The sequence below is a fragment of the Streptomyces sp. NPDC026301 genome (genome assembly GCF_055567935.1).
Genome location: NZ_JBVHPN010000003.1, coordinates 115,343 through 173,013 on the forward strand (window position 1 = coordinate 115,343; position 57,671 = coordinate 173,013).

The window sequence follows — 57,671 nt, forward strand, 5'->3', positions numbered from 1 at the left end:
TCGAGTTCGAGGTGACCGCGCCCGAAGGCTGGGTCGTGCTCAGCAACGGCGCGGAAGAGGGCACCGGCGACGGCGGGGTGCACCGTTTCGCCCGTACGAAGCCCATCTCCACGTACATCACGGCCGTGGTCGCCGGCCCGTACCACTACGTCTCCGACACCTACCGGCGTACGTTCGCCGACGGCACCGAGCTGGAGGTCCCGCTCGGCGCGCTCTGCCGCAAGGGGCTGGCCCGCCACTTCGACGCCGACGACGTCTTCACCGTCACCAAGCAGGGCCTGGACTTCTTCCACGACCACTTCGACTACCCGTACCCCTTCGGGAAGTACGACCAGGCGTTCGTGCCCGAGTACAACATCGGCGCGATGGAGAACCCGGGCTGTGTGACGTTCCGCGAGGAGTTCATCTTCCGGGGGAAGGTGACGCAGGCGTCGTACGAGCGCCGGGCCAATGTGATCCTGCACGAGATGGCCCACATGTGGTTCGGGGACCTCGTCACCATGGAGTGGTGGGACGACCTGTGGCTCAAGGAGTCCTTCGCGGACTTCATGGGCGCCCTGTCGCTGGTGGAGGCGACCCGGTTCAGCAACGGCTGGATCACCTTCGCCAACGGGCGGAAGGCGTGGGCGTACCGTGCCGACCAGCTGCCCTCGACGCACCCGATCACGGCCGACATCCGCGATCTGGAGGACGCCAAGCTCAACTTCGACGGGATCACCTACGCCAAGGGTGCGTCGGTGCTCAAGCAGCTGGTGGCGTATGTCGGGCGGGACGCCTTCCTGGACGGGGCGCGGCGCTACTTCAAGCGCCACGAGTACGGCAACACCACGCTGACCGACCTGCTGACCGCGCTGGAGGAGACCTCGGGCCGCGACCTGGCCGCCTGGTCCCGCTCCTGGCTGCAGACGGCCGGCGTCAACGCGCTCACCCCGCAGCTCACCTACGACGCCCAGGACCGCATCACCGAGCTGGCCGTCCTGCAGGAAGCCTCCCCCGCGCGGCCCGAGCTGCGGCCGCACCGGGTCGCGGTCGGCCTGTACCGCCGCCAGGGCGCTGACGGCTCGCTGGTCCGGTACGCGCGCGCCGAGCTGGACGTCTCCGGGCAGCGCACGGTCGTCGCGGAGCTGGCCGGGGCCGAGCGGCCCGACCTGGTCCTGGTCAACGACGAGGACCTGACGTACTGCAAGGTCCGCTTCGATGAGCGGTCGCTGGCCACCCTGCGCGGCCACCTCGGCGAGATCGCCGATCCGATGGCGCGCGCCCTGTGCTGGTCCGCGCTGTGGGGCCTGACCCGCGACGGGCTGATGCCGGCCCGCGACTACCTCGACATCGTGCTGCGGTTCGCCGGGCGGGAGTCCGACATCGGCGTGCTGCAGACGCTGCACGCCCAGGCCCGCACCGCGCTGCACCACTACGCGGCGCCCGACTGGCGGCAGTTCGGCGCTCAGCAGCTGGCCCAGGGCGCCCTGCACGAGCTGCGCGTCGCCGAGCCCGGCAGCGGCCACCAGCTCACCTGGGCCCGCTTCTTCGCCTCCGTCGCCTCCACCGAGGCCGACCTGCAGCTGCTGGGCGGCCTGCTGGACGGCACCGCGAAGATCGACGGCCTGGGCGTGGACCAGGAGCTGCGCTGGGCGTTCCTGGAGCCGCTGGCCTCGCACGGCGCCGCCGACGCGCGGCGCATCGACGCCGAACTGGCCCGCGACGACACCGCGTCCGGCAAGCGCCACCACGTACGCTGCCTGGCCGCCCGTCCCGACGCCGCGGTCAAGGCGCGCGCCTGGGCGGACGTGGTGGAGTCCGACGCGCTCTCCAACGCCCTGGTGGAGGCCACGATTTCGGGCTTCGACCAGGCCGGGCAGCGCGACCTGCTGGCCCCGTACGCGCCGAAGTACTTCGAGGAGATCGGGCGGCTCTGGCAGGAGCGATCGATCGAGATCGGGATGGCCGTGGTCCGCGGCCTCTTCCCGGCGCTGCAGAGCAGTCAGGAGACGCTGGACGCGGCCGACGCCTGGCTCATCGGGCACGCGGACGCGCCGCCCGCGCTGCGCCGGCTGGTGTCGGAGTCGCGGGACGACCTCGCGCGGGCGCTGCGGGCACAGGCTTGTGACGCAAACATCGGCGCGAAGCCGTAACCCTCAGTAGGACCAGCACTTATCGGCCGTCGAACGCCCGTACTTTAGGCCGTGCTTGTGCGGAAACGTCGACGGATCGGTAACAGCGGTTAGGGGGCGGCGCGGGCGCGGGAATGGCGGGGGCATGAACCACAACACCCCGCTCTCGCCCCGCCCGCTCCACCACCTCGCCGATGTACGCCACCGTGTCCTCACGTCCCGGCAGTTGCGCGAGCACGGCATCGCGCCGTCCGACCTCGCCGAGCGCTGCCGGCCCGGCGGCCCCTGGCAGCAGATCCTGCCGGGCGTCCACCTGCTCCACCCCGGCCCGCCCACCAGCGAGGAGCGGCTGCACGCCGTCCTGCTGTACGCGGCCCGGCGCACGCCGGCGGCCGCCACGAACCCGGACGGCGAACCGGCCGTGCCGGCCCAGGGCGGCGGCGCCGACCGCCACGAACCCGAGGCGATGATCACCGGGCTGGCGGCGCTCGCCCTGCACCGCTTCTCCTCGGCTCCCCCGCTGCTCTCCCTGGACCGCATCGAGGTGCTCGTGCCGCGCTCGCGGCGGCTGCGCTCGGCGGGCTTCGCGCAGGTCGTACGGGCCCAGACGCCGCCGCCCGCGGTGGCGGTCACCGGCCTGCCGGTGGCCCCGGTCCCCAGAGCGCTGGCCGACGCGGTGGCCCGGCTGACCGGCCCGCAGACCACCAGGGCCGGAATGGGGGAAGCGGAGATGACCGCGCTGGAGGCGGTCGGCGGGCCGACGGCGATCCGCCGGCTGCTGTCCGAGGCGGTGCGCGGCGGGCACTGCGACCCGACGGCCGTGGTGCGGGAGCTGAGCCGGGCGCGGCTGCTGGGCAGGCCGCAGGTGATGGACGCGGTGGACGGCCTGCTGGCGGAGGGCCGGGCGCTCGCCGAGGGCCTGCTGTACGCGCTGGTGCGCGAGTACCGGCTGCCGGACCCGGTGTGGAACGTGGACCTGCGGCTGCCGGGCGGCCCGTACCTCGGCGGCGTGGACGCGTTCTGGCCGGTGCAGGCGGTGGCGCTGACGATCGACGCGCGGTCCCCGAAGTACGCCGACCAGACGCTGTGGCCGGAGCACACCCGCACCCGTGAGCGGCTGGAGCGCCTCGGCATCACGGTCGTGCAGGTGACGCCGAAGAAGCTGCGCGAGGCCCCCGAGCAGCAGGCGGTGGTGGTGCGGACCGCCCTGATGGCGGCGGCGGACCGGGAGCCGAGCGCGTACGTGGCGGTGCTGCCGAAGTAGCGCCCGCTCGTGGAGCAGCGGAGGGGCGGGTCCGGTGCCGGACCCGCCCCCGCGCGCGTTTCAGGAGTACGTTCCCCGGCTCACTTGCCGCCGCAGAACTCCGCCTCGACCACCTGCTCGCCGTCGCCGGTCCAGTCCGCGTTGGAGTTGAACGCCGCGGCGTGCCGGCCGTCGCGGGTGCTGACGGCCTCCGAGGTCGAGCCGTGGATGCCGCCGCCGTGGCCGTAGAGCCGGACCCCGCAGGACAGCTTCTGGGTCATCAGGCCCAGCCCGTACCGGATGCCGGGCGCCTGCGCGCCGACCGGGACGGTGGTCAGCATCTCCTTCAACTGCCGCTGCGGGAAAAGCTTTCCGCGCAGCACCGCCGCGTAGAAGCGGTTGAGGTCCCCGGCCGTGGAGATCATCTCGCCGGCGGAACCCCCGAGCGAGGGGTTCAGCTCGGTGGCGTCGTAGATCTTCGGCCCCGGCTTCTCCACCAGCAGCTTGGAGTACGCGATGCCGTGCGGCCCGGGCATCCGCGAATCGGTGCCGGGCACGACGGTGTGGCGCAGGCCGAGTGGTTCGAGGATGCGCCGCTGGACCTCGGTGCCGTACGGCTTTCCGGTCGCCTTCTCGACGACCATGCCGGCCAGTACGTAGTTGGTGTTGGAGTAGCTCCAGGACGTGCCCGGCTCGAAGGTGGGCTTTCCCTTCATGGCGAGGCGGACGAGCTGCCGGGGCGTCCAGGTGTCGTAGCGGTGCTTCAGGAAGCCGGGCCCGGTCACCTTGTCGCGGAACTCCTTCTCCTCGAAGATCTCGCGGACGCCGCTGGTGTGGTTGAGCAGCTGCCGCAGCGTGATGCGGCTGCCGTCGTGGCCGTGCCCGTGAACGACGCCCGGCAGCCACTCCTCGACCGGGTCGTCCAGGTCGAGCCGGCCCTCCGCCTCCAGCTGGAGCAGGACGGTGGCCACGAAGGTCTTGGTGATGCTGCCGACGCGGAAGGCGTCGGCGGCGCCGCGCGGCTCGCCGGTGTCGAGGTTGCCGACGCCGGCGGTGGCCTTCCAGACCCGGCGCCCCTCGGCGACCTGGCCGATCATGCCCGGGACGCCCTTGGCGACCTGGGCTTCCATGGCGGCCCTGGTACGCGCGTGGCCGTCGTGGCCCGGTCCGGCGGCGGTGGCCGCGGGCGCGGTGAGCAGTGCCGTACCCGTGATGGCTGCGGCCAGGGCCCCGGCCAGTGCGGTCCGTGTTCTCATCGTCGTTCCCCCTCGCTGCGGCGCGCGCGGCGCCTGCTGCTGACTGCGGTCGGGGGAGGGGACCGCGCACCCCGGCCCGGAGTTGAGGGGCCGGCCGGGGTTGAGCGTCAATCAGCCACGCTTCACCAGCAGTTCGGTGTTGCGGTCGCCCGGCTGCCCCGCCAGGTCGGTGCGGGCCTGCGGCGCGTTGAAGGAAAGCTCCCGGTAGAGGGCGGACAGGCCGGTCTGCGAGAGGTCGTGGAAGTCGGTGCGGTGCGGCGCCGCGGACTCCACGAGCGTGGTGAAGAGCGACAGCGTCCCGTCATGGTTGTCCACCACCTCGATCACGCGCGCGAGCTGCGGGAAGTCGATGTGGGAGGCGGTGGAGACCTCCCAGAAGCCGTCGTGCGGGGTGATGTCGTTCTTGTGGCTGTGGCCGTTGATCCAGGCCAGAACGTTGCGGTGGCCGGACAGCAGCCTTACCAGCTCCTCGCCCCCGTGGCGGCCCTCGTCGGGCCGGGCCGGGTCCGGGCGGGTGTTGTCCATGGTCTTGCTGGTGTGGTGGCTGAAGACCAGGACGTAGGAGTCCTTGTGCTCCTTCAACTGCCGCTCCAGCCAGCGCAGCTGGGCGGTGCCGACGGAGCCGGTGTAGTGGCCGCCGGGGTCGGTGGTGTCCAGGCTGATGCCGATCACGTCGTCGGACACCGGGAAGGTGTAGTACAGCCGGTCGTCGTGGAGGTTGGCGTCGGTGAAGCCGTGGCCGTGCGGGCCCGCGCCGGTGTGGGCGGGGTCGAGGTGGGCGCGTACGTACTCGGCGCGGGTGAACGGCGCACGGCGCGGGTCCGGCGTCACCTGCCGGGTGTGCCGGCGGTTCGCCTGCATCAGCGCCTTGAAGTCGGCGCCCGTGGGGTCCAGGCCCTTCTTCACGGCCGTCCAGACCCGCTTCGCCTGGTCCGCCGGCAGCGTCTCCAGCTTCCGGCCGCCGGTCGCGACCTCCGTCCAGTACGAGTCGCCGGGCGCGTAGCAGCCGCCGGGCAGCTGGTCGTGGTTGCCGACGGTGGTGTACCAGGGGATGTCCAGCCCGGGACTGTGCACGGTGCGCAGCGCGGCGTCCAGGAAGCCGGGCAGCCGCGGGAAGCCCAGCTGCTTGTCGGCGTCCCGCAGGTCGCTGCCCGGCTGCCAGTACAGCTTCAGGCCGCTGTCCTGCACGCCTTCGTAGTGCCGCGGGTCGCCGGTGTTCGGGACGATGCGGCCGCCGCTCATCGCGCCGAGGAACCACTCCAGTTCGATCTTGGAGTTGTTGTCGGTGTTGTCGCCGGTGGTCATGACGAAGCCGAGCGGGGAGCCGGTGGCCGGGCCGCCCTTGAGCGCGTTGACCCGCTCGATGAGCGAGACCATGCCGGCCACCGACAGCGCCTCCTGCGGGCGCCAGGCGCTCGCGGTCTGCGCGCGGAGGTACTCGTACCGCAGCGGGCTCTGCACGTCGACCAAGTGCAGATCGGTGAACTGGGCGAAGGACGCGAGCGTGGTGCGCCGCTCGTCCCGGCCCGAGCGGGCGGCGGCCAGCTCGGTACGGACGACGCGGGACCAGGCCGGGCCGTCGCCGAGGCGGCGGTAGCCGGTGGTGCCGCGCGGGGTGGCGACGGAGTCGAGGGTGGTGCCGCGGCGGAACGGCACGGGCGGCACGGCGGGCGCGGCGACCGGCTGCGGCGCGAAGGGCGCGGGCCCGGTGGGCCGGGTGGGCACGGCGGTGGCCTGCCCGCCGCTCAACCCGAGGGTCAGCCCGGCACCGGCGGCGGCGCCGGCCACTCCGGTGGCGGCGAGGAAGGTACGGCGGTCGAGGGTGGCGGCGGCGGACCGTGTGCGGGACATGCGCGGACTCCCCGAGTGCGGACGCGGTGGTGTCGGGGCGGGCCGGCCGCCCCCTCACCGGGGATGTTTCGCACCGGGGGTGGACTGTGCGTGAACATGACCACAACGTGCGTCGCCGATCTCCGCACAGGGATCACCCGGGCGTCCGGCGTGGCCCGCCCGCCACCGGACGCTCGGAGATCCGGCGCCCGCGCTTCATGTGACGTTCACGTCATGGGGTAGCGGCAAGCGCACGGACACACGCGTCCTGTACTCGGGCACACGCGGTCTGTACTCGGGGCGGCGCGTCACCACCAGTACATCGGATAGCGGCGGCCGGTCAGGCGGTGCAGGCACAGGCCGACCAGGGTGAGGAGCACGGTGGCCGCCACCAGCAGGGGCAGGAACGCCAGCGGGTCGGGCCCCTCGAAGCCGACGATCACGGACGTGGCGACGCCGGGCGAGTGCGGCGCGCGGGCCAGGGACGTCGCCCCGAACGCCAGCGCGCCGGCCGCGGCCGCGCTCCAGACGCCGGGCCCCGCGACGGCCACCACGGCGAAGCCGGCGGTGGCCCCGAGCAGGTGGCCGCCGATGACGTTGCGCGGCTGCGCGAGCGGCAGCGCCGGGGCGCCGGCGATCAGCGCGGCACTGGCCGCGAGCGGCGGAATGAGCACCGGGTGCCGGATGAGCACCCCGGTCCCGGCCAGCAGCAGCAGCGCGAGGCCGATCGCGGCGGTCGCGGCCAGCAGGACGAGGGGGCGGGGGCGTGGCGGGGCGGCGGAGCGCAGGGCGCGCGCGGCGCGGCCGGGCGCGGGCGCTTCGGCCTCCGGGGCGTCGACGACGGGGGCAGGGGCGGTCACGGGAGCCTTTCCGGGGGCGGGCTACGCCCCGTGCAGTACCGGTACGTGCGTCTTTCGCGCCGGCACCTCGTTGTGACCTTCGCCTGTCTTCGCACTGATCTTTGACTGCGAGATTATGGGAGAGCACGCGCTGCTCAGAACTCGTTTGCCCCTGAGGCACACTTCTTGCCCCGCTCCACTTCCTGAAACGGATTGGACAAGGCGACGGGTGTCACACGCATGATGGAGGGACTTCTGAGCAGGGTTTCCAGTCGGAAATCGTCGCCAGTTCCCTAGAAGGAGTGCCATGAGGATCGGAATCGTCGGAGCCACCGGCCAGGTCGGCGGTGTGATGCGAGGGATCCTCGCCGAGCGGAACTTCCCCGTGGAGCAGCTGCGGCTGTTCGCCTCGGCACGGTCCGCCGGACGGACGATCCCGTGGCAGGACACCGAGATCACGGTCGAGGACGCGGCGACGGCCGACTACTCGGGCCTGGACATCGTCCTCTTCTCCGCGGGCGGCGCGACCGCCAAGGAGCTGGCGCCCAAGGTCGCCGCGGCCGGCCCGATCGTGATCGACAACTCCTCCGCCTTCCGCCGCGACCCCGAGGTGCCCCTCGTGGTCTCCGAGGTGAACCCGCACGCGGTCGCGGACCGCCCCAAGGGCATCATCGCCAACCCGAACTGCACGACGATGGCCGCCATGCCCGTGCTGCGCCCGCTGCACGACGAGGCGGGGCTGACCGCGCTGGTCGTCGCGACGTACCAGGCGGTCTCCGGCTCCGGCCTGGCCGGCGTGGCCGAGCTGGACCAGCAGGCCCGCAAGGCCATCGAACAGGACGCGACGAAGCTCACGCACGACGGCGCCGCGGTGGAGTTCCCCGAGCCGGACAAGTACGTCCGCCCCATCGCCTTCAACGTGCTGCCGATGGCGGGCTCGATCGTGGACGACGGCCTCAACGAGACCGACGAGGAGCAGAAGCTCCGCAACGAGAGCCGCAAGATCCTGGAGATCCCCGAGCTGAAGGTCTCCGGCACCTGCGTGCGCGTCCCGGTCTTCTCCGGCCACTCCCTCCAGGTCAACGCCCGCTTCGAGCGCCCGATCAGCCCCGAGCGGGCGACCGAGCTGCTGGCGGGGGCGCCCGGCGTGGCCCTCTCCGACGTGCCCACCCCGCTGGAGGCCGCCGGCCAGGACCCGTCCTACGTCGGCCGCATCCGCAAGGACGAGACAGTCGAGCACGGCCTGGCGCTCTTCCTCTCCAACGACAACCTCCGCAAGGGCGCGGCGCTCAACGCCGTCCAGATCGCGGAGCTGGTCGCCGCCGAGCTCAAGGGCTGACGCCTTCACGACGACGCCCGCGGGGCCCGTACGGATCACGTCCGTACGGGCCCCGCGCCGTTCAGGGCCCGCCGGTCAGGGCCTGCGCACCCGGCTACGGCCGGCGCACCTCGAAGTGGAAGCAGCCGTACTCCACGGCCCGTACGTGCACCAGCGCGGTCTCCGGGTCGGCGAACGCCTCCGTCAGCGCCCGGTCGACGGCCGCGTCGGCGTCCTGGGGCAGCTCCAGCAGCGCTCCCCCGGCGATGTGCCCGGCCGCGGTGTACCGCCGCAGGACCCGCAGCGCGCCGGGCCGCGCGAACGGATGGCCCACGGCGTCGCGGTCCGGTCCGGCGCACTCCTCGGCGTGAATGAAGACCGGCCCCTGCTCGTCGTACGCGCCGGGCTCGGCGCCCGTCGCGGCGGCCCACCGCCGCAGCGGCGCGTACGACACGAGCGCGACCCGCTCCCCGGCCCGCACGCCCCGCAGGCAGCATCGCAACGGGCTCCCGACGCACTCCACCGGCACCCCGTCCTCGGACGCGGTGAACGGCCGCATCGCCTGCCCGGCGTCATCGGCGGTACGCAGTTCCTTGAGAGCGACGGCCCCGATGGGCCGCGCGAGGTAAGTGGTCATACCTCCACCCTCGCCGCCCCGCGCCCAGAACTCCGGCGGAAAACGGACGCGACGCTGCCCGGGGCCCGGCTCGCTCCGAGGCCGCGCCGCGACGCCTCCTTGTCTCCCACCCCCTGTCACCCCGTGGAGTGGTGGCCGCGTGGAAGGATGGGCGGAACGTCCGATGCGAAGGAGATGACCGCGTGCCTGGCACGAATCTGACCCGCGAAGAGGCGCAGGAGCGGGCGCGCCTGCTGACCGTCGACGCGTACGAGATCGATCTGGATCTGAGCGGCGCGCAGGAAGGGGGCGTTTTCCGGTCCGTGACCACGGTGCGTTTCGACGTGGCCGAGGACGGGGCGGATTCGTTCATCGATCTGGTGGCGCCGGCCGTGCACGAGGTGGTGCTCAACGGCGCGCCGCTGGACGCCGCCGCCGTGTTCAAGGACTCGCGGATCGCGCTGACGGGACTGCGGTCCGGGCGCAATGAGCTGAAGGTCGTGGCGGATTGCGCCTACACCAATACGGGTGAGGGGCTGCACCGCTTCGTCGACCCGGTGGACCAGCAGGCTTATCTGTACACGCAGTTCGAGGTGCCGGACGCGCGGCGGGTATTCGCGTCGTTCGAGCAGCCGGACCTCAAGGGCACGTTCCAGTTCACGGTGAAGGCGCCCGAGGGCTGGACCGTGGTGTCCAATTCCCCGACGCCGGAGCCCACCGACAATGTGTGGTCCTTCGAGCCGACACCGCGGATCTCCAGCTACATCACCGCGCTGATCGTGGGCCCGTACCACGCCGTGCACAGCAGTTACGAGAAGGACGGGCGAAGCGTGCCGCTGGGCATTTACTGCCGGCCCTCGCTCGCCGAATTCCTGGACGCCGAGGAGATTTTCGCGGTCACCCGGCAGGGATTCGACTGGTTCCAGGAGAAGTTCGACTACGCGTACCCCTTCGCGAAGTACGACCAGCTCTTCGTGCCGGAGTTCAACGCGGGCGCGATGGAGAACGCCGGCGCGGTCACCATTCGCGACCAGTACGTCTTCCGCTCGAAGGTGACGGACGCGGCGTACGAGGTGCGCGCGGAGACCATTCTCCACGAGCTCGCGCACATGTGGTTCGGCGACCTGGTCACCATGGAATGGTGGAACGACCTGTGGCTGAACGAGTCGTTCGCGACGTACACCTCGATCGCCTGCCAGGCGTACGCGCCGGGCAGCAAGTGGCCGCATTCCTGGACCACGTTCGCGAATTCCATGAAGACCTGGGCCTACCGCCAGGACCAGCTGCCCAGCACGCACCCGATCATGGCCGAAATCCGTGACCTTGACGACGTGCTCGTCAATTTCGACGGCATTACGTACGCCAAGGGCGCGAGCGTGCTGAAGCAGCTCGTGGCCTATGTCGGTATGGATGAATTCTTCCGGGGCGTGCAGCAGTACTTCAAGGCGCACGCGTACGGGAACACCCGGCTCTCCGACCTGCTCGGCGCGCTGGAGGAGACCTCCGGCCGGGACCTGAAGACCTGGTCGAAGAAGTGGCTGCAGACGGCCGGCATCAACATCCTCCGCCCGGAGGTCGAGACGGACGCGGCGGGCAACGTCACCTCCCTCGTCATCCGCCAGGAGGCCCCCGCGCTCCCCGAGGGCGCGACCGGCGAGCCGGTGCTGCGCCCGCACCGCATCGCGGTCGGCTGCTACGACCTCAAGGACGGCAAGCTCGTCCGCTCCGACCGCATCGAGCTGGACGTGGACGGCGAGCGCACCGAGGTGCCGTTCCCCGCGAACACCCCGCGCCCTGCGGTCATCCTGCTCAACGAGGACGACCTGTCGTATGCCAAGGTCCGCCTCGACGAGGAGTCCCTGAAGACGGTCACCGCGCACCTCGGCGACTTCTCCGAGTCGCTGCCGCGCGCGCTGTGCTGGGCCTCGGCCTGGGACATGACCCGGGACGGCGAGCTGGCCACCCGCGACTACCTGGAGCTGGTGCTCTCCGGCATCGGCAAGGAGTCCGACATCGGCGTGGTGCAGTCGCTGCACCGCCAGGTGAAGCTGGCGCTGGAGCTGTACGCGGCGCCGGAGTGGCGCGAGACCGGCCTCGCGAAGTGGACCGACGCCTGCCTCAAGCAGCTGCGTGCCGCCGAGTCCGGCAGCGACCACCAGCTGGCGTGGGCCCGCGCGTTCGCCGCGACGGCCCGTACGACCGCGCAGCTGGACCTGCTGCAGAACCTCCTCGACGGCACCGAGGAGATCACCGGCCTCGCCGTCGACACCGAGCTGCGCTGGGCGCTGCTGCAGCGGCTGGCCGCCACCGGCCGTGCCGACGAGAAGGCCATCGCGGCGGAGCTGGAGCGGGACCGGACCTCGGCGGGCGAGCGGTACGCCGCGACCGCCCGCGCGGCCCGCCCGACGGCGGAGGCCAAGGCCGAGGCGTGGGCGTCGGTCGTGGAGTCGGACAAGCTCCCGAACGCCGTGCAGGAGGCCGTCATCGGCGGCTTCGTGCAGACCGACCAGCGCGAGCTGCTCGCGCCGTACACGGCGCGGTACTTCGACGCGCTCAAGGACGTGTGGGAGGCGCGCAGCCACGAGATGGCGCAGCAGATCGCCGTCGGGCTCTACCCCTCGCTGCAGGTCTCGCAGGAGACGCTGGACGCGACGGACACCTGGCTGGCCTCGGCCGAGCCGAGCGCGGCGCTGCGCCGCCTGGTGACGGAGTCCCGGGCGGGCGTGGAGCGTGCGCTGAAGGCCCAATCGGCAGATGCGGCTGCCGCCTGACGGCGGCGCTGAACGCGCAGTTCCCCGCGCCCCTTAAGGGGCGCGGGGAACTGCGCGAGCAACCCACGCGGCGGGAGAGCCGGACGCGGAGGGGCAGTGGCACCGCCCGGCGTCGGCGCGCCTATCGCTGCCGTCCGCCGGACGAGTTGTAGGGAGCGGAGCTCAGCTCAGCTCGTCGAAGCGGCGGCCCAACGCGGCGCGACCCGCCTCCGTGAGGCCACCGTGCACCCGCATGCGGGCCAGGCCGCCATCGGGGAAGACATCCAGCCGGACGTGCGTGGCGGTCACAGCGCTCGGCAGCGCGAAGCGGTGGGGCGTGTCGGGCTGCAGCTTCGTCTTCGGGAGGATCTCGAACCACGAGGAGTCGTCGGCCGGGTCGGCGGTGGCCGCATCGCAGCCGTACAGCGCCGCCCAGCCCGCGGAGTTGCCCTTGAGGTACGCCGTGTCGATCTCGATCGCGCGGATCTCGCCCTGCGCGGCGAGGCGGAAGCGGACCCAGTCGTTGGTGCCCTTGACGCGGCGGCGGCGGTTCTCCCAGCCGTCGTCCATCTTGCGGGACAGGTCGGGCTGGATGATCTGGGTGGGCGAGGAGTAGAAGCGGTCCGAGGCGTCCTCGACCGCGCCGCCGTTCAGTACGGAGGCCAGGTCGATGGTGCCCAGTACGTCCAGCCACGCGGGGTCGGCCACGACCTCGCCGTGCACGCGCAGGCGGGCTATGCCGCCGTCGGGGTGCTGCTTGAGGCGGAGGTGGGTGAAGCGGCGCTCGGCGGTGACCTCGAAGCCGTTGGCGGCGTGGCCGCGTACCGGCGTGCGGGGGACGATCTCCTCCCACTTCACGTCGTCGGCGAGCAGCTCCTCCGGGCTCGGGCTGCCCGGTACGGCGGTGGCCTCGACGGTGACCTGCTGCGGGTAGTTGCCGCGGAAGTGGGCGGTGTCGACGATGACGCCGCGGATCACGCCGGGGACGGCGAGGCGGATCAGCGCCCAGTCGTGCTCGTCGTCGGTCGGGAAGGGGTGGTCACCGTCGGCGCCGCGGCGGCGCCGGGTCTCCCAGCCGTCCATGATCTTGCCCTTGTGCCCGAAGTGCTCCGGGTCGAACACGGCGCGCTCGCGCTTCAGCAGGTTCTCCCGCTCGGCGAAGAACTCGTCGTTCGCGGCGATCACGCCGGCGCCGAAGCGGCGGTCGGCGAGGTCGACGAGCGAGGTGAAGGCGTAGTCCCCGCCGCGGTAGTCGGCGTAGGGGTCGCCACCGCCGTACGGAGCGGCGTCGTTGGCGTGCGGATCAGTGGAGGAGGCGGCCGGGGTGGTGGTCATCTCTGCCCTTCGTCGTCCGGTGGTGGGAGCGCGGAGCGCCCGGGAAGCGCTCACCACCGACCTTCGCAGAGGCGTTCGGGCAGGTCTATCGAAAGTTTCTGGAGTGGCCGTGAAGGAGAACTGAAAGGTACGACCGGCGGAGTCCTCCTCGAACTGGGGTGATCAGGGACGGGGCCGGGGCCGGATGACGCTCACGCGTCGGTGAGCTCCGCGGCGACCTGCCGCAGCGCGCCCAGGACGCGGGACATGCCCGGCGCGTCCTCCGCTCCCCGGCGCGCCGCCGCGATGACATGGCGGCGCGGCTGGTCGGCGTGGAGCACCCGGACCGCCACCCCGGCGCCGCCGCGCTCCGGCCGCATCGCCATCCGCGGGACGAGCGCCACGCCCATGCCCGCGGCGACCATCGCCAGGATCGCCGCCCAGTCGGCCGCCGCGTGCGCCTGCTCCGGTACGAAACCGGCGTTCTCGCAGGCCGTGGTGGTGATCTGGGACCAGGGCCCGCTGCGTCCGAAGATCCACGGCTCGCCCGCGAGATCGGCCAGCCGCAGCCCCGGCTCGGCGGCCAGCGGGTGGCCGGCCGGCAGCGCCACGTCCAGCGGGTCGGCGAGCAGCGACAGCCGGGCGAACTTGGGGTCGCGCGGGGTGGGCGCGTGCGCCGCGAGGGAGAGCGCGAGGTCCACGCTGCCCTCGGAGAGCAGCTCGTACGCCTCGGCCGCCTCGGCCTCCCGTACCCGGACGACCAGGCCAGGGTGGGTGCGCCGCAGCTGCTCGACGGCCGGCACCACCAGCGCCGGGATCGCCGTGGAGAACGCGCCGACCTGCACCTCGCCGGCCTCGCCCTGCAGGTACCCGAGCAGCTCCGCGTCCGCCCGCTCCAGCTGCGCGAAGACCGCGTCGGCGTGCCGGAGGACGAGGTGGGCCGCGTCGGTGAGGCGTACCCGGCGGCCGTGCGCCTGGAGCAGGGTCACCCCGAGCTGCTTGGCGAGCCCGGTCAGCTGCTGCGAGACCGCCGAGGGCGTCATGTGCAGCGCCTCGGCGGTCGCGGTCACCGTGCCCAGCTCGCCGAGCGTGCGCAGGATGCGCAGCTTCTTGATGTCCCAGTCGGCCATGCGGGCAGCGTATGCGGTCACCGGCCGGCTCTTCGCGGTACACCGGCGGCGAGCACCACGCCGCCCAGGATCAGCACCATGCACAGGACCTGGACCGGGCCCGTGTGTTCGTCGAGCAGGGCGAGGGAGAGCAGGGCGACGCAGACCGGCTGGAGGTAGTAGACGGCACCCGCGCGGGCCGCGCCGATCAGGGCGATGGCCTTGTTCCAGGTGAAGAACGCCACCGCGGAGGAGAAGATCCCGACGTACAGCAGCGGGCCGACCGTGTCGACGCCGGGCGTGAAGCCGCCCTGCACGGTCAGGCTGACGGCGTACGCGGGCGCCAGCAGCAGCGTGCCGATGATGAAGGTCACGCAGAGGAAGACCGGCCCGGTGAGCTCCGCGGGCTTGTGGCGCACCAGCGCGCTGTACCCGGAGAAGCACGCCATGGCGGCCAGCATCCACAGCCCGCCGGAGGCCAGGTCCAGCCGGAACAGGGCCGTCGGGTCGCCCTTGCCGATCAGCGTGAGGACGCCGGCGGTCGCGACCAGCATGCCGGCGGCGCGCCGGGGACCGATCCGCTCGCCGCCGCGCCCGAAGCGCCCGAACAGCGCCATCAGCGTCGGCGACGCCGCCATGATCATGCCCATGGTGCCGGCCGTGGTGGTCAGCCCCGCCTGGTGGACCAGGGTGTTGTAGAGCGACACCCCGAGCAGCGAGGCCAGCAGCAGGAAGCGGAAGTGGCGGCGGACGATCGCGCGTTGCCGCCAGACCTGCGGGAGCGTCATCGGTGCCACGGCGAGCAGCGCGATCACCCACCGCCAGAAGACGGCCTGCACGGGCGGCACGCTGGTGTGCAGCGCCCGGGTCGCGACGAAGCTGCCGGACCAGAAGACGGTGGCGGTCAGCGCGAGCGCGAGGCCGGTGAGGGCGGCGCGGCGTACGGCCCGGGGTGCGCTCCCGGGCCGTACGCCGCCTGCGCGTTCTTCCCGTACTGATTCCAGAGCTGTCACGGCTTCCTCTCGTCGGTGCGGATGGCACCTACCGTGACAGCGCGGAACTCCTCAGGTCCATCGAATGTTTTTGACGATTCCTTTCAGCTGACCTGAAGAGTCAGAAAGGGAGTCAGCCGGTCAGCCGACGCGGGCCGCCTTGCGGGCCTCACGGGCCGCCAGCCGCTCGTCGAACTTGCGCGCCTGGTCGTCCAGGCCGCCCATGAAGAGCCCCAGCTCCTCCTGCGCCTTCAGGCCCTCCGGGCCGAGGCCGCCGATCTCCAGGACCTTCAGGAAGCGCAGCACCGGCTGGATCACGTCGTCGTGGTGGATCCGCAGGTTGTAGATCCCGCCGATCGCCATCCGGGCCGCGGCCCGCTCGAAGCCGGGCATCCCGTGTCCGGGCATCCGGAAGTTGACCACCACGTCGCGCACCGCGCACATGGTCTGGTCGGGCGCCAGCTCGAAGGCCGCACCGAGGAGGTTGCGGTAGAAGAGCATGTGGAGGTTCTCGTCCGTGGCGATCCGGGCGAGCATCCGGTCGCAGACCGGGTCGCCGGAGTGCCGCCCGGTGTTCCGGTGCGAGATGCGGGTCGCGAGCTCCTGGAAGGCCACGTACGCCACGGAGTGCAGCATGCTGTGGCTGTTGTCGGCTTCGAACCCCTCCGACATGTGCGCCATCCGGAAACGTTCCAGCTGGACCGGGTCGACGGCCCGGCTGGTGAGCAGGTAGTCCCGCATCACGATGCCGTGCCGGCCTTCCTCAGCCGTCCAGCGGTGCACCCAGGTGCCCCACGCGCCGTCCCGTCCGAAGAGGGTCGCGATCTCGTGGTGGTAGCTGGGCAGGTTGTCCTCGGTGAGGAGGTTCACGACCAGGGCGGTGCGGCCTATGTCGGTGACCTTGGACTGCTCGGGCGCCCAGGGCTCGCCGCCCATCACGCCGTCGAAGTTGCGCCCGTCGCTCCAGGGCACGTACTCGTGCGGCATCCACTCCTTGGCGATGTCCAGGTGGCGGTTGAGCTCCTTCTCGACGACTTCTTCGAGCGCGTAGAGGAGTTGAGCGTCGCTCCAGGCGGTCTGGCCGCGCTCTCCGTCATGGTGGGCGGGGGCGATGGTCACGGGGGTCTCCTGGGGACGTGGAGAATGCCTTACGGAACCGTAGGTTACGGCATCGTAGGTTAGTTCCCCGTCAAGACGGCCCGCCAGGGCAACCGGGTGAATCGGCGGAAAATGGACGCATTCAGCACGACAAAAGGCGCCGAACGGTTCGTACAAACCATTCGGCGCCTTGCAGCGTCTGGGGTGGCCCGAAGGCCGGGTGTCAGCTCTTCTTCGCCTTGCGGGACTTGTCGCCCACCATGACCAGGCCGGCGATGATCAGGAAGAGGACGATCGGCGTCGCCACGTAGAGGCCGAGCGTCTGGATCACGCTCAGGCCCGGACCCGGGTCGTCACCATCGTCGCGGGTGAGCGCGAAAGCAGGGGACGACATCAGCAGCAGCAGCGCGGTACCGGCGGTGATCGTTCCGGCGCGCAGGGCGTGGTTCTTGACCTTGTTGCTCACGCTCTTCAACGTATCGGACGCCTGAACGGCCCGCGCGTCCGGGGTGCCCAAAAGGGCCCAAGGGCGTGTGTCCAGGGCCCGGCCTCGGCGGCCCAGGGCCCGGCCTCCGCGCCCTAGGGCCTGGCCTCCGCGTCCGCCGCCGGGGCGCGGTCCGCCCGGCCGAACTCGCGCATCAGCGCCCGCAGCCGCGGCGACTCCGCGATCTCCTCCAGCGTCATCGGCCGCCCGTCCGGCGCCGCGACCGGCAGCCGCCAGTTCGGATACTCGTCCGAGGTGCCGGGGAGGTTCTGCGGCCGCCGGTCGCCCACCGCGTCCGGCAGCCACACGCCGACCATCCGTGCCGGGGTCCGCAGCAGGAAGCGGTGCAGCGCCGCGACCGCGGCCTCCTCGTCGGCCGCGGCGTCCCCGGTGGCCGCGCCCGCCGGCAGCAGCCCCAGCGCGACCAGCCACTCCAGCCAGGTGGCGACCTCGGCCGCTTCGGCGGCCCGCTCCTCCTCCAGGGAGCCGTCCAGCAGGCCGATGCGGTGCCGCAGCGCCGCGTGCTCGCCGGTCAGCCGCCCTGCCGTACTGGGCAGGTCGTGCGTGGTGACGGTCGCCAGGCAGTCCGCGCGCCAGTCCCCCGGCGGCAGCGGCGGCTGCTCCTCGGCGGTCCAGTCGCGCTCGAACCACAGGACGGACGTCCCGAGCACGCCGCGCCCCTCCAGCGCCTCGCGCACCCCGTTCTCCACCGTCCCCAGATCCTCGCCGATGACCGTGGTGCCGGCCCGCCCCGCCTCCAGCGCCAGTACGGAGAGCATCGCCTCGGCGTCGTACCGGACGTAACAGCCCTCCGTGGGCGGCCGGCCCTCCGGGATCCACCACAGCCGGAACAGGCCCATCACGTGATCGATGCGGAGCGCGCCCGCGTGCCGCAGCAGGCCGCGCAGCAGCGCGCGGAAGGGCGCGTACCCGGTCTGCGCGAGCGTGTCGGGGCGCCAGGGCGGCAGCCCCCAGTCCTGGCCGCGCGAGTTGAAGGCGTCCGGCGGCGCGCCGACGGACATGCCGGCCGCGAAGGCGTCCTGCCGGGCCCAGGTGTCGGCGCCCGACGGATGCACGCCGACGGCCAGGTCGTGGACCAGCCCGACGCGCATGCCCGCGTCGCGCGCGGTGCGCTGCGCGGCGCCGAGCTGCTCGTCGGTGAGCCAGGCGGCCCGGCGGTGGAAGTCGACGCGGTCGGCCAGGGCGCGCCGCGTCCGCTCCGTACGGGCCGAGCGCGGGTCGCGCAGCCCGTCGGGCCAGCCGCGCCAGTCCGGGCCGTGCGCCTCGGCCAGCGCGTACCAGGTGGCGTGGTCCTCCAGGTCCCGGCCCTGGACGGCGCGGAAGGCGTCGTACGCGGCCTGCCGGGCCGTGCTCAGCGGCACGGTCCGCAGCAGCTCCAGGGCTTCCTTCTTCAGCTCCCAGACCGCGTCCCGGTCGATCAGCGCGCCGTTCTTCAGGACGGCGTCCCGCAGCGCGGCGGCCTTCCCGGACAGCTCATCGGCCCGCTGCCGGGCCGCGTCGGACAGCTGCCCGAATTCGGGCACGTCCTCGATCCGCAGGTGCACGGGGTCGGGGAAGCGGCGCGAGGAGGGGCGGTACGGGGAGGGGTCGGTCGGCGGTCCCGGTACGGCCGCGTGCAGCGGGTTGAGCTGGACGAAGTCCGTGCCGAGCGTCCGCCCGGACCAGTCGGCCAGCCGGGCCAGGTCGCCGAGGTCGCCCATGCCCCAGGAGCGCCGGGAGAGCAGGGAGTAGAGCTGGACCATGAAGCCGTGGCCGCGGCCGGACGCCGGGGGCATCCGGTCGGGCGCGACGACGAGGTGGGAGTGCGCGGCGCGACCCTCGGGGGAGTAGGCGCGCAGCAGGTGCACGCCGGGCGGCAGCGGTGCCGCGCGCCCGCCGGGCACCAGGCCCCAGTCCAGCGTCCGCCCGTCCTCGGTGTCGACGCACAGCGTGGTGCCGCCGGGCAGCCCCGCCAGGTCCGGCGGGCGGCCCTCGCGGGTGACGAGGGTGGGCGGGAGGAGGGCACGGGCCGGGCCGTATTCGTACGCGTCCAGTGCGGCGCGGACGGCCTGCGGCGTGGAGGCGTCGACCCCCAGTGCGGCGAGGACGGCTACGACCGTGTCCTCGGGTACATGGACGGTGCGGCCCGGCGCGGGCTCGTAGGACGTGGTGACGCCGTGCAGCCGGGCGAGCCGCGCTCGGCCCATCAGACCTCCATGGGCTCCGTGCCGTAGCCGGCGGCGGCGGGCTCACTGGTGAGCGGCAGCCCGGCGGCGATGGGGGTCTCGCTGGTCAGCGGGGTGGTCTCGGCGAGCGGGGGCTCGCTGGTCAGGGGTGGCTCGGAGAACATGAACGAGCCGCATCCGTCCAAGCCGCAGTCCGGGTCGGAGACCCCTGCCAGCAGATCCGGCTCGGTCGGTTTGGAGAGGGCGTCGAGAAGAAGCTGAGCGGACGGAGCCACGAGGGCCTCCCGTTCGTCGAGAGTAGGACACGAGGGCCTTACCCAATCCATGCCGTCGCAGACGTATCCGGTCGCTAAACGTGCGCCACCTCACACCCTCGCTCTGACGAACGATTTCACGGTGCGAGCCGGTCACTCACGCAGGAGATACCGACTAATCGGACATCATAGCGAAACTCCTGCGGCATTTCGCGCGGACCGGCACCCCCCGCGCGTCCCGGCCGCCGCATAGGGCAAAGGGGGCACTTCGGTAACCGTCGTTGACACCTCGACCCCCGAGTGGTGGGCTCACAGCCAATGGCTGCCGCTCCGCCGACCGACCACACGGAGCAGGCCGGGCCAGTGAGGCCGCAGACCGACGGGGACGAGGAGAGGCCGTGCGATTCCGTGGCGCCGGCGCCAGGAAACGGAACGGCGCCGGGTCCGGCGCCAGGGTGGCAGGCACGACGGCACTGGCCGCCGCCGTCATAGGGGGACTCTTCGGCGGCGTACCGGCCGCCCAGGCGGCCCCCGACGAACCGGCCGTCGGCGCCCCCGACCAGGCCGCCGACGCGGGCGAAGCGCCCGCCGTCTGGCCGCGCCCGCAGTCGCTGCGGTCCCTCGGTACCGCCGTGCCGCTGGGCACCTCCGTCACCGTCGTCGCCGCCGAGGACAGCGACCCGTACGCCATGGACGCGCTGCTGAAACTGCTGCGCGGCGCCGGGGTGCGCACGGTCCACGAGGCCGAGCCCGGTGCGCCGCTGCCGTCCGACGGGCCGCTGATCCGCGTCGGCGGGCGGCAGGCGGCCGACGCGCTGCGCGCCCTGCACGCCCCGGCCCGCGGCACGGACCTGCCCTCCGGTGGCTACCGCCTCGCCACCGGCCAGGTCGCGGGCCGCGCCACGGTCGCCATGGAGGGCGCGGGACCCGACGGCCTCTTCCACGCCGTGCAGACCCTGCGGCAGCTCGTCACGCGGGGCGAGGACGGCGCGCACCGGGTGGCCTCCGTCGCCGTACGCGACTGGCCGGGCACCGCGGTCCGCGGCACCACCGAGGGGTTCTTCGGCGCCCCCTGGTCCCAGGCCGAGCGCCTCGCCCAGCTCGACTTCATGGGCCGTACGAAGCAGAACCGCTTCCTCTACGCGGCCGGCGACGACCCCTACCGCCAGGCCCGCTGGCGCGAGCCCTACCCGGCCGCGCAGCGCGCCCGCTTCCGCGAGCTGGCCGAGCGGGCCCGCGCCAACCACGTCGAGCTGGGCTGGGCCCTCTCCCCCGGCCAGTCCCTGTGCATGTCCTCCGAGGAGGACCTGCGGGCGCTCAAGCGCAAGGCCGACGCGATGTGGGCACTGGGCGTGCGCAGCTTCCAGCTCCAGTTCCAGGACGTCAGCTACAGCGAGTGGCACTGCGACGCCGACCGGGACGCCTTCGGTACGGGCCCGGAGGCGGCCGCCCGCGCCCAGGCCAAGGTCGCCGGCGCGCTCGCGGCCCACCTCGCGGAGCGCCACCCCGGCTCCGCGCCGCTGTCCGTCATGCCGACCGAGTACTACCAGGACGGCTCGACGAAGTACCGCGACGCGCTGGCGGCCGCGCTCCCGGACCGGGTGGACGTGGCCTGGACCGGCGTCGGCGTCGTCCCGCGCACCATCACCGGCGGCGAACTGGCCAAGGCCCGCGAGGTGTTCGGGCACCGCCTGATCACGATGGACAACTACCCGGTCAACGACTACGCCCAGGACCGGATCTTCCTCGGCCCGTACACCGGGCGCGAGCCCGCCGTCGCCACCGGCTCCGCCGCCCTCCTGGCCAACGCCATGGAACAGCCCACGGCCTCCCGCATCCCGCTCTTCACCGCCGCCGACTACGCCTGGAACCCGCGCGACTACCGCCCCCAGGAGTCCTGGGAGGCGGCCCTCGACGACCTCGCGGCGGACCAGGCGGGCGGCGCCGCCGTCACGGACGCGGACCGTGACCGGCTGGCCCGCACCCGCGCCGCGCTGCACGCCCTCGCCGGCAACGACGCCTCCTCCGTCCTGCACACCGGCGAATCGGGCTACCTCCGCCCCCTCATCAACCGCTTCTGGACGACCCGCGCCGCCGCGCTCGACAGCGGCGACCCGGATCATGACAAGGAGTACGCCAACGCGGCGGCCGCCCTCCGCGCCGCGTTCACCACGATGAGCGAGACGCCGGACCGGCTGACCGGCGGCCTCGCCACCGAGGTACGCCCATGGTCCGCACAGCTCGCGCGGTACGGGCGGGCCGGCGTGCAGGCGGTCGACATGCTGCGCGCCCAGGCCCGCGGCGACGGCGCGGCGGCGTGGCGCGCCCAGCGCGCGGCGGAGGACCTCCGCGCGGACATCGGCAAACGGTCGGCGACGGTCGGCAAGGGCGTGCTCGGCCCCTTCCTGGACCTGGCGCTGCGCGAGTCCGACGCCTGGACGGGCGCCGCCTCCGACGCCCCGGCGCCGCACGAGGCCGCCCACGCGACGTCACTGACCGTGCCCTTCGCGCGCCCCCGCACGCTCGCCGCGGTCACCGCGCTCACCGACCCGGCCGCGCACGCGGGCCGCGCGAGCGTCGAGGCCCGCGTCCCCGGCGGGGGCTGGCGCCGCATCGGGCACCTGTCCCCCTCCGGCTGGACCCAGACCGCGGCCCACGGCCTGCGCGCCGACGCGATCCGGCTCCGCTGGGGCCACGACGACCCGGCGCCCTCGGTGACGTCCCTCACCCCCTGGTTCGACGACACGGCACCGGCCGGCCTGGAGCTCTCCCGCAAGGAGGCGGACGCCGAGCCGGGCGGCACGGTCGACGTCGACGTACGCCTCTTCTCCCGCCGCCCCGCCGACGTCCACGGACGGCTCCGCGTCAAGGCCCCCAAGGGCTTCGCCGTGCACGCCCCGGACCGCCTCACCGCGCCGCGCGGCGGCACCGCGATCGCCCGCGTCCGGCTCACCGTCCCGAAGACGGCCGGATCCGCCACGTACAGGGTCCCGGTCACCTTCGGTGACGAGCGGCAGACCCTGACCGTCCGCACCTTCCCGCCCACCGGCGGCAAGGATCTGGCCCGCGGCGCGGCGGCGGTCTCTTCGGGCGACGAGACCGCCGACTTCCCGGCCTCGGCGGCCACGGACGGCGACCCCAAGACCCGCTGGTCGTCTCCGGCGGAGGACGGCGCCTGGCTCCAGTTCGCGCTGGACCGGCCGATCCGGCTCGGGCGGGTGGTGCTGCACTGGCAGGACGCGTATGCGTCGCGCTACCGCGTGCAGGTGTCCCGTGACGGGCGTACGTGGCGCACGGCGGCGACGGTCCGCGATGGCCGCGGGGGCCGCGAGTCCGTCCGCATGGACGCCCCGCACACGAAGTTCGTCCGCATCCAGGGCGAGAAGCGGGCGACCCGGTACGGGTACTCCCTGTGGGGCGTGGAGGCGTACGCGGTCTCGCCGTAGGGCCGGCTCCCGGTGGCCCGGTGCCGCCACGTCGTGGCTGGTCGCGCAGTTCCCCGCGCCCCTGAGGGGGCGCGGGGAACTGCGCGAGCAACCAGTGCGGTGGGGCAGTCGACCGACAGCCGAGCCCGCTACGGCGGGTAGTCGCAAATCGGCCCGGACCGCTACGCGGAAACCGCGTCGATCCGGGCCATCGCGTCCTCCGCGCCGTACGGCTGCAGATATGGCAGCCAGCGCGGATCCCTATGCCCCGTGCCGATGATCCGCCAGGCGAGGCCCGCCGGCGGCGCGGGCTGATGCCGCAGCCGCCAGCCGATCTCGGCGACGTGCCGGTCGGCCTTCACATGGTTGCACCGGCGACACGCCGCGACCACGTTTTCCCAGGTGTGCTGCCCGCCACGGCTGCGCGGGATCACGTGGTCGACGCTGGTTGCGACGCCACCGCAGTACATGCACCGGCCGCCGTCGCGCGCGAAGAGCGCACGGCGGGTCAGCGGAACGGGGCCCCGAAAGGGCACCCGGACGAAACGCTTGAGACGGACCACACTGGGCGCGGGCATCGCGCGGGTCGCACTGTGCATCAGGGCGCCGGAATCCTCGAGGCTTACGGCCTTCTCATTGAGGACGAGGATGAGCGCGCGGCGGAGCGGTACGACGCCGAGCGGCTCGTACGACGCGTTGAGGACCAGGACATGCGGCACGGGTGCCTCCTTGTACGCCGGCGGCGCGTGGCTCGCGCCGGGACGATCTCCCCACAGTGTCCCCCGGTGCCTGGTCGGAGCGCCACCATGACCAGGTAACGGGTCGGAGGTGTTTTCGACCACACTTCTTTACTGCCCAGCATTTCGGCCGGGGCTACCCGAACGAGGGTGCGGACTGCCCGCGTTGCCCCGTTAGTGTGGTTGGTCTGCCCGATGTGCGGCGCGTGCCGCCCGGGTCTGCTGTCCCACACGGAAGGTCCTTGCTGTGTACTGGTCCGCTTCTCCGGTCGCCGCCGCGGCGCCGGATCCGTCCTCCATATCCGAGGCCACGGAGAAGGCCACCGACGCCGCCGGCTGGGTGCAGGCGAACTGGCAGAGCTGGCTCAGCGCCGGTCTGCGCATCATCCTCATCGTCGCGATCGCGGTGGTCCTGCGGTGGCTGGTGCGCCGCGCGATCACGAAGTTCGTCGCGCGCATGAACCGCTCCACGGTGGCCGCGCGCAACAGCGCGCTCGGCGGTCTGCTGGTGAACGCCGAGCGCCGCCGGCAGCGCTCCGAGGCCATCGGTTCGGTCCTCCGCAGCGTCGCGTCCTTCGTGATTCTCGGCACAGCGGCCCTGACGGTGCTCTCCGTCCTCAACATCAATCTCGCGCCCCTGCTGGCCAGCGCCGGCGTCGCGGGCGTCGCGATCGGCTTCGGCGCCCGCAACCTGGTCACGGACTTCCTCTCCGGCGTCTTCATGATCCTTGAGGACCAGTACGGCGTCGGCGACACCATCGACGCGGGCGTCGCCTCCGGCGAGGTCATCGAGGTGGGCCTGCGGGTCACGAAGCTGCGCGGCGCCGAGGGCGAGATCTGGTACGTACGCAACGGCGAGGTCAAGCGCATCGGGAACCTCAGCCAGGGCTGGGCCACGGCCAGTGTCGACGTCCAGCTCCGCGCGAGCGAGGACCTGGACCAGGTCCGCGAGGTCATCACCCGGGCGGGCGAGGACATGGCCAAGTCCGAGCCGTGGAACGAGCGCCTGTGGGAGCCGGTCGAGGTGCTCGGCCTCAGCGAGGTCTCCCTGGAGACCATGACGATCACCGTCTCCGCCAAGACGATGCCGGGCAAATCCTTCGCCGTCGCACGCGAACTCCGCTGGCGCATCAAGAAGGCCCTGGACGCGGCGGGCATCCGCATCGTCGGCAACCAGCCGGTCCCGGCGGAGGACGAGGAGGCCGCCGACCCGTCGGCCGCGGTGGCCGCCCCCTCGGCCTTCAACAACCCGCTCTCCGCCCAGTCGGTGGCCAGCAACCCGATCACTCCCCCGGCGTCCCAGGGGCCGTCCACCAGCCTGAACAAATAGCCGTAGCGGCGGCGGGGACGCCGGGCTCATTGACTACCCGAACGGGGAAGTTGCCGAGACGGCGTCATCGGGGCCGGAGGCCGCGGCCGACCGCTGGTCGGCGGCCGTCGGCTCCGCGCCGGTCTTGGGGCTGCGGATGAGCGCGAAGCCGGCGATGGCGCCCAGGAGCGCTACACAGGCCCCGACGATGAAGGCTGTGCGCATGCCGGTGGCGAAGGCGTGGTCGGCCGCCGTGTGGAAGGCGTTGCGGATGGGGGCGGGCACAGAGGCTGCCGTGCCGTTGATGTTGCCGGTGGCTACTTCTGTGGCCAGCGCACTCAGGTTGTGGTGCAGGCCGTGGAGGCTGCCGGCCTGGGAGGCCAGGTCGTGGGAGACGGCCGCGGCCAGGACCGCGCCGATGCCGCCGAAGCCGGCGGTCATGCCGACGATGCGCATGGTGGAGTTGATGCCGGAGGCCATGCCGGATCGGGCGGCGGGCACGATGCTGATGGCGACGTTGCTCATCTCGCCGTTGATGAGTCCGGTCCCCAGGCCACTGATCAGGCCGCCGATGGCGTAGTTGGTCCAGTCGCTGTGCAGCGGGGCGAAGGCCAGGAGAGTCGCGCCGACGGCGACCAGGAGCTGGCCGATGCCCAGCAGAGTGCGCGAGGAGATGCGGTTGGCCAGGCGCGCTCCGAGGGGGCCGGCGCCGAACAGGGGGATGGCGAAGGGCAGCATGGCCATGCCGGCCTGCAGCGGGCTGTAGTCCAGTACGCCTTGGAAGTAGAGCGGCGTGTACAGGAACAGGCCCCAGAAGGCGACGGACAGTACCAAGGGGGCCAGGCTGGCGCCGAGGAAGCTGCGGTTCGTGAAAAGGCGCAGGTCGATCAGCGGGTAGGGCTGTCGCAGCTCCACGGGGATGAAGGCGATGACGAGGACTGCCGCCGTGGCCAGGGTGGTGATGATGGTGGGGCTGCTCCAGCCGGTCTGCGGGGCTGTGACGATGGAGTAGACCACGAGCAGCACCGCACTGCTGAAGAGCACCAGGCCCTTGATGTCCAGGCGGGTGGCGTGCGGGTCCTTGGACTCCCGGGTGCGCAGCAGCCCCAGGATGAGCATGGCGATGCCGAACGGCGCATTGAGCAGGAACGCCCAGCGCCAGCCGCCCAGGTCCACGGCGAGTCCGCCGATGAAGGGGCCCAGGGACGCCCCCAGCCCGGAGGCGACACCGAAGACGGCGAAGGCACGGACCCGGCGGGGGCCGGTGAATTCCCGCACCAACAGGGCGAGGGAGGAACTGAACATCCCCGCGGCGCCGACGCCTTGGGCGATCCGTCCGGCGTTGAGCCAGAGCACGGCAGGTGCCAGACCGGCCAGCAGCGAGGCGGCGGTAAAGACGGCCAGTCCGGACAGGAACACCTTCCGGCGTCCGAAGAGGTCCGCGAGTCCGCCACCGGCCATCAGCAATGCGGCGAACGCCATGGTGTACCCGTTGATCACCCACTGCTGGTCGCTGAAACTCACAGAGAAATCGCGGTGGATGTCGCGCAGGGCGACCGAGGCGACGGTGTAGTCCAGGGGCAGGAGAAAGGTCGTCACGCTGCTGACGATCAGCGTGCCTACCGCATGGCTCATACGCGGTTCGGAGGCGACGGGGCTCGGGGCAGGGGGCAGGGCCGGAGTCGGGGTCATGCACGTCCTAGATCGGCTTCGGGGCGCATCGCGGGCGCGAGCGCGAATACTTACCGGAGCGACCCTGGCAGCCGGCCGTACCCGAGGTCTGGCAGCTATCGGACCAGCACACCTGCCGGAAGGAAGTCACCCGGCCAGGCTCGTAGGCCGACGCCGCGGTGCCTCTCGCGCAGACGTAAGGAGCCGGGAGCCGTCGGCGGGCAGGTTCCACAGCTGCATGAGCGCGTAGGAGCGCCAGGGGCGCCAGTCCTCGGCGCGGCGCATGGCTGCCGGTACGGGATCGGTCGTCTCCCCCAGGCTCCGCAACGCCCGGATGGTCGCCGGAGCCTGGGGAAGGAACACATCGGGGTCCTTGAGCGCCCGCATGACGAGGTAACCCGCCGATTGTCCGGTCAGGCCGGCCCGGATCAGCCTGCGCTCGGTGTCCGTCCGGTCGCCGCCGTCGCTGAGTGTCAGGTCGCCGGCAGCCAAGTCGGTGGCGACCTTGCGCAGCAGGTGGGCCGCAGGGGGCGGGAGCAGGTCGGCCGGCGGCGCCTCGGCCACGGCTTCGGCCGTGGGGAAGAGATGGGTCACCGCGCCCATCGGGGACACCAGCGGCCGGCCGAGACGGCGCGTGAGCGCGGCCGCGGCCGACCGGGCTCGGCGCCCGGGGAGCGCCTGCCGCAGAACGGCGCGCAGCAGGAGTTCCTCGGGGTCGGCCGCGCCCGGTACGCGTAGCCCCGGATGGCCGGCGACGAGAGGTGCCATGAGCGGCTCATCGGCCAGGATTTCTGTGACCGCCAGTGGATCGGCGTCCAGGTCCAGCAAGTGGCGGCACCGGTGGATGGCGGTGGCCAGGTCCCGTATGTCCTCCAGCCTGAACCGCGCCTCGACACAGCCGGGTTGTGGGGCGAGAGCGACGGCGCCCGCGCCGTGTGGCAGCCGCAGGCTCCTGCGATAGGTGCCGCTCTCGACCTCCTCGACGCCCGGGACCGCGCGTACGGCGAGGAAGCGCAACAGAGCCCGCCCATCGAAAGGTTCGCGGACCGCGAGGCGTACCGCGATGGTTCCGGCGGCCTGAGCAGTGGGCAAGCCCGCCGCGTCCCTCAGAGCGCTGGGGGTGCGGTCGAAGACGGCCGCCATGGTGGCGTTGAACTGGCGGACACTGGAGAACCCCGCGGCCATCGCCACATCGGTGATCCGCAGCCCGGTCGTCTCCAGGAGGATGCGGGCGGTCTGCGCCCGCTGGGCGCGGGCGAGGGTCTGTGGGCCGACGCCGACCTCGGCGATGAGCAGGCGGTGCAGGTGACGTGTGGTGTACCCCAGCCGTGTGGCCAGCCCGCCGACTCCTTCACGATCACAGACGCCGTCCGCGATCAGGCGCATGGCACGGCCCACCGTATCGGCCCGCAGGTTCCACTCGGGCGATCCGGGGCTGGCGTCCGGGTTGCACCGCTTGCACGCGCGGTATCCGGCCTCTTGGGCCGCCGCCGCGCTCCGGTAGAAGCGAACGTTCTTCCGCTTGGGACAGCCCGGGCAGCTGGGACGGCAATAGATGCCGGTGGTGACAACGGCGGAGTAGAACAGCCCGTCGAAACGAGTGTCCCGGCTCAGCGTGGCACGCCAGCAGCGTTCGAAGTCGAGCACGGTACAGAGAATTCCAGCAGGAAGTGCGCGGTGCTGGCAGCTATCGGACATGCATGGTTCACGAAGCCCCCAGCGCGTCGACGAACGCGACCCACGCGTCGTCGGAGAACACGACCACGGGCCCGCCCGGCCGCGTGCTGTCCCGCACCGGCACGACACCTCCCGGAACGTTGTCAGCGACCTCTACGCAATCCCCGCCCTGCGTGTTGCTGTAGCTGGACTTGCGCCAAGCTGCGGCGTCGAGAACGGGTCGGGATACGAACGTCACGGTAGGTGTCCTCCAGCACGCTCCGAATCAGGCCGGCCGATGCCGCGCACGGCAGGGCCTGGGCCTGCAAGTGGTCGAATGCTAGAGCGTATTCCTTGACCGTTGCAGCCTTCTCGACCAGCTCTCCGGAGTGTGAACTCTCCAGATACGCCATGTCGGGGCCGTTGGGGAAGGAGAGCACGGTGAGCGATCCCCCCAGCATCGGATGCGCACCCTGGTCGAATGGCAGGACCTGCATTGTGACGTGCTCCCACTCATCCATCACGTGCAGCAAGTACTCCAACTGCTCACGCATGACGACCGCTCCTCCTACGCGGCGCCAAAGGACAGCCTCGTCGAGGACGGCCCACAACACCGGGGCGTCCGGCCGCTCCAACAAGGACCGCCGGGCCGTCCTGGCTGTGACCATCTCTTCCAGGTTCTTCCCCACACTGGGGTGAGCCACGGACAGCAATGCCCGTGCATAGGGCTTGGTCTGGAGCAGGCCCGGCACCGTATGCGCCAGGTACTTACGGATTTTGCACGCCTGCGGCTCCAACGCCATGTATCTCCGCACCCAGTCCGGAAACGGCGTCCGTCTCGCGTGTCCCCACAGCTCCTTCAAATCGCCGTCCGCGCCGAGGACCCGGTCCAGCGCTTCGGAGACGTCCTCAGGCGGGGTCTCCCTGCCCAGTTCGAACTGGGCGATGCGGCTGTGCGCGATCGGCACCTGCGCGCCCAGCTCGCGCTGGGTCCACCCCGCCTTCGTGCGCAGCCTGCGCAACTTCGCGCCATACAGCGCCGGCAGGGACTCGGTCGGGTCGAGTTCTTTCGGTAGAACCTCCGAAAGAAGAACCCTGGCCATGCACCACGATGCCGCCCTGGTCCATCGCCGTCCGCCATGCCCGCGTGCCGCGCGACCGCCATATCGAGACCCGCCTTCTGGCGCTCCGTACCCCCGACGCGCTTGCGGAGGCCCCCACTGGCGTACGCATCGAGGTGCATGACGCGTCGTGCGGGCAACCGCGCCCGCTCACGCCCGATTCCCATGCCCCGGGTGGCCGCGGCCTGCTGCTGGTCGCCACCCTCGCCGAGCGATGGGGTGTCAGCGCCCGCCTCGGGCCCGGCAAGGCCGTCTGGGCCGAGCTCCTGAATTGAATCCTGCCCCGGCCATTGACGGGCCCGTGACGGGGACTTACCTTCCTGGAAGTTGATTGGAAAGTTTCCTAACAGATCGGCTTCCGGGCAGGTCGCGGATCGACGAACGGCGGGTGGGTGGGAATGGCGGGGACGCCTCGGGTGCTGCGGGCGATGAACGACCGGGCCGCGCTGGAACTGCTCGTGGCGCACGGGCCGTTGACGCGCACCCGGATCGGGGAGCTGACCGGGCTGTCCAAGCCCACCGCTTCGCAGCTGCTGGGACGGCTGGAGGCGGCCGGGCTGGTGCGGACGACCGGGAACGTGACCGGGCGGCCCGGGCCCAGCGCGCAGCTGTACGAGGTGAATCCGGCGGCGGCGTACGTGGCCGCGCTGTCGGCCGACCCCGGGGGCGTCACCGCCGTGGTCGCGGACATCACCGGTGCGGTGGTGGGGGAACAGCGGGTCGCGGCCGACGCCGTCGTCGCCGAGGGCGCCGGGAGCGTGACCGCGCGGGTGGTGGTCGCGGCCGTGGACGGGGCACTGGAGAAGGCCGGGCTGGGCCGGGGGGAGCTGCACGGGGTCGTCATCGGGACGCCGGGCGCGCTGGACCCGCGTACCGGCGAGCTGCGGTACGCGCCGCACCTGCCCGGCTGGCACTCGCGGTCACTGCTGGGCGAGTTGGGGGACGCGCTGGGCGCGCCCGTCGTCATCGAGAACGACGTCAATCTCGCGGCGCTGGCCGAGCAGCACGACGGGTCGGCGCAGGATCATGATGACTTCGTGCTGGTGTGGGTGGACGAGGGGGTCGGTGCGGCGATCGTGTTGGGGGGCACGTTGCTGCGCGGGGCTACCGGCGGGGCCGGGGAGATCGGGTACATGCCGCTGCCCGGCGCGCCGCTCGCGCGGGGCGGGCCGGACGCGGCGGCCGCGCCGGACGCGGGCGGCGGATTCCAGAGCCTGGTGGGGCAGCCCGCCGTGCTCGCAATCGCCCGCGGCCTGGGGCGGGAGCCGGCCGATGTCACCGAGGCGCTCGCGGATCCGGGCGTCGTGGACGAGGTGGCGCGCCGGCTGGCGACCGGGCTCGCGGCGGTGGTCGCGGTGGTCGATCCCGAGCTGGTGGTGCTGTCGGGGATCGTCGCGCAGGCGGGCGGCGAGCGGCTGCGCGCGCGGGTCGAGGAGGAGCTGACCGGGCTCGCGCTCCCCCGCCCGCAGCTGCGGATCAGCGACATCGAGGGCGATCCGATCCTGACGGGCGCCCTGCGGACCGCCCTCGTGCAGGCGCGGGACGCCGTCTTCGACACGGCCTGAGGGCCGGGCCTCGTCCGTACCGCGGCAACCGTCCGCCTCGAAAGGAGTCTTCTGTCATGCCTTCTGTCATGTCCCCGGCAAGACGCCTGCGCGCCGCCGTCGCCACGGCCGCCGCGCTCACCGCCCTCCTCGCCGCCTGCGCCAACCCCGGCGTCGGCAGCGACCGGGACGACCCGACGAAGCCGGTCACGCTGAAGTTCTGGCACGGCTGGTCGGCGCCGGGAGAGGTCAAGGCGATCGACGATTCGCTCGCCCGCTTCCAGCGGCTGCACCCCAACATCCATGTCGTGGCGACCGGGAACGTCTCGGACGAGACGACCAATCAGGCGCTGCGGGCCGGCGGCGGCGACGCCCCCGACGTGGTGTCCTCCTTCACGACCAACAATGTGGGGCAGTACTGCGATTCGGGGATGTGGACGGATCTCGACCCGTTCATGGAGCGCGGCCATCTCGACAAGAAGAAGGTGTTCCCGAAGACGTTGCTGGAGTACAGCAGTTATGCGGGGAAGCAGTGCGCGCTGCCGCTGCTCGCCGACGCGTACGGCATGTACTACAACAAGGACGCGTTCGCCGAGGCCGGGATCGCGCGACCACCGCGCACCATGTCGGAGCTGGCGCGGGACGCGGAGAAACTCACGAAGCGGAAGAAGGACGGCTCGTACGAGCGGGTGGGATTCCTGCCCAACTTCCGGATGTACCAGAACAGTCCGGACCGGCTGCTGACGCAGTGGGGGCCGACGTATTTCGACGGCGCGGGGCATTCCCGGCTGGCGGAGGAGAAGGCGCTGCCGGAGTTCTTCCGTACCACGGGGAAGCTGATGAAGGCGCAGGGCGGTTATGCCGCGCTGGAGAAGTTCCGTACGACGTTCGGTGACGAGATGTCCTCGCAGAACGCCTTTCTCACCGGGAAGCTGGCCATGCACATGGACGGCGAGTGGCGGGGGCTGATGCTGGACGAGGCGAAGGCCGGGTTCCGGTGGGGGACGGCGCCGCTGCCGGTGCCGGACGACCGGCCGGAGACGTACGGCCGCGGCTTCCTGACCGGGACGGTCGTGGGCATCGCGCACAGCAGCCGGCATCAGAACGCGGCGTGGGAACTGGTGAAGTTCCTGACCGCGGACACCGGTCAAGTGGTGCGGTTCGCCAATGCCATTCACAATGTCCCGTCGACGAAGGCCGCGCTGAAGTCGCCCGCGCTGGACGCGGACCGGTCGTTCCGCACCTTCCTCGATATCGCACGCAATCCGTACAGCACGGCGCTGCCGCCCTCCACGAACGGCGGCCAGTACGTCGTCTCGCTGCGGGACTTCGCCTACAAGGTGGAGGCGGGAGAAGTGCCGGACCTACGGGCCGGATTGCGTGAGCTCGATGCCCAGATAGACGCCGACACCCTCCAGTCCAAGAGCTGAGGACCCGCCATGGCTCTCTCCCACGCGCCCGCATTGCGGCGCAAGCACCGCCGTTCCCGGCTCCGTACGCTCGGTTTTCTCTCACCGTGGCTGGTCGGCTTCTCGGTCTTCTTCGCGTATCCGCTGCTCGCGACGGTCTATTTCTCGTTCATGCACTACAACCAGATCAAGGAGCCCACCTTTGTCGGGCTGCGGAACTGGACGTACGTGCTGACGCAGATGCCGCTCTTCGGACCCGCCCTGTGGAACACGCTGTGGCTGGTCGTCGTCATGGTCGCGCTGCGGGTGGTCTTCGGTCTCGGCATCGGGATGCTCGTCACGAAGATCAAGGCGGGGGTCGGGTTCTTCCGCACCGCCTTCTACGTGCCGTATCTGGCGCCGCCGGTCGCCGCGACCGTCGCCTTCGTCTTCCTCCTCAACCCGAGCAGCGGGCCCGTCAACGAGATCCTGTCGGCGGTCGGCATCGACTCGCCGCCGACCTGGTTCAACGATCCGACGTGGGCCAAGCCGTCGCTGGTGATGCTCTCCCTGTGGGGCATCGGTGACCTGATGGTCATCTTCATGGCCGCGCTGCTGGACGTGCCGAAGGAGCAGTACGAGGCGGCGGAGCTGGACGGGGCCGGCGCCTGGGCGCGGTTCCAGTACGTCACCTGGCCGTCGATCACCCCGATCGTGATGTTCGCGGTGGTGACCGGCGTCGTACAGACGATGCAGTACTACACGCAGGCCCTGGTCGCCGGGAAGCTCGCCTCGGGGGTCTCGATCGGGCCCGGCACGGTCATCCAGCCCGGCTATCCAGACCACGCCACGCTCACCGTGCCGCAGCTCGTCTACTCGCTCGGCTTCCAGAACTTCAACACCGGCGCCGCGTGCGTGCTCTCGCTCGTGCTCTTCGCGATCGCGATGGCCTTCACCACGTTGCTGATGCGCAAGCGCGCCGGCCTGCTCTCGGCGGAGGACTGATCCGCGATGCTCACGAGACGTAAACCCCTGCTGCACTGGATCGCGGTGCACGCCGTGGCCGTCGCCGCGGCCCTCTTCTTCCTCCTCCCCTTCATCTTCGTCTTCCTGACCTCGGTGATGGGCGACGGCCAGGCGATGAGCGGGGAGCTGTGGCCGCGGGAGTGGCACTGGTCCAACTACGTGCAGGTCTTCACCACGCCCGGCTTCCTGGACTGGTGGCGGAACTCGCTGATGTACGCGGTGCTGGGCACGGTGTTCACGGTGTGCTCGTCGGTCCCCGTAGCGTACGCGCTGGCCAAGTTCCGCTTCCGAGGGCGGCGGACGGCGATGCTGCTGGTGATCTCGACGATGATGCTGCCGCCGCAGGTCATCGTGGTCCCGATGTATCTGGTGTGGGCCCAGCAGTTCCATCTGTCCGGCTCGCTGTGGCCGCTGATCATCCCGATGGCGTTCGGGGACGCGTACTCCATCTTCCTGCTGCGGCAGTTCCTGCTGACGATCCCGAAGGAGTACCTGGAGTCGGCGCGGGTGGACGGCTGCGGGGAGCTGCGGACGCTGCTGCGGATCGTCGTGCCGATGGCGAAGCCCGGCATCGCGGCCGTCGCCCTCTTCCAGTTCTTCTACTGCTGGAACGACTATTTCGGGCCGCAGATCTACGCCGCGCAGAACCCGGGCGCCTGGACGCTGTCCTACGGCCTGGAGACGTTCAAGAGCGCGCACATGGTCGACTGGAACCTCACCATGGCGGCGACGCTGCTGGTCATGGCTCCGGTGATCGTCGTTTTCTTCTTCGCGCAGCGCGCCTTCGTCGAAGGCGTCACTCTCACAGGAGTCAAGGGATGAGGCACGGATGAAACTTGCAGTGGTCGGCGGGGGTTCGACCTACACCCCCGAACTCATCGACGGTTTCGCGCGGTTGCGTGACGTGCTGCCGGTGGACGAGCTGGTACTGGTCGATCCGGCGGCGGAGCGGCTGGAGCTGGTGGGCGGGCTGGCCCGGCGGATCTTCGCCAAGCAGGGCCACCCGGGCCGGATCACCTGGACGGACGATCTGGACGCCGGGGTGGACGGCGCGGACGCGGTACTGCTGCAGCTGCGCGTCGGCGGGCAGGCGGCCCGCGACCAGGACGAGACCTGGCCGCTGGAGTGCGGCTGCGTGGGCCAGGAGACGACGGGCGCGGGCGGGCTCGCCAAGGCGCTGCGCACGGTGCCGGTGGTCCTGGACATCGCGGAGCGGGTGCGCCGCCGCAACCCGCGCGCCTGGATCGTGGACTTCACCAACCCGGTCGGGATCGTGACGCGGGCGCTGCTCACCGCCGGGCACCGCGCCGTCGGGCTGTGCAACGTGGCGATCGGGTTCCAGCGGAAGTTCGCGCGGCTGCTGGACGTGGCGCCGCGGGACGTCCAGCTCGAACACGTCGGGCTGAACCATCTGACCTGGGAGCGGGCCGTGCGCGTCGGCGGCGAGGACGTGCTGCCGAAGCTGATCGCCGAGCACGGCGACGCCATCGCCGCCGACCTGCACATGCCGCGCACGCTGGTCGAGCGCCTCGGCGTGGTCCCCTCGTACTACCTGCGGTACTACTACCAGCACGACGAGGTCGTACGGGAGCTGCGCACCAAGCCGTCGCGCGCCGCCGAGGTCGCGGCGATGGAGAAGGAACTGCTGCGGATGTACGGCGATCCGGCGCTGGACGAGAAGCCGGAGCTGCTGGGCAAGCGGGGCGGCGCCTTCTACTCGGAGGCGGCCGTCGCGCTCACGTCCTCGCTGCTGCGGACGCGTCGTTCCGAGGAGGGGGGCGACGTGCAGGTGGTGAACGCGCTGAACAACGGGACGCTGCCGTTCCTGCCGGACGACGCGGTGATCGAGGTGCCGGCCACGGTGGATGCGCAGGGCGCGACGCCGGTGCCCGTACGCCCGCTGGAGCCGCTGTACGCCGGTTTGATCGCGAACGTCACGGCGTACGAGCACTTGGCGCTGGAGGCGGCCCTGAAGGGCGGCCGGGACCGGGTCTTCGAGGCACTGCTCGCGCACCCGCTCATCGGCCAGATCGACTACGCGGACCGGCTGGCCGACGAGCTGATCGCGCACAACCGGGAGCATCTGGCGTGGGCCTGAGCGGGAACGGGGGCGGGGACGGGAACTGGGGCGGGGACGGGAACGTGAGCGGGAACGGGGGCGGGGCGCGCGCCTACGGGGCGAATCGAACTACCTCGTCCCCCCAGCAGGGGGTTACCCAAGGGGAGCGGCGCGAGAACGTCTCGTACGGGGCGGCGCTGCTCGCCGTGGACGCGGGGAACAGCAAGACCGATGTGGCGGTGGTCGGCGCGGACGGGAGCGTGCTCGGTGCCGTACGCGGCGGCGGCTTCCGGCCGCCCGCGGACGGCGCCGAGCGGGCCGTGGCCGGGCTCGCGGAGCTCGTCGACGCGGCCCTGGCGCAAGCGGGCACCGGCCGGGTCGGGCACCTGTCCGCCTGCCTGGCCAACGCCGACCTGCCCGTGGAGGAGGAGCGGCTGACCGCCCTTCTGGCGGCGCGCGGCCGGTCGGACACGGTGACCGTCGCCAACGACACCTTCGCGCTGCTGCGGGCCGGGCTGCCGGACGGCGGCGGGCACACCGGCGTCGCGGTGGTCTGCGGTGCCGGCATCAACTGCTCGGGGCTCGGCCCCGACGGCCGTACCGCGCGCTTCCCCGCCATCGGGCGCATCTCCGGCGACTGGGGCGGCGGCGGGCACCTCGCCGAGGAGGCGCTGTGGTGGGCGGCGCGGGCCGAGGACGGGCGGGGCGCGCCCAGCGCCCTCGCGGACCGGCTGCCCGCGCACTTCGGGCTGTCCGCCATGCCGGAGCTGATCGAGGCGCTGCACTTGGGGGACATTCCGGCCGGCCGCCGCCACGAGCTGGTGCCGGTGCTGTTCGCGGTGGCCGCCGAGGGGGACGAGGTGGCGCGGGCGCTCGTGGCGCGCCAGGCCGAGGAGATCGTCCTCATGGCCACGGTCGCGCTGCGCCGTCTGGACCTGCTGGACGAGCCGGTGCCGGTGGTCCTGGGCGGCGGGGTACTGGCGGCGCGCCATCCGGTGCTGCACGAGGCGGTTCTCGCGCTGCTCGCCGAACGCGCCCCGAAGGCGGTACCGGAGGTGGTCACCGCTCCCCCGGTGCTCGGCGCCGCCCTGCTGGCCCTGGACACCACGGGCGCACCGGCCACCGCGTACGCCCGCCTGCGCGCCCATTACGCCTGACCCATTACGCCGGGCGCCGGGCGGCCCACACCCTCCGCTCGGTGCGGACGACGAGGTCGTCGCGGTGCAGCAGGCTGTGCGGTCCGTCGCTGTCCAGGAGGGTGTCGAGTACGGACAGGTCGTCGGCCGCGACCCGGCCGTCGAGCGCGGTACGCATGCGGCCCAGCACCCCCTGTGCGTACCGGCCGGTGGCCTCGGGCAGCGGGGAGGTCAGTTCGACGGTGAACGGCCGCTCGGCCGCGATGGCGAACCCGGCCCGGGACAGCAGCGGCCCCCAGTCGGCACCCAGGTGCGGCACCGTCTCGGCGTGCAGCCCGGCCAGCGCGGCGCGGCAGCGGGCCTCCAGCCCCGGGCGCCCGATGCCGAGGTCGTCGGGCAGGAAGCAGGGGTTTCCGGCCATCTCGATCACGGCCAGCAGCCCGCCCGGGGCCAGCGCCGTGTACGCCTCGCGCAGCGCGCGGTCGGGGTCGCTCATGTGGTGCAGCGCCGCCGACGCCCACACCAGGTCCACGCCGCCGAAGTCCGGCCAGGCCGCGTCCAGATCGGCCTCGACGGTGCGCACCCGGTCCGCCACGCCCAGCTCGCGGGCCTTGCCCTGAAGGTGGTGCAGGAGCCGCGGGGAGGCGTCGGCGGCGATCGCTTCGGCGCCCTCGAAGCGCCGGAGCAGCGCGAAGGTTCCGGTGCCGGCCCCGCTGCCCAGGTCGAGTACGCGGCGCACGGGCCGCTCCGCGGTCAGTTCCGCCAGCCACGCGGTCAGCTCGGTCAGGTGGGCGTGCAGGACGTCCGCTTCCAGGTCGAGCAACTCGGCGACGTAGGGCTCGTCGTGCGGCGCTCCGGGTCCGGAAGCGTGGTGCTGGTGCTGATGCGCGTGGGGTGTCATGCCCTCGACCCTACGAGCGCCTTGCCTCAGCGACATACCATATTGCTTATGACGCAAGAAGACGAAGACCTCGATGTCCTCGTGCGCAAGCGGATCCGGGGGCTGCGGGTCGCCATGGGCTGGTCGCTCGACGATCTGGCCGCGCGCTGCTACCTGAGCCCCTCCACCCTGAGCCGTATCGAGACGGGCCACCGGCGGATCGGCCTGGACCAGCTGACCGCGATCGCCCGGGCCCTGGGCGCCACGCTGGACCAGCTCGTGGAGACCGCCACCGACGACGTGATCATCAGGCCGCAGCACCACGCGGCACGCGGGCTCACCACCTGGATGCTGAAGCGGGACCCCGGCGTCACGGTCGCCAGGCTGCGCCTCACGGAGCCGGCCCCGACCGGCAGGGGTGCGCAGAAGGCCCACCCGGGGCAGGACTGGTTCACCGTCCTGTCCGGGACCGTCGTACTGCTGCTGGGGGACCGCCGGATCCTCGTCGAGGAAGGGCAGGCGGCCGAGTTCTCCACGATGATCCCGCACGCCTTCGGGGCGCAGGGCGGCCCGGCGGAGATCCTGGGGATCTTCGACCACGACGGACAGCGCACCCACCTGCGGTCGGCCGACTGAAAGCCGCCCAGTGGCCGCCCGGCGGCCGTCAGTCGTCCAGCGGCAGGGCCAGATCCCGTACGTGACCGGCGAGCAGCTTCACCGCGGCGTCCACCGCGGCCGCCCCGTCCCGCTCCCGGATCGCCTCGACGAGGAGGTGGTGCGGGTCGGTGGGCGCGGCCGTCGCGGTGTCCAGGCAGGCGGCGCGGCGCAGCTCCGCGCGGAGGGCGGTGCTCAGCGAGCGGTAGATGTCGGCCAGTACGGGATTGGCGCTCGCCTCGGCGACCAGGACGTGGAAGTCGGCGTCGGCGGCGGTGAACGCCTCGTCCTCGTGTGCCGCGAGCGCCGCCCGGCGCCGGGCCAGCGCCGCCTCTATGGCGGCGAGCTGGGCGTCCGTGCGGTGCCGCGCCGCCTGCCGTGCCGCGATCACGTCCAGGCCCTGCCGGACCTGCGTGACGTGGGTCAGCTCGGCGCGCTCCAGGCGGCGGCGGAGCGCCACGGCGCTGTCGTCGTCGGAGAGGACGAACGTGCCGTCGCCCTGCCGGGTCTCCAGCAGCCCGGAGTGCACGAGGGCGCGGATCGCCTCCCGTACGGAGGCCCGGCTCACCTGCAGCGTCTCGGACAGAGCGCTCTCGGGCGGAATGCGGCTGCCCACCGGCCAGACCCCCTTGAGGATCTGTTCCCGGATCTCGTCCGTCGCGGTCTCCACCAGCGACACCCTGCGTACTGTCCGCACCGCACCGCTCCATTTCCCAGGTCACCTGACGTCAGGCAACTGTAGCCAGCCCGGACGGCTCCCGGCTGCCCCTTGGGAGAAGCCGGGGAACCGAACACCGTACGAACGCGTGAAGAGAGGCGACGGGGGCGAAAGGTGCGGGGCCGGCCACGGGGCGCGAACGAGATCGCGATACGAACAAGATCCAGTCAATACCTGTGTGGTTGTCGGTCCCTGCGGCCATACTGCTGGCGGTGCACCCCTGCCCGCGGCGCGGGCCGCGGGGCACGGTCAGCGACCGAGGGGGAGGTTCCGTGTCATACCCGCCGACCGGCAGCGCGGCACCGCCCGCGCCCGCAGCGACCCCCGGACCGGGCGCGGCCGCAGCGGAACCGACCGCTCCCCCGCCGCCGTCCGGCGAGCGCGCCGTATGGGCCGAGGCGCTGCGGCGGCTGCGCGCCGCCATGCTCACCGAGCCGGGCCGGCTGCGCTTCATCGGTGCCGTACTGGCCGCGCTGGTCGTGCTGTTCGGCGCGCTGACCGCCTGGCAGGTGGCGGACCGGTCGGCCGCCGCCGACGACGTCCTGGGGAGCAGCCAGCCGCTGAGCCGGGACGCGGCCGACATCTACCGCTCGCTGGCGGACGCCGACACCACGGCGGCCGGCGGCTTCCTGGCCGGCGACCGGGAGAGCGCGGCCAGCCGCCGGCGCTACAAGGACGACATCTCGACCGCCGCCAAGCTGCTGGTCCGGGCCTCCGCCAACTCCCGGGGCTCGAAGGCGGCCCGGGACCGCATCGAGCGGCTGAACGACGGCCTGCCGCGGTACACGGGCCTGGTGGAGACGGCGCGGATGTACAACCGGCAGGGCCTGCCGGTGGGCGGCGCGTACCTCCAGTACGCCAACAACCAGATGCGCACCCAACTGCTGCCCGCCGCCCGGCAGCTCTACGACACCGAGACCGCCCGGCTCGACGCCGACTACGAGGACGCCACGGCCTGGCCCTGGGTCGCGGTGGCCGTCGGCGCGCTCGCGATCGGCGGGCTCGGCTGGGCGCAGCGCCGCAACTACCGGCGGACGAACCGGGTGTTCAACCACGGCCTGCTGATCGCCACCACCGCGTCCGTGGGCGTCCTGCTGTGGATGGTGGCGGGGCACGCCGTCGCCCGCGCGGGGCTCGACGACTCCATCGAGCACGGCGCGAAGTCCCTGCGGGTGCTCAACGAGGCGCGGATCGCGACACTGCAGGCGCGCGGCGACGAGAACCTCACGCTGGTGGCGCGCGGCGGCAAGGTCACCGCCGACCAGCAGGACTTCTACGAGGTCGAGTACGCCGCCGGCATGAAGGCGCTGGCGGGTGACGGGAAGGGTGCGGACGCCCGGGCGGGCGGCAAGCTGCGGGAGGCGCTGTCCCTGGCGGACGACGCGGCGGGCCGCGCGCCGGTGCAGGAGGCGCTGGCGAACGTACGGGAGTGGCGCTCGCGGCACGCCGAAGCGCGCGCGGAGAACGACCGGGGCGACTACGAGGGCGCGCTGGCGAAGGTGATCGGGAAGGACCGGCCCACGAAGGAGTCCTTCGACAAGGTGGACGCGGCGCTGAAGCAGGCGCTCCGGCACGAGCAGACCGAGTTCCACGACGCGGCGCGCGACGGCCGGCACGCGCTGGACGGGCTCGCCGTGGGGGCGGCCGTGCTGGCCGTGCTGGCGGCGGCCGGCGCGGTGCTGGGCATCGGCCGCAGGCTGTCGGAGTACCGGTGACGAGGGCGGGGATGAGCATGCGCGCGCGAATGGCGGACCTCGGGTCGGCGCTGGCTCCGGTGGCCGCCGGCATGGGTGTGATGGCCGCGGCCGCCGCGGTGCTGGTGCCGGTGCTCAGCAGCGGCCCCGCCGTGCCGCACGACCCGCCGCTCCCCTCTCCGCCGCGCGCCGCGACGGCCGCGCCCGCCGCCGCCGGCTGCACGGAGGCGAACGCGGCGGAGAGCCTGCGGCCCTCCCCGGCCGACGGCGCCGCGGTGAAGCGGATCAAGAAGGCGGGCGTCCTGGTCGTCGGCGTCGACCAGAACAGCTACCGCTGGGGCTACCGCGACCCCGACAACCCCAAGAACCTCATCGGCTTCGACATCGACCTGGCGAAGGCCATCGCCCGGGACATCCTCGGGCCGCACCCGCACATCGTGTACCGCGCGATCCCCACCAACCAGCGCATCGACGCCGTGAAGCAGCGCAAGGTGGACATGGTCGTGCGGACGATGACGATCAACTGCCAGCGCAAGAAGGACGTCGCCTTCTCCACCGCCTACTTCAAGGCCGGCCAGCAGGTGCTCGCGCCCAAGAGGTCGTCGATCGACGCGTTCGACGACTCGCTGCGGGGGAAGAAGATCTGCACGGCGAAGGGGTCGACGGGCGAGCAGGAACTGGACGGTGAGGACCACGGCGCGACGGTCATGACCGTACCGAACCAACTCGACTGCCTGGTGCGGCTGCAGCTGGGCGAGGCCGACGCGGTCGTGACGGACAGCGCGCTGGCCGCCGGCCAGGCCGCGCAGGACCCGACCGTGGAGCTCAAGGGCGAGCCGTTCAGCACGGACCTGTACGGCGTCGCCATGAACAAGGAGGACGAGGACCTGGTGCGGCGGGTGAACAAGGTGCTGGAGGACTACCGCGCGGGCGGCGCCGACAGCCCCTGGACGACCGCGTACGACAAGTGGCTCAAGGCCGACCTGCCGGGCGTCTCCGGGCCGCCGGCGCCCCAGTACAGCGACTGACGGGACCGGCCGGGCCGCCCCGCGCCCGGCCGCCGCAGCGCACCGTACGCACGCACTCTGGAGAGGTGATCGATGGGGGTCCCTGGACCCGCCCCGGCCATGAGCCGCGACGAGGTGGACCGCGCCCTCGGCAGGCTCGGCGCCGAGCACGAAGCGATCGAGACCTCGCTGCTGGCGCTGCAGGACCACGCCGGCCGCCGCCTCCTGGAGGGCGCCGAGCTGACCGGCGTCACCAAGGACCGCTGGGCGAGTGCCGAGCAGCGGATCACGGTGCTCTGGGCGCACTTCGAGGCGTACAGCGCGGCGCTGGAGGCCGCCCGCGAGCTGCGCGCCCGCCGCCGCTGGCTCTCCCAGGAGGACCTGGCCACCCTCACCGACATGCTGCGCGGCGACGGCGTCACGGTCTCCGGCGGCGCGGCCGTCGGCGGCCTCACCAAGCTCAGCGAACAGCTCAGCCTGGAGGCGCTGGTCGACCGGATGAACGGGCTGTACGCGTCGGCGCTGGACGTCATCGTCAGCGCCGACTCCGTATGGACCGCGCTGCCCGCCCGGATCGACCTGCTCGCCGCCGAACTGCGGCGCACCCGCTCCCTCGCGCACTCCGTCGGCGTCCGCCCCGGCGAGCACCCCTCCGGCGACGACCTGGAGCAGATCACCGACGAGCTGACCCGGCTGCGCGCCGAGGTGCTCGCCGACCCGCTCGCCTTCTGGGTGCCCGCCGCCGACGCCAGCGCCGCGCCCGGCGGCGGCCACCCGGACACCGAGCGGTACGACCGCGCGGCCCGCGCCCTGGAGGACGTACGCCGCGAGATCGAGGCGGTCCTCGCGGTGCGCCAGGACGCCGAGCGGCGGCTGATGCAGGTGCGCGACCTGCTCTCGCGGGCCGACCGCACGCTCACCGAGGCGCGGGCGGCGCGCGGCGAGGTGCTCGCGAAGATCGCCGCGTCCGAAGTACCGGCCGTCTCGGGCCCGTCGACCGCGCTGCACGAACAGCTCGCCACCGCCGTCGACTACCGCAGACGCTCCCAGTGGCACCTGCTGTCGCCGCTGCTGGAGAGCCTGGAGGAGCGCGCCGAGGAGGAGCTGCTGCGCGCCCGCGAGTCGCTGACCGCGGTGACCGCGCCGCTGGCCGTCCGCGCCGAGCTGCGCGGCCGGCTCGACGCGTACAAGGCGAAGACGGCGCGGCACGGCCTGGCCGAGGACCCGTTCCTGATCGAGCGGTACGACCTGGCCCGCCGGATGCTGTGGAGCGCGCCCTGCGACCTGCGCGCCGCCGAGAACGCCGTACTGCGTTACCAGCAGGCGGCGGCCGAGGCGCTGGCGGCCGGGGCGCCGGACCGCGAGGGGGAGTCATGACCGGCGAGAAGGACGCCGCCTGCCAGCGGCCGGAGTGCGCCGGCCGCTACGAGGACGTCGGCGGCGGCGAACTGTACTGCGACACCTGCGGCTTGGCGCCGGTCGTCTCGCCGACCGGCATGGTGGCCTCGCCGCCGACCGGCGTCGCGGCGGCCGGCCGCTCCGCCGACTCCTCGCAGAGCTCCGGCAGCGCCCGTACGTCGTCCTCCTCCCGCTCCTCCGGCTCCCGGCGCTCGGTCTCCGGGCGTCTCTCCCGCTCGCTGTCCGGCCCGTCGACCCGCTCGGTGTCCGTGCGCAGCGCCGGTTCGGGGCCGGGCTCCGGGTCCGGCTCGGGCCCGGGGCGCGGGCGGCTGGGGGCCGGGCTGGTGGCGGTCCCGGACGTGCCGCGGCCCGATCCGCGCACGGTCGTGCTGGAGAACCCGGAGGTCCCCGAGCGCAAGCGGTTCTGCAGCCGCAGCGACTGCGGGGCGCCGGTGGGCCGGGCGCGCAGCGGGCGGCCCGGGCGTACGGAAGGTTTCTGCACCAAGTGCGGCCACCCGTACAGCTTCATGCCGAAGCTGCGGGCCGGCGATGTGGTGCACGGCCAGTACGAGGTCGCGGGCTGTCTCGCGCACGGCGGGCTGGGCTGGATCTACCTCGCGGTGGACCGCGCGGTCTCCGACCGGTGGGTGGTGCTCAAGGGCCTGCTGGACACCGGCGACGAGGAGGCGCTGGCGGTCGCGGTCTCCGAGCGCCGCTTCCTCGCCGAGATCGAGCACTCCAACATCGTCCGCATCTACAACTTCGTCGAACACCTCGACCAGGCGACCGGCAGCCTCGACGGCTACATCGTCATGGAGTACGTCGGCGGCAAGTCCCTCAAGGAGATCGCCAACGGGCGGCGCACGCCCCAGGGGCGGCGCGATCCGCTCCCGGTCGAGCAGGCCTGCGCGTACGGCATCGAGGCGCTGGAGGCCCTCGGCCACCTGCACAGCCGCAACCTTCTGTACTGCGACTTCAAGGTGGACAACGCGATCCAGCAGAACGACCAGCTCAAGCTGATCGACATGGGCGCGGTCCGCAGGATGGACGACCGCGAGAGCGCGATCTACGGCACGGTCGGCTACCAGGCGCCCGAGGTCGCCGAGGTCGGCCCGTCCGTCGCCTCCGACCTGTACACGGTCGCGCGTACCCTCGCCGTCCTCACCTTCGACTTCCAGGGCTACACCAACGTCTTCGCGGACTCGCTGCCGGACCCCGAGCACATCGAGGTGTTCCGCCGCTACGAGTCCTTCTACCGGCTGCTCGTACGGGCCACGGACCCCGACCCGGCGCGCCGGTTCGCCTCCGCCGAGGAGATGGCCGAGCAGCTGACCGGCGTGCTGCGCGAGGTCGTCGCGCTGCAGACCGGCGAGCAGCGGCCCGCGCTCTCCCAGCTGTTCGGTCCGGAACTGCGGGTGGTCGACACCGAGTTGATGCCGGCGGTGGACGGGGACAGCTCGCTGCTGGGCGGGCGGGCCGCGCCGCCCGGCCGCTGGGGCCGGCGGAAGCAGACGGTCGCCGCCCTGCCGGGCCGGGGCCCGTCGGCGGGCCTCGTGGGCGCGGCACCGGCCACGCCGTCGATCCCGGCGCAGCTGTCGTACGAGGTGTCCCCGCTTCCCGGGTACGGCAGCCCGGGCCCCGTGCTGCGCACCGTGGACACGGCGGCCACCGTGCTGGCGCTCCCGGCGCCGCGGGTGGACCCCGGTGATCCGAACGCCGGTTTCCTGGCCGGTCTGCTGGCCGCGGCACCCGCCGAGCTGGTCGTCGCGCTGCGCTCCGCGCCCGCCGACTCCCTGGAGCTGCGGCTGCGCGACCTGCGGGCCCGGCTGGAGATGGCCGACGGGTCACTGGCCCAAAGAGTGCTGCGGGAGATCGAGACGGACCCGCTGGCCGACTGGGCGTCGGACTGGCGGGTGGTCTGGTACCGCGGCCTGGTGGCCCTGGCCACCGGCGACAAGGAGACCGCCGCGCTGTCCTTCGACGCGGTGTACGACGCGTTCCCCGGCGAGCCCGCGCCCAAGCTCGCGCTGGGCGTCTGCGCCGAGGTACTGGGCCAGCTGGACAACGCCGCCGAGTACTACCACCTGGTGTGGACCACCGATCACAGCTATGTGAGCGCGGCGTTCGGGCTGGCCCGGGTGCGGCTCGCGGCCGGTGACCGGATGGGCGCGGTGCGTGCCCTGGAGGCCGTACCGGAGTCCTCGATCCACTTCACCGCGGCCCGTATCGCCGCGGTACGGGCCCGGCTCCGGCAGCGCCCGGCCGGCGACCCGCTGCTGCCCGACCTGCAGGCCGCGGCCCGGCAGATCGAGCGGCTGGCGGACTTCGGGCTGGACGCGCAGCGCCGCGGGACGCTGACGACGGAGGTACTGGGCTGCGCGCTGGACTGGGTACTGGCCGGGCGCGCCGGGGAAGCGCCGACGCCCGGGGCCGTCCCCGTCCTGCTCGGCTGCGAGGTGGACGAGCGCGGGCTGCGCTTCGGCCTGGAGCGGTCCTACCGGCTGCTCGCCAGGCTGGCTCAGCGCGGTGATGAGAGGATCGAACTGGTGGAGCGGGCCAACCGCTTCCGCCCCAGGACGTGGGTGTGAGATGGCAGTGACAGGTCCTTCCCGGTGCCCGGGATGCGCCGAGCCGCTGGAGCCGGGGGACAACTTCTGCGGCGTGTGCGGTGCGGACATCTCCGCGGTGGCGCCGGACGACGCGGCGGCCGGGGCATACGGTGCGGCGGCCCCGCCGCCCGTTCCCGCGAACCGGCTCCCGGACGGCTCGGGCAGCTCGCCGGACAGCTCGGGCGGCTCGGACGGCGCGGACGGCGCGGACGGCGCGGACGGCGCGGACGGCGCGGACGGCAAAGCCGAAGCGGACGGCGTGGACGGCTCGGCAGCGGACGGCCCGGCCGATCCCCGTGAGTCCTTCGGCGCCAAGGTCTGCGTGGCCTGCCGTACCGGCACCGTCGACGAGGACGGCTACTGCGAGCACTGCGGCCACGCCCAGCCCCGCGAGCGCGATCACTTCGAGCGCGAGCTGGAGCGGGTCGCCGCCGTCAGCGACCGCGGCCACCGCCACCACCGCAACGAGGACTTCTTCACCGTCGCCGACGCCGCGCTCGCCGACGGCTCCCCGGCGGTGCTCGCCGTGGTCTGCGACGGCGTCTCCTCCGCGACCCGGCCCGACGAGGCCTCGCAGGCCGCCGCCGAGACGGCCGCCGAGTCGCTGCTGGCGGCGCTGCCCCGGGAGGCCCACCCGCAGCAGGCCATGCACGACGCGATCCTGGCCGCCGCCAAGTCCGTCGACGCGCTCGCCGAGACGCCCGAGCACCCGCGCGACCCGTACCGCCAGCAGAACGCCCCGGCCTGCACGCTCGTCGCGGCCATCGTGGCCGCCGGGGTGCTGACCATCGGCTGGGTCGGCGACAGCCGCGCGTACTGGATCCCCGACGACCGCACCGCGCCCGGCGCCCGGCTCACCGAGGACGACTCCTGGGCCGCGCAGATGGTGGCGAACAACCTGATGACGGAGGCCGAGGCGTACGCCGACGACCGGGCCCACGCCATCACCGGCTGGCTGGGTGCCGACGCGTACGACCTCCAGCCGCACACCGCCGCGTTCCGCCCTGACCGCCCGGGCGTGGTCGTGGTGTGCACCGACGGCCTGTGGAACTACAGCGAGGCGGCGGCCGAACTGGCGGCGCTGCTGCCCCCGGACGCAGGTGAACGCCCGCTGCACAGCGCGCGAACGCTCGTCCGCCACGCTCTGGACAGCGGGGGCCACGACAACGTAACAGTGGCCGTGGTGCCGTTCCCGGTCCCCACGACCGGGGCAGTATCGGCGTGAGTCACCGCAGCAACGCCACATCGCAGTAACTGCGGCAATCGCAGTGGAACGGTCCGGCACCTGGGGAGGTGCCGACGGGGGGACGGCCTGGGGTACTTCCGCCCGCCCGCATGCCGACGAGCACGACGGAGCGTCAAGGAGCGGAAGAGATGGCCAACTTCTCGAAGTCCACGGTCCCGCAGTTCTCCGTGGAGGTGTACCAGAACGAGTACCTCCCCGAGGGCGGCCGCGAGGTGCACGCCATCGCCACGGTCACCGCCACCGGCGGCGGCACCTCCGGCGGCCGGCCGCTCGCCGACGCCGCAGGTCAGCCGGTGCCCGCGCCGGGCGGCGCCCCGGACGCCGCTGTGGTGATCATGGTCGACTCCTCCGGCTCGATGGAGTACCCGCCGACCAAGATGCGAGGCGCCCGCGACGCCACGGCGGCGGCGATCGACACGCTGCGCGACGGGGTGGCCTTCGCGGTGGTCGCCGGCACCCACCAGGCCGCCGAGGTCTACCCGGGCGGCGGCCGCCTCGCGCAGGCGTCGCCCGCCACTCGCGCGCAGGCCAAGGAGGCGCTGCGGGGGCTGCGTTCGGGCGGCGGCACGGCGATCGGCACCTGGCTGCGGCTGGCCGACCGGCTGCTGTACTCCGCTGACGTCGCCATCCGGCACGGCATCCTGCTCACCGACGGCCGCAACGAACACGAGTCGCCCGAGGACCTGCGGGCCACTCTGGACGCCTGCGCCGGGCGGTTCACCTGCGACGCGCGCGGGGTGGGCACGGACTGGGAGGTCAAGGAGGTCACCGGCATCGCCTCGGCCCTGCTGGGCAGCGCCGACATCGTCGCCGATCCGGCCGGGCTGACCGCGGACTTCACGCGGATGATGGAGACCGCGATGGGCAAGGAGGTCGCGGACGTGGCCCTGCGGGTGTGGACCCCGCAGGGCGCCGAGATCCAGTTCGTGAAGCAGGTGGCGCCCACGGTCGAGGACCTGACCGGGCGGCGCACCGAGGCCGGGCCGCGGGCCGGTGACTACCCGACCGGCTCGTGGGGCGACGAGTCCCGCGACTACCACGTGTGCGTACGGGTCCCGGACGCCGGAGTCGGCCAGGAGATGCTGGCCGCGCGGGTGGCACTGGTGCTCCCTGCGCCCGGCGGCGGCGCACCCCGGACGCTCGCGCAGGGCCTGGTACGGGCCGTGTGGACGACCGACATGGCCGCATCGACGCAGATCGACCCGCAGGTGGCGCACTACACGGGACAGGCGGAACTGGCCCGGGCCATCCAGTCGGGACTGGATGCCCGTAAGTCCGGAGATGTCGACGGAGCGACCGCCCGGCTGGGCCGGGCCGTGCAACTGGCGAGCGCCTCCGGGAACGAGGACACTGCGAAACTGCTTGCGAAGGTGGTGGACGTCGTGGACGCGGTGACCGGTACTGTGCGGCTGAAGGCGAAGGTCGCGGAAGCGGACGAGATGACGCTCGAAACGCGCTCCACCAAGACAGTTCGCGTCAAAAAGTGACAAACGCATGACAAGCTAGACGTAAAACCGTTGGAAGACGGTACGGAGGGGGACATACCGACATGCCGACCTGCCCGAACGGCCACCAGTCAGTGGCCGAAGACTGGTGCGAGGTGTGCGGCCACCGCATGGCGGGCACTGTCGCTCCGCCGCCTCCTCCGCCCCCCGGCTTCCCCGGTGCCCCGCCCGAGCAGGCCCCGCAGCAGGGCGGCTACGGCTTCCCGCCCCCGCCGCCCCCGCCCGGCGCGGGCCACGCCCCCGGCCCCGGCACCGGCCAGGCCGAGCTGTGCCCGCAGTGCGGCACGCCGCGCGAGGCCATGGCGCCGTTCTGCGAGGGCTGCCGGTACAACTTCCTGACGCATTCCTCGACCTCCGCGTCGTACGGGGCGCCCGCGCAGCAGTCCGCGCCGCCGCCCGGCTTCCCGTCCCAGCCCGGCCCGCCGGACCAGTACGAGTACCAGGGCTCGCGGCCCTCGCAGGTGAACCGGCCCGCCGAGCCGCTGGGCCCCGGGCAGCAGCCGTTCGGCGCCCCGCCCTACGGCGAGCCGGGTCCGCCGCCGCAGCCGCAGGCCCCGCAGCCCCCGGCCCCGTCCCAGGGCGGCGACGACTGGCTGCTGCCGCCGCCCGGCGGCCAGCAGGCACCGCAGCCCCCGGCCCCGCCCGGCCAGCAGGGGCAGGGCCCGTACGCACCGCCCGCGCCGCAGGGCCCCGGGCCGCAGGGCCCCTTCGAGCAGCCAGGCCCGCCGCCCCCGCCGTACGAGCAGTCCGCGCCCTACGAGCAGTCCGCGCCCCCGACCCCGCCCGGCCCGTACGAGCAGCAGTCCGGCCCGTACGAGCAGCAGCCGTGGCCCCCGGGCGGCGAGGCTTCGGGGCATGCGCCGGCCGGTGCCGGCTGGGTCGCGGTGATCGCCCCGGACCGTGAGTACTTCATGGCGATGATGGGCCGCAGCGGCCCCGAGGCGGCCGGCCTGAACCTCCCCGCCTACTCCCCCGAGCAGCAGCTGCCGCTCAACGGCCAGCAGGTCACGATCGGCCGCCGCCGGCACAGCACGGGCGAGTCGCCGGACATCGACCTGGCGCGCCCGCCGGAGGACCCGGGCGTCTCGCACCAGCACGCGATGCTGGTGCAGCAGCCGGACGGCGGCTGGGCGGTGGTGGACCAGAACTCCACCAACGGCACGACCGTCAACGGCGGCGAGGACCCGATCCAGCCGTACGTCCCGATCCCCCTCCAGGAGGGCGACCGCGTACACGTCGGCGCCTGGACGACGATCACGGTCCGCCGCGGCTGAACGGTCAGCCGGGGCCGGGCAGCGGCCAGCGGTGGGGGCCGTCGGGGGCGTCCAGCCACGCCCACTGACGGTCCCCCGCCACCGTCACGCCGCACCGCGCCCGGTGCGGCCGCCGCTCCGCGCGCCACAGCTCGTACGCGCCGCGCGGGTCCAGCGCCCCGGCGCTCAGCGTGCGCAGGAAGTGGAACCGCTCGTCGCGCAGCGCCTCGCGCGGCAGCGCCGCGGTGGCGGCCCACGTCTCGGCGCGCTCCTCATCCGCCGCTTCACCACCGGGCCGGTCCTCGGGTGCCGCGCTGCGCAGCCGTACGAAGTACGCCGGGGTGGACAGGAACCGTCCCTCCGCGTGCCCCTCACCGGTCACCCGCAGCAGCACCAGCCCCGTGGCCAGCGGTGTGAGGATCAGCCCGCCGGTCCTGCACTGCGCCACCCACGCCGACGGCACGGACGGCAGCTGGCAGGTCGCCATGATCCGGTCGAACGGCGCCCGCTCCGGGCAGCCCAGCGCGCCGTCCCCGGTGACCACCAGGGGCCGGTACCCGGCCGCCGCCAGATGCTCCCGCGCCGGCCCGGTGATCTCCTCTTCCAGGTCGACCGTGGTGACCCGCTCCTCCCCGAGCCGGTGCGAGAGCAGCGCCGCGTTGTAGCCCGTGCCCGCGCCGATCTCCAGTACCTCGTCACCGTCCTCGATGCGCAGCGCGTCCAGCATGTCCGCCATCAGGGACGGCTGGCTGCTGGAGGAGACCAGCTCCCCATGGCGCACATGCGTGGCCAGCGCGCTGTCGGCGTACGCCCCGCGCAGCCACTCCGTCCGGCGCTCCGGGTCGGGGTGGTCCGCCGAGCGCCGCTCGTACCCGCCGCTCACGCCCACGTAGTACGCCGGCACGAACAGATGCCGGGGCACCTCGGCGAACGCCGCCCGCCAGCGCGGGTCCGTCAGCCCGCCGCCCATCGTGATCAGCCGTACCAGCCCGGCCCGGGCCACCGCGGCCTCGACGGCGTACGGATCGCTCCCTGATTCCGTACCGCTCCCGCTCATATCTCCACTGTGCGTCAAGACCGTGAGGACCTACGTCTCGCGTACTCGGCCGGTACGTCTGAGACCATGGAAGCGTGAACGAAATTCCGCGCGGCACGCTTCAGGAGCAGACCTTCTACGAGCAGGTCGGTGGCGAGGAGACCTTCCGGCGTCTGGTGCACCGCTTCTACCAGGGCGTCGCGGAGGACCCGCTGCTGCGGCCCATGTACCCGGAGGAGGACCTCGGCCCGGCCGAGGAGCGCCTCGCGCTGTTCCTCATGCAGTACTGGGGCGGTCCCCGGACGTACAGCGAGGGCCGCGGCCACCCCCGGCTGCGGATGCGGCACGCCCCCTTCACGGTCGACCGCGCGGCGCACGACGCCTGGCTGCGGCACATGCGGGACGCCGTGGACTCCCTGGAGCTGGCGCCCGAACACGAGACGCAGCTGTGGAACTACCTGACGTACGCGGCCGCTTCGATGGTCAACAGCGAGGGCTGACAGGCGGCGATCCCGCATACGTGAGGAGGGCGGGCGGTCCCAGGACCGCCCGCCCTCCTCACGTATGACGTCGCCGATCAGGCCGGCGTGACCGACAGCCCCTGGAGGCCGCCCGTGCGGACGGCGACCGAGCCGTGCGGCGTCCGCAGCCGGAGCCAGCCGCCCGCCGCGAGCAGCGTGTACGGCTCGGGGAGCGGACCGGCGCCCGTGGCCCCGACCGGGGTGCGTACCGGGCGCAGGAAGCCCAGGGACTGCGCGGCGTGCACGGCGCGCAGCGGGAGGTGCGTGTCGCCGACCGTGCGCGACCAGATCTCCCGGCCGATCCGGTCCCGCTCCGCCCGGGTCCGCTGCTCCGGCGGCAGCGCGCCGTCGCGGGCCCGGAACTCGGCGACCGAGACCGCGAGCATCCGGCCCAGCGCGTCGGGCGCGGGCAGCCCCGGCACCCGGCGCCAGCCGCTCTGCGGCGGCAGCATTCCGGCCCAGGGCGGGCCGGTGACCGCGGCGGGGACGGTGAGCGTGCCGGCCGCCTCGTCGATGCCGTCGAGCAGCTCGCCGGCCGAGACGGTCACGTCCAGCCGTACCGGCTCGGCGAGGCGTGCCGTACGGATGGCCAGTACCTCGAAGGACGGCGGCCGGCCGAAGACGGCGAGCACGCCGCCGTCCTCGGCACCGCCGGCCGGGGCCGCCTGGAGGCGCACCGCCGCCGCGCGGTCGTAATGCAGCAGCCGGGACAGGAAGGCGGCGAGGTCCGCCGCCTCCCCGTCGTCGGCGAGGCGCAGGACCGTCATGCGGCGACGGCCTCCGTCTGCTCGCCCGCGCTGTCGGCGTCGTCCCGGTACTCCTGCAGGAACGCCTTCTCCTCGGCCGTGATGCGCCGCGGGCGGCCCGCTTCGAGGTCGTAGGGCACCACGACGGTCGAGGCGCGCACGTACAGCGTGTCCTCGTCCTTGATCTCGTACTCGATCGTCAGGGACGCTGCGGTGATACGGGTCACCCAGGACTCGATGGTCACCGGCGCGTGCCGGTGGACCAGCGGGCGGACGTAGTCGATCTCGTGGCGGGCCACGACGGACCCGCCGGAGAACGACGGGCTGCCGTCCCCCGGCGCCAGCCGGAACATGAAGTCGATGCGCGCCTCTTCGAGGTAGCGCAGGAAGACCACGTTGTTGACGTGGCCGAACGCATCCATGTCCGCCCAGCGCAGCGGGCAGGAGTAGACGTGTCGCACGCGATCAGCCTCAGCCTCGGGTGAGCTTCTTGTAGGTGGCGCGGTGCGGGCGGGCGGCGTCGGCACCGAGCCGCTCGACCTTGTTCTTCTCGTACGAGTCGAAGTTGCCCTCGAACCAGAACCACTTGGACTCGCCCTCGTACGCCAGGATGTGCGTGGCGACGCGGTCCAGGAACCAGCGGTCGTGGGAGACCACCACGGCGCAGCCCGGGAACTCCAGCAGCGCGTTCTCCAGCGAGGACAGGGTCTCGACGTCGAGGTCGTTGGTCGGCTCGTCGAGGAGGAGCAGGTTGCCGCCCTGCTTCAGGGTCAGCGCGAGGTTCAGGCGGTTGCGCTCACCACCGGAGAGCACGCCGGCCGGCTTCTGCTGGTCCGGGCCCTTGAAGCCGAACGCGGAGACGTACGCGCGGGACGGCATCTCGACCTGGCCCACGTTGATGTAGTCCAGCTCGTCCGACACGACGGCCCACAGGGTCTTCTTGGGGTCGATGTTGGCGCGGTTCTGGTCCACGTACGAGATCTTGACCGTGTCGCCGACCTTGATCGAACCGGAGTCGGCGGACTCCAGGCCCTGGATCATCTTGAACAGCGTGGTCTTGCCGGCACCGTTCGGGCCGATGACGCCCACGATGCCGTTACGGGGCAGGCTGAACGACAGGTCGTCGATCAGGACCTTCTCGCCGAACGCCTTCGAGAGGTTCTCGACCTCGACGACGATGTTGCCCAGGCGCGGGCCCGGCGGGATCTGGATCTCCTCGAAGTCCAGCTTCCGGGTCTTCTCCGCCTCGGCCGCCATCTCCTCGTACCGGCTCAGCCGGGACTTGGACTTGGCCTGCCGGCCCTTGGCGTTGGAGCGGACCCACTCCAGCTCTTCCTTCAGACGCTTCGCACGCTTGGCGTCCTTCTGCCCCTCGACCTTGAGGCGGGCGGCCTTCTTGTCGAGGTAGGTCGAGTAGTTGCCCTCGTACGGGTGGGCGCGGCCGCGGTCCAGCTCCAGAATCCACTCGGCCACGTTGTCGAGGAAGTACCGGTCGTGGGTGACGGCGACGACGGTGCCGGCGTACTGCGCCAGGTGCTGCTCCAGCCACTGCACGGACTCGGCGTCCAGGTGGTTGGTGGGCTCGTCGAGGAGCAGCAGGTCGGGGGCCTCCAGGAGGAGCTTGCAGAGCGCGACGCGGCGCTTCTCACCACCGGAGAGCTTGGTGACACCCCAGTCGCCGGGCGGGCAGCCCAGCGCGTCCATGGCCTGCTCCAGCTGCGTGTCCAGGTCCCATGCGTTGGCGTGGTCGAGGTCCTCCTGGAGCTTGCCCATCTCCTCGAGGAGCGCGTCCGAGTAGTCGGTCGCCATCAGCTCAGCGACCTCGTTGAAGCGCTTGAGCTTGTCGATGACCTCGCGGGCGCCGTCCTGGACGTTCTCCAGGACCGTCTTGGACTCGTCCAGCGGCGGCTCCTGCTGGAGCATGCCGACGCTGTAACCCGGCGAGATGAACGCATCACCGTTGGACGGCTGCTCCAGCCCGGCCATGATCTTCAGAACCGTGGACTTACCGGCTCCGTTGGGGCCCACGACACCGATCTTCGCGCCGGGATACATGCTCAGGGTGACGTCGTCGAGGATCACCTTGTCGCCGTGCGCCTTGCGCGCCTTGCGCATGGTGTAAATGAACTCAGCCAAGAGAAACCGTCCGGCAGTCTGGATCTGGAAGTGGGCAGTACTACCCATCTTGCCGTACGCCCGTCCCCGGAAGGAAACGGGTAACCCCCGAGAGCCACCGGTAGTGAGGGCGCGGGCACGGTGAGTCGGGGTGCGGCCGCCGATCCGCGGACGACGACGGCCCCGGGCGCACGACGCACTCCGGGACCGTCGGTCTATCTCTTACCGCTCGTACTGCTCGCACTGCTTGTACTGCTGCTCGCACTGCGGGTACTGCTCGCTCCCGCCGTACTTACTGCCTTACTTACTGCGTCACACCAGCCTTCTTCTTGCGGAGGAAGAACACCGCCGCACCACCGATCACGACCAGCACGACCGCGGCACCCGCGATCATCGGCGTGGCGCTGCTGGAACCGGTCTCGGCCAGGTCACCGGCCGAGTCGCCGCCCGTGCCACCGGCCGAGGCCGGGCTCGGGTGCGCGGACGGGGCCGGGGACGGGCTGCTGCCGCCACCGCTGCCGGCGGTCTTGCAGTCCAGGACGCCGGAGAACGTCTTCGAGAAGCCGCCCGCACCCTTCACCGTGATCTTGTACGACTGGTCCTCGGCGACCGGCACGGTCACCGTCTCGGACTTGCCGGGCGCGACCTCGTGGTCCTTGCCGGACAGCTGGAAGCCGAACGCCTCGTCACCCTTGTTGCTGACGGTGACATCGACACCACCCTTGGCGCAGTCCTTCTCGGCGGTGACCGCCGGAAGCGCACCCTGCTTCGCCCAGGAGGCCGTGGCCACCGCGGAGACCGTGGACTCGCTGGAGCCCGCGAGTATCTGCGTCTGGCTGCGCGTCTCGGAGGCGAAGGCGCGGCCGACCGGGACGGTCGTCGACGCCTGCACGGTCAGCGAGCTGGAACCGTCCTCCGCACCGGCCGGCACGTCGAAGAACAGCTGCGTGCCGTCGGGCGCGCTGGTGACCGGCTTGCCGGCCTTGTCGACGATCTTGACGCCGGACGGGGCGTCCGCCGCCGGGGCGACCGTCGTGGTCTGGGCGTTCGTATGGACCGTGACCGGCCCGATGCGGCTGCCGGCCTTGCCGGAGACCACGGGCGAGTCGAGCGTCAGGGACGCCGTCGGCTCCGCGAGATCCTGCGCACTCTTCTCGAGGTAGTCCGCCAGCTTCTCCGCCGCGGGGTCGACCGCGTCGACGTCGGCGTGGTCGGAGAAGCGCCAGATCGCGACCTGCGTACCGGCCGCCGCGGTCTTCTCGGTGAGCGCCCCGGAATCGGCCTTGCTCGCGAGCGCGGCCAGGTCGTTCACCTGCGGGTACGAGTGCTGCAGGATCCAGCGGATCTTGCCGGCGTCGTTGTTGTTGTGCAGTGAGGACTGGCTCCAGGGCACTTCCTGGTACTTGGCCTGCTGCTGCGTCGGGTTGTTGATGTCGATGCAGTACGTCTGGAGCGTGCCGCCGTCGTCGACGGTCATCTCGAAGAGCCCGGCACCCACCCCCTTGTCCCGGCCGTGCTCGTGAATGACCGCCTGGTCGAACGTCTTCAGGCCGCCGAGCGTGGCGGACGCACCGCTGTGTGCCGGGGGCGCGTCATCCGCGGCCGCGGGCCCCGCGGTGGCTATCGCACCCGCCGCGACCAGGCCCGAGGCCAGGACCGTGGCGGCAAGGCGGGCCGCACCGCGCCTCTTCACAGAAATCATGAATTTCCCCTCTGGGCGGGGCAGGTCGATTGGGAAGTGGCCCCGCCGGAAAGAACGCAAGAACTCAACAGCCGAACGGAACGATCGCCGAACGGAACGATCAGCCCCCGTGAGTACTCGTGCTGATCGGCCCCCGTGAGTACTCGTGGATCCTAGAGAGCGGGCGCAACAGCGTCCCCGGTCAGGCCATCGGACAAGCGATCCGAATCGCAATCGTTACCGAAGGAAGCCCTGCTGACCTGGGATTATCGACAAATCCCCGGGGGCAATTCAGGACACTGGCACCTTCTCCGACGAATCACTTCCGGCCATGGAACCCTCAATTCCGTTCGTGTGGGCGGCAATCCCGGGCGCGGAATCGCCACTTTCGGTGCCGGAGCACTGAGTTCCGCTCGTGAAATCGCCAGTTTCCGCTAGCGGATCGCGAGTTCGGTCGGACTCACTGGGTCCGACCGTTCCGCCCGCTCCGCCCGTTCCGGCGGTACCGGCGGTACTGGCAGTACCGGCGGAAGAATCGGCCCGCTCGGTCGCGGACGGCCCGGTGCCGGGCGGGGCGGTCGTCCAGAGCGATGTGGTGGCCGCCGCGTCGTCCGGGGCCGGCTGTGGCGAGCCGGCCTGCCCCGGGGCGGACTGTGGCAGCGCGTCCGTACGGGCTCGTGCGGCGCGGCGGAAGGCGGCGGTCCCGCGGGTCAGGTCGTGTCCGATCGTCACGGCATCGACCTCGGCCGCGAACCACCGGCCGCCGCCGCGCTCCGGCGGGTGCTCCCCCTCGCGTACCGTCAACCTCCCTCGTACGACCAGCGGTTCGCCGACCGCCACCGAGGCGGCGAGGTTGTCCGCGAGTGCGCGCCACGCCCGCACGGTGTAGAAACTCGTGGCGCCGTCCGTCCAGCGGCCCTGCTCCCTGTCGAAGCGGCGTGGCGTGCAGGCCATCCGGAACCTCGCCGCTGCCGCGCCGTCCTTTGTATAGCGGTGCTCCACCGCCGTCGCCGCGTTCCCCGTCAGCGTCACCATCGTGTCGGTCATCGTCTTCTCCCCCGTTCCTACTCTTCCTCTTCTTGGTCTCCGTCGGCCCGGTCGTCGATCCCGTCCCCGACCGCGTCTGGAACTCATGCTGCACGAGTTCGCAAAAGCTCGTCGGGGGCTGTGGACAACCGACGGGGCAGGGAGGGGAGGGGCCGGGGATGGGGAAAAGTCGGCCACTCATACGGGTGATCCGCTGGTGGCCCCGCGATCCGCCCGTGGCCTCGCGCTCGGTTCGTGGCCCCGCGATCTCCTCGCGGGGCCTGTCATCCCCTCGCGGAGCCCGCGATCTCCTCGCGGTGCCCGCTCACACCCCCGCCGCCACCGCGTACTGCTCGCGCACCTCCCGGTACCGCAGGAGCTCCGCCGCGACCGGCTCCAGCACCCGGGCCCGGCCGCAGCCGGCAGCCGCCGACCTCAACTCGCGTTCGGCGTCCTGCCCGTACCGTCGCGCGGGGCCGCGTGCCGCCACGCCGCACAGCCAGGACAGTGCGGGCCCGCCGACCGTACCGGCCGTGATCAGCACCAGCGCCGGAAGCCAGCCCGCCCCCCTCGCCGCCCACTCCATCCCGCAGAGCAGGCCCACCATCCACAGCACGCCCAGCGCCTGCAGCCCGACCAGCAGGCCCTGCCCGACCGCCGCCACGGTCCACCACCGCGGTTTCACCGGCGGCCCGCCCCGCAGCGCCTCGTCGGCCGCGTCCGCCGCCCGGTCCAGCGCCTCCGGCAGCCCTTGCGCTCCCTTGTCCGCCGCCTCGCGCACGGCCTGCGCCCACGGCACGGGCAGCCCGCGCGCCGCCTCGCCCGCCACGGCCCGCACCGCCTGCTCCGTCACGGCGCGCGAGGACTGTCCAGGCGGGGCCTGTCCGGGCAAGGTCTGCCCGGGTGAGCTCCGTCCAGTCGAGGTCTGTCCTGACCAGATCCGCCCGGGCGACGCGCCATGTCTCCCGGACCCGCCCGCGTCGGGGCCACGGCCACTCCGCAGCCGTACCCACGGGGTGGCGCAGGCACGGTCCGCATGGCGCAGCCAGTCGCGTTCGGCCGCGCGTCCGGCCGCCGTGGCGCCCACGGCCTCGGCGAGCCGTTCCTCGA

At 72.6% G+C, this 57,671-nt stretch carries 47 protein-coding genes (2 of these 47 running past the window's edge); 22 read left to right on the forward strand and 25 right to left on the reverse strand.

The features are described from left to right. Together pepN (ACZ4MH_RS06290) and ACZ4MH_RS06295 are read left to right on the forward strand one after the other, a co-directional pair. On the forward strand, positions 1-2,132 hold the 3' portion of the coding sequence (pepN, locus tag ACZ4MH_RS06290) for an aminopeptidase N (RefSeq protein ID WP_351591137.1). 457 nt of this gene lie to the left of the window's left edge; the window shows 2,132 of its 2,589 coding nt (coding positions 458-2,589); its start codon lies off the left edge, out of view; its stop codon occupies positions 2,130-2,132. A gap of 124 nt (positions 2,133-2,256) precedes the next feature. Beyond that, entirely contained in the window at positions 2,257-3,375 is a 1,119-nt protein-coding gene (locus ACZ4MH_RS06295; protein ID WP_351591134.1) for a hypothetical protein, read from the forward strand. Positions 3,376-3,455: 80 nt separating this feature from the next. Here the strand turns inward: ACZ4MH_RS06295 and ACZ4MH_RS06300 are convergent, their stop codons facing one another. From ACZ4MH_RS06300 to ACZ4MH_RS06310, 3 genes are all read right to left on the reverse strand, one after another. Next, positions 3,456-4,610: a serine hydrolase domain-containing protein gene (locus ACZ4MH_RS06300; protein WP_351591131.1), complete on the reverse strand. Its 1,155-nt coding sequence runs from the start codon at positions 4,608-4,610 to the stop codon at positions 3,456-3,458. Between the two features lie 111 nt (positions 4,611-4,721). Further along, positions 4,722-6,461, reverse strand: coding sequence for a TIGR03767 family metallophosphoesterase (locus ACZ4MH_RS06305; protein WP_351591128.1), 1,740 nt, complete (start codon positions 6,459-6,461; stop codon positions 4,722-4,724). 287 nt (positions 6,462-6,748) lie between these two features. Then, positions 6,749-7,300 (reverse strand): HPP family protein, encoded by a 552-nt coding sequence (locus ACZ4MH_RS06310; RefSeq protein ID WP_467754256.1) that lies wholly within the window; start codon positions 7,298-7,300, stop codon positions 6,749-6,751. A gap of 286 nt (positions 7,301-7,586) precedes the next feature. Between ACZ4MH_RS06310 and ACZ4MH_RS06315 the strand changes: the two genes are divergently transcribed. Next, complete coding sequence (locus tag ACZ4MH_RS06315) at positions 7,587-8,618, forward strand: aspartate-semialdehyde dehydrogenase (protein WP_351600283.1); 1,032 nt, start codon at positions 7,587-7,589, stop codon at positions 8,616-8,618. Positions 8,619-8,712: 94 nt separating this feature from the next. Here ACZ4MH_RS06315 and ACZ4MH_RS06320 read toward each other — a convergent pair whose 3' ends face one another. Then, positions 8,713-9,234: a DUF1203 domain-containing protein gene (locus ACZ4MH_RS06320; RefSeq protein WP_351600285.1), complete on the reverse strand. Its 522-nt coding sequence runs from the start codon at positions 9,232-9,234 to the stop codon at positions 8,713-8,715. Positions 9,235-9,416: 182 nt separating this feature from the next. Here ACZ4MH_RS06320 and pepN (ACZ4MH_RS06325) point away from each other — a divergent pair, with 182 nt between their 5' ends. Beyond that, on the forward strand, positions 9,417-11,984 hold the full coding sequence (gene pepN / locus ACZ4MH_RS06325) for an aminopeptidase N (RefSeq protein ID WP_351600287.1): 2,568 nt from the start codon (positions 9,417-9,419) through the stop codon (positions 11,982-11,984). 162 nt (positions 11,985-12,146) lie between these two features. On the opposite strand, the gene alc is transcribed toward pepN (ACZ4MH_RS06325), so the two are convergent. The 7 genes from alc to ACZ4MH_RS06360 form a co-directional block, all read right to left on the reverse strand. After that, positions 12,147-13,298 (reverse strand): allantoicase, encoded by a 1,152-nt coding sequence (gene alc / locus ACZ4MH_RS06330; RefSeq protein WP_351600289.1) that lies wholly within the window; start codon positions 13,296-13,298, stop codon positions 12,147-12,149. Between the two features lie 191 nt (positions 13,299-13,489). Next, positions 13,490-14,407, reverse strand: coding sequence for a LysR family transcriptional regulator (locus ACZ4MH_RS06335; RefSeq protein WP_351600291.1), 918 nt, complete (start codon positions 14,405-14,407; stop codon positions 13,490-13,492). Positions 14,408-14,424: 17 nt separating this feature from the next. Continuing rightward, positions 14,425-15,399: a DMT family transporter gene (locus ACZ4MH_RS06340; RefSeq protein WP_467754260.1), complete on the reverse strand. Its 975-nt coding sequence runs from the start codon at positions 15,397-15,399 to the stop codon at positions 14,425-14,427. Between the two features lie 120 nt (positions 15,400-15,519). Continuing rightward, positions 15,520-16,497, reverse strand: coding sequence for an acyl-ACP desaturase (locus ACZ4MH_RS06345; RefSeq protein WP_351600293.1), 978 nt, complete (start codon positions 16,495-16,497; stop codon positions 15,520-15,522). Positions 16,498-16,699: 202 nt separating this feature from the next. Further along, positions 16,700-16,942 carry a hypothetical protein gene (locus ACZ4MH_RS06350; RefSeq protein WP_351600295.1) on the reverse strand — a complete coding sequence of 81 codons (243 nt, stop codon included), beginning with the start codon at positions 16,940-16,942 and terminating at the stop codon, positions 16,700-16,702. A 113-nt stretch (positions 16,943-17,055) separates the two neighbouring features. Further along, positions 17,056-19,167 carry a 4-alpha-glucanotransferase gene (malQ, locus tag ACZ4MH_RS06355; RefSeq protein WP_351600297.1) on the reverse strand — a complete coding sequence of 704 codons (2,112 nt, stop codon included), beginning with the start codon at positions 19,165-19,167 and terminating at the stop codon, positions 17,056-17,058. Beyond that, entirely contained in the window at positions 19,167-19,421 is a 255-nt protein-coding gene (locus ACZ4MH_RS06360) for a hypothetical protein (protein WP_351600299.1), read from the reverse strand. Before ACZ4MH_RS06360 ends, malQ begins: the two co-directional genes overlap by 1 nt. A 434-nt stretch (positions 19,422-19,855) precedes the next feature. Between ACZ4MH_RS06360 and ACZ4MH_RS06365 the strand changes: the two genes are divergently transcribed. Then, positions 19,856-22,846: a beta-N-acetylglucosaminidase domain-containing protein gene (locus ACZ4MH_RS06365; protein ID WP_467754404.1), complete on the forward strand. Its 2,991-nt coding sequence runs from the start codon at positions 19,856-19,858 to the stop codon at positions 22,844-22,846. A gap of 161 nt (positions 22,847-23,007) precedes the next feature. On the opposite strand, the gene ACZ4MH_RS06370 is transcribed toward ACZ4MH_RS06365, so the two are convergent. After that, positions 23,008-23,544: an HNH endonuclease gene (locus ACZ4MH_RS06370; RefSeq protein ID WP_351601292.1), complete on the reverse strand. Its 537-nt coding sequence runs from the start codon at positions 23,542-23,544 to the stop codon at positions 23,008-23,010. 265 nt (positions 23,545-23,809) lie between these two features. Here ACZ4MH_RS06370 and ACZ4MH_RS06375 point away from each other — a divergent pair, with 265 nt between their 5' ends. After that, positions 23,810-24,892, forward strand: a complete 1,083-nt coding sequence (locus tag ACZ4MH_RS06375) for a mechanosensitive ion channel family protein (protein WP_351601289.1) — start codon at positions 23,810-23,812, stop codon at positions 24,890-24,892. Between the two features lie 33 nt (positions 24,893-24,925). Here the strand turns inward: ACZ4MH_RS06375 and ACZ4MH_RS06380 are convergent, their stop codons facing one another. From ACZ4MH_RS06380 to ACZ4MH_RS06395, 4 genes are all read right to left on the reverse strand, one after another. Continuing rightward, the gene (locus ACZ4MH_RS06380; protein ID WP_351601286.1) at positions 24,926-26,506 is read right to left on the reverse strand and encodes an MFS transporter; all 1,581 of its coding nucleotides are present in this window, start codon (positions 26,504-26,506) and stop codon (positions 24,926-24,928) included. Between the two features lie 183 nt (positions 26,507-26,689). Continuing rightward, positions 26,690-28,189 (reverse strand): DNA-3-methyladenine glycosylase 2 family protein, encoded by a 1,500-nt coding sequence (locus ACZ4MH_RS06385; protein ID WP_351601283.1) that lies wholly within the window; start codon positions 28,187-28,189, stop codon positions 26,690-26,692. Between the two features lie 58 nt (positions 28,190-28,247). After that, positions 28,248-28,457: a DUF397 domain-containing protein gene (locus ACZ4MH_RS06390; protein WP_351601280.1), complete on the reverse strand. Its 210-nt coding sequence runs from the start codon at positions 28,455-28,457 to the stop codon at positions 28,248-28,250. Beyond that, on the reverse strand, positions 28,363-29,301 hold the full coding sequence (locus ACZ4MH_RS06395; protein WP_351601278.1) for a helix-turn-helix domain-containing protein: 939 nt from the start codon (positions 29,299-29,301) through the stop codon (positions 28,363-28,365). The genes ACZ4MH_RS06390 and ACZ4MH_RS06395 overlap by 95 nt, the downstream gene beginning before the upstream one ends. Before the next feature lie 44 nt (positions 29,302-29,345). Here ACZ4MH_RS06395 and ACZ4MH_RS06400 point away from each other — a divergent pair, with 44 nt between their 5' ends. The 7 genes from ACZ4MH_RS06400 to ACZ4MH_RS06430 all read left to right on the forward strand — a co-directional run bounded on the left by ACZ4MH_RS06400 (position 29,346) and on the right by ACZ4MH_RS06430 (position 36,493). Continuing rightward, positions 29,346-29,594, forward strand: coding sequence for an ATP-binding protein (locus ACZ4MH_RS06400; RefSeq protein WP_351601275.1), 249 nt, complete (start codon positions 29,346-29,348; stop codon positions 29,592-29,594). 123 nt (positions 29,595-29,717) lie between these two features. Further along, entirely contained in the window at positions 29,718-30,884 is a 1,167-nt protein-coding gene (locus tag ACZ4MH_RS06405) for an ROK family transcriptional regulator (protein WP_467754266.1), read from the forward strand. A 68-nt stretch (positions 30,885-30,952) separates the two neighbouring features. Then, a complete protein-coding gene (locus ACZ4MH_RS06410) occupies positions 30,953-32,293 on the forward strand; it encodes an extracellular solute-binding protein (RefSeq protein ID WP_351600977.1) in 1,341 nt (446 codons plus the stop codon). Between the two features lie 9 nt (positions 32,294-32,302). Further along, the gene (locus ACZ4MH_RS06415) at positions 32,303-33,256 is read left to right on the forward strand and encodes a carbohydrate ABC transporter permease (protein ID WP_351600955.1); all 954 of its coding nucleotides are present in this window, start codon (positions 32,303-32,305) and stop codon (positions 33,254-33,256) included. Between the two features lie 6 nt (positions 33,257-33,262). Then, positions 33,263-34,099, forward strand: coding sequence for a carbohydrate ABC transporter permease (locus ACZ4MH_RS06420; RefSeq protein ID WP_351600958.1), 837 nt, complete (start codon positions 33,263-33,265; stop codon positions 34,097-34,099). A 7-nt stretch (positions 34,100-34,106) separates the two neighbouring features. Beyond that, a complete protein-coding gene (locus tag ACZ4MH_RS06425; RefSeq protein ID WP_351600961.1) occupies positions 34,107-35,375 on the forward strand; it encodes a 6-phospho-beta-glucosidase in 1,269 nt (422 codons plus the stop codon). 158 nt (positions 35,376-35,533) lie between these two features. Then, positions 35,534-36,493 (forward strand): N-acetylglucosamine kinase, encoded by a 960-nt coding sequence (locus ACZ4MH_RS06430; RefSeq protein ID WP_351600980.1) that lies wholly within the window; start codon positions 35,534-35,536, stop codon positions 36,491-36,493. Positions 36,494-36,497: 4 nt separating this feature from the next. Here the strand turns inward: ACZ4MH_RS06430 and ACZ4MH_RS06435 are convergent, their stop codons facing one another. Continuing rightward, a complete protein-coding gene (locus ACZ4MH_RS06435) occupies positions 36,498-37,373 on the reverse strand; it encodes a class I SAM-dependent methyltransferase (RefSeq protein WP_351600964.1) in 876 nt (291 codons plus the stop codon). A 48-nt stretch (positions 37,374-37,421) separates the two neighbouring features. Between ACZ4MH_RS06435 and ACZ4MH_RS06440 the strand changes: the two genes are divergently transcribed. Continuing rightward, the gene (locus ACZ4MH_RS06440; RefSeq protein WP_351600967.1) at positions 37,422-37,988 is read left to right on the forward strand and encodes a helix-turn-helix domain-containing protein; all 567 of its coding nucleotides are present in this window, start codon (positions 37,422-37,424) and stop codon (positions 37,986-37,988) included. Positions 37,989-38,016: 28 nt separating this feature from the next. On the opposite strand, the gene ACZ4MH_RS06445 is transcribed toward ACZ4MH_RS06440, so the two are convergent. Beyond that, on the reverse strand, positions 38,017-38,703 hold the full coding sequence (locus ACZ4MH_RS06445; RefSeq protein WP_351600970.1) for a FadR/GntR family transcriptional regulator: 687 nt from the start codon (positions 38,701-38,703) through the stop codon (positions 38,017-38,019). 293 nt (positions 38,704-38,996) lie between these two features. Here ACZ4MH_RS06445 and ACZ4MH_RS06450 point away from each other — a divergent pair, with 293 nt between their 5' ends. From ACZ4MH_RS06450 to ACZ4MH_RS06480, 7 genes are all read left to right on the forward strand, one after another. Continuing rightward, positions 38,997-40,439 (forward strand): hypothetical protein, encoded by a 1,443-nt coding sequence (locus ACZ4MH_RS06450; RefSeq protein WP_351600974.1) that lies wholly within the window; start codon positions 38,997-38,999, stop codon positions 40,437-40,439. Positions 40,440-40,456: 17 nt separating this feature from the next. Continuing rightward, positions 40,457-41,446, forward strand: a complete 990-nt coding sequence (locus tag ACZ4MH_RS06455; protein WP_467754271.1) for a glutamate ABC transporter substrate-binding protein — start codon at positions 40,457-40,459, stop codon at positions 41,444-41,446. 72 nt (positions 41,447-41,518) lie between these two features. Continuing rightward, positions 41,519-42,802 carry a hypothetical protein gene (locus ACZ4MH_RS06460; protein WP_351602208.1) on the forward strand — a complete coding sequence of 428 codons (1,284 nt, stop codon included), beginning with the start codon at positions 41,519-41,521 and terminating at the stop codon, positions 42,800-42,802. Then, positions 42,799-45,411 carry a serine/threonine-protein kinase gene (locus tag ACZ4MH_RS06465; RefSeq protein WP_467754273.1) on the forward strand — a complete coding sequence of 871 codons (2,613 nt, stop codon included), beginning with the start codon at positions 42,799-42,801 and terminating at the stop codon, positions 45,409-45,411. The genes ACZ4MH_RS06460 and ACZ4MH_RS06465 overlap by 4 nt, the downstream gene beginning before the upstream one ends. A 1-nt stretch (position 45,412) precedes the next feature. Beyond that, positions 45,413-46,657 carry a PP2C family protein-serine/threonine phosphatase gene (locus tag ACZ4MH_RS06470; RefSeq protein ID WP_351601660.1) on the forward strand — a complete coding sequence of 415 codons (1,245 nt, stop codon included), beginning with the start codon at positions 45,413-45,415 and terminating at the stop codon, positions 46,655-46,657. Positions 46,658-46,806: 149 nt separating this feature from the next. Then, positions 46,807-48,165 (forward strand): VWA domain-containing protein, encoded by a 1,359-nt coding sequence (locus ACZ4MH_RS06475; RefSeq protein WP_351601657.1) that lies wholly within the window; start codon positions 46,807-46,809, stop codon positions 48,163-48,165. A gap of 62 nt (positions 48,166-48,227) precedes the next feature. Continuing rightward, a complete protein-coding gene (locus ACZ4MH_RS06480) occupies positions 48,228-49,457 on the forward strand; it encodes an FHA domain-containing protein (RefSeq protein ID WP_351601655.1) in 1,230 nt (409 codons plus the stop codon). A gap of 4 nt (positions 49,458-49,461) precedes the next feature. Here the strand turns inward: ACZ4MH_RS06480 and ACZ4MH_RS06485 are convergent, their stop codons facing one another. After that, the gene (locus tag ACZ4MH_RS06485; protein WP_467754276.1) at positions 49,462-50,493 is read right to left on the reverse strand and encodes a methyltransferase domain-containing protein; all 1,032 of its coding nucleotides are present in this window, start codon (positions 50,491-50,493) and stop codon (positions 49,462-49,464) included. A gap of 74 nt (positions 50,494-50,567) precedes the next feature. Here ACZ4MH_RS06485 and ACZ4MH_RS06490 point away from each other — a divergent pair, with 74 nt between their 5' ends. Further along, positions 50,568-50,972 (forward strand): globin, encoded by a 405-nt coding sequence (locus tag ACZ4MH_RS06490; RefSeq protein ID WP_351597762.1) that lies wholly within the window; start codon positions 50,568-50,570, stop codon positions 50,970-50,972. Between the two features lie 77 nt (positions 50,973-51,049). Here the strand turns inward: ACZ4MH_RS06490 and ACZ4MH_RS06495 are convergent, their stop codons facing one another. The 6 genes from ACZ4MH_RS06495 to ACZ4MH_RS06520 form a co-directional block, all read right to left on the reverse strand. Further along, on the reverse strand, positions 51,050-51,760 hold the full coding sequence (locus ACZ4MH_RS06495; protein ID WP_351597759.1) for a DUF8010 domain-containing protein: 711 nt from the start codon (positions 51,758-51,760) through the stop codon (positions 51,050-51,052). Further along, positions 51,757-52,200: an acyl-CoA thioesterase gene (locus ACZ4MH_RS06500; RefSeq protein WP_351597757.1), complete on the reverse strand. Its 444-nt coding sequence runs from the start codon at positions 52,198-52,200 to the stop codon at positions 51,757-51,759. The genes ACZ4MH_RS06495 and ACZ4MH_RS06500 overlap by 4 nt, the downstream gene beginning before the upstream one ends. Before the next feature lie 10 nt (positions 52,201-52,210). Beyond that, the gene (gene ettA, locus ACZ4MH_RS06505; RefSeq protein ID WP_351597755.1) at positions 52,211-53,875 is read right to left on the reverse strand and encodes an energy-dependent translational throttle protein EttA; all 1,665 of its coding nucleotides are present in this window, start codon (positions 53,873-53,875) and stop codon (positions 52,211-52,213) included. Positions 53,876-54,158: 283 nt separating this feature from the next. Then, positions 54,159-55,556 carry a Cys-Gln thioester bond-forming surface protein gene (locus tag ACZ4MH_RS06510; RefSeq protein ID WP_351597752.1) on the reverse strand — a complete coding sequence of 466 codons (1,398 nt, stop codon included), beginning with the start codon at positions 55,554-55,556 and terminating at the stop codon, positions 54,159-54,161. 270 nt (positions 55,557-55,826) lie between these two features. Next, positions 55,827-56,582: a single-stranded DNA-binding protein gene (locus ACZ4MH_RS06515; RefSeq protein ID WP_351597749.1), complete on the reverse strand. Its 756-nt coding sequence runs from the start codon at positions 56,580-56,582 to the stop codon at positions 55,827-55,829. A gap of 304 nt (positions 56,583-56,886) precedes the next feature. Next, a protein-coding gene (locus ACZ4MH_RS06520; RefSeq protein WP_351597746.1) for a GTPase family protein crosses the window boundary here: on the reverse strand, positions 56,887-57,671 show its end. The gene runs 937 nt beyond the window's last position; 785 of the gene's 1,722 nt are visible here — the last part of the coding sequence; its start codon lies off the right edge, out of view; it ends in the stop codon at positions 56,887-56,889.

Coding starts and splice junctions, on each gene's coding strand:
- ACZ4MH_RS06295 (WP_351591134.1), top strand. CDS start 2,257: ATGAACCACAACACCCCGCTCTCGCCCCGCCCGCTCCACCACCTCGCC.
- ACZ4MH_RS06300 (WP_351591131.1), bottom strand. CDS start 4,610: ATGAGAACACGGACCGCACTGGCCGGGGCCCTGGCCGCAGCCATCACG.
- ACZ4MH_RS06305 (WP_351591128.1), bottom strand. CDS start 6,461: ATGTCCCGCACACGGTCCGCCGCCGCCACCCTCGACCGCCGTACCTTC.
- ACZ4MH_RS06315 (WP_351600283.1), top strand. CDS start 7,587: ATGAGGATCGGAATCGTCGGAGCCACCGGCCAGGTCGGCGGTGTGATG.
- ACZ4MH_RS06320 (WP_351600285.1), bottom strand. CDS start 9,234: ATGACCACTTACCTCGCGCGGCCCATCGGGGCCGTCGCTCTCAAGGAA.
- alc (WP_351600289.1), bottom strand. CDS start 13,298: ATGACCACCACCCCGGCCGCCTCCTCCACTGATCCGCACGCCAACGAC.
- ACZ4MH_RS06335 (WP_351600291.1), bottom strand. CDS start 14,407: ATGGCCGACTGGGACATCAAGAAGCTGCGCATCCTGCGCACGCTCGGC.
- malQ (WP_351600297.1), bottom strand. CDS start 19,167: ATGGGCCGAGCGCGGCTCGCCCGGCTGCACGGCGTCACCACGTCCTAC.
- ACZ4MH_RS06380 (WP_351601286.1), bottom strand. CDS start 26,506: ATGAGCCATGCGGTAGGCACGCTGATCGTCAGCAGCGTGACGACCTTT.
- ACZ4MH_RS06395 (WP_351601278.1), bottom strand. CDS start 29,301: ATGGCCAGGGTTCTTCTTTCGGAGGTTCTACCGAAAGAACTCGACCCG.
- ACZ4MH_RS06405 (WP_467754266.1), top strand. CDS start 29,718: ATGGCGGGGACGCCTCGGGTGCTGCGGGCGATGAACGACCGGGCCGCG.
- ACZ4MH_RS06410 (WP_351600977.1), top strand. CDS start 30,953: ATGTCCCCGGCAAGACGCCTGCGCGCCGCCGTCGCCACGGCCGCCGCG.
- ACZ4MH_RS06415 (WP_351600955.1), top strand. CDS start 32,303: ATGGCTCTCTCCCACGCGCCCGCATTGCGGCGCAAGCACCGCCGTTCC.
- ACZ4MH_RS06420 (WP_351600958.1), top strand. CDS start 33,263: ATGCTCACGAGACGTAAACCCCTGCTGCACTGGATCGCGGTGCACGCC.
- ACZ4MH_RS06425 (WP_351600961.1), top strand. CDS start 34,107: ATGAAACTTGCAGTGGTCGGCGGGGGTTCGACCTACACCCCCGAACTC.
- ACZ4MH_RS06435 (WP_351600964.1), bottom strand. CDS start 37,373: ATGACACCCCACGCGCATCAGCACCAGCACCACGCTTCCGGACCCGGA.
- ACZ4MH_RS06440 (WP_351600967.1), top strand. CDS start 37,422: ATGACGCAAGAAGACGAAGACCTCGATGTCCTCGTGCGCAAGCGGATC.
- ACZ4MH_RS06455 (WP_467754271.1), top strand. CDS start 40,457: ATGCGCGCGCGAATGGCGGACCTCGGGTCGGCGCTGGCTCCGGTGGCC.
- ACZ4MH_RS06460 (WP_351602208.1), top strand. CDS start 41,519: ATGGGGGTCCCTGGACCCGCCCCGGCCATGAGCCGCGACGAGGTGGAC.
- ACZ4MH_RS06465 (WP_467754273.1), top strand. CDS start 42,799: ATGACCGGCGAGAAGGACGCCGCCTGCCAGCGGCCGGAGTGCGCCGGC.
- ACZ4MH_RS06470 (WP_351601660.1), top strand. CDS start 45,413: ATGGCAGTGACAGGTCCTTCCCGGTGCCCGGGATGCGCCGAGCCGCTG.
- ACZ4MH_RS06475 (WP_351601657.1), top strand. CDS start 46,807: ATGGCCAACTTCTCGAAGTCCACGGTCCCGCAGTTCTCCGTGGAGGTG.
- ACZ4MH_RS06480 (WP_351601655.1), top strand. CDS start 48,228: ATGCCGACCTGCCCGAACGGCCACCAGTCAGTGGCCGAAGACTGGTGC.
- ACZ4MH_RS06485 (WP_467754276.1), bottom strand. CDS start 50,493: ATGAGCGGGAGCGGTACGGAATCAGGGAGCGATCCGTACGCCGTCGAG.
- ACZ4MH_RS06495 (WP_351597759.1), bottom strand. CDS start 51,760: ATGACGGTCCTGCGCCTCGCCGACGACGGGGAGGCGGCGGACCTCGCC.
- ACZ4MH_RS06510 (WP_351597752.1), bottom strand. CDS start 55,556: ATGATTTCTGTGAAGAGGCGCGGTGCGGCCCGCCTTGCCGCCACGGTC.
- ACZ4MH_RS06515 (WP_351597749.1), bottom strand. CDS start 56,582: ATGACCGACACGATGGTGACGCTGACGGGGAACGCGGCGACGGCGGTG.